The 57671-nt window shown below is 65.3% G+C and carries 42 protein-coding genes and 1 pseudogene; 23 read left to right on the top strand and 20 right to left on the bottom strand.

Translation table 11 applies throughout. The features are described 5' to 3' along the window. Nucleotides 1–53 precede the first annotated feature (53 nt). The 7 genes from ACFLIT_RS06540 (at nucleotide 54) to ACFLIT_RS06510 (ending at nucleotide 9946) form a co-directional block, all read left to right on the top strand. Nucleotides 54–2933: a TonB-dependent receptor plug domain-containing protein gene (locus ACFLIT_RS06540; protein ID WP_479910405.1), complete on the top strand. Its 2880-nt coding sequence runs from the start codon at nucleotides 54–56 to the stop codon at nucleotides 2931–2933. A gap of 126 nt (nucleotides 2934–3059) precedes the next feature. After that, on the top strand, nucleotides 3060–4187 hold the full coding sequence (locus tag ACFLIT_RS06535) for a hypothetical protein (RefSeq protein WP_479910404.1): 1128 nt from the start codon (nucleotides 3060–3062) through the stop codon (nucleotides 4185–4187). 40 nt (nucleotides 4188–4227) lie between these two features. Further along, entirely contained in the window at nucleotides 4228–5256 is a 1029-nt protein-coding gene (locus ACFLIT_RS06530; RefSeq protein WP_479910403.1) for a cupin domain-containing protein, read from the top strand. Between the two features lie 60 nt (nucleotides 5257–5316). Beyond that, nucleotides 5317–6363, top strand: a complete 1047-nt coding sequence (locus tag ACFLIT_RS06525; protein ID WP_479910402.1) for an SMP-30/gluconolactonase/LRE family protein — start codon at nucleotides 5317–5319, stop codon at nucleotides 6361–6363. A gap of 17 nt (nucleotides 6364–6380) precedes the next feature. Beyond that, nucleotides 6381–6704, top strand: a complete 324-nt coding sequence (locus ACFLIT_RS06520; protein ID WP_479910401.1) for a hypothetical protein — start codon at nucleotides 6381–6383, stop codon at nucleotides 6702–6704. Between the two features lie 63 nt (nucleotides 6705–6767). Continuing rightward, nucleotides 6768–8057 carry an MFS transporter gene (locus ACFLIT_RS06515; RefSeq protein WP_479910400.1) on the top strand — a complete coding sequence of 430 codons (1290 nt, stop codon included), beginning with the start codon at nucleotides 6768–6770 and terminating at the stop codon, nucleotides 8055–8057. Between the two features lie 14 nt (nucleotides 8058–8071). Then, on the top strand, nucleotides 8072–9946 hold the full coding sequence (locus ACFLIT_RS06510; RefSeq protein ID WP_479910399.1) for a pyrroloquinoline quinone-dependent dehydrogenase: 1875 nt from the start codon (nucleotides 8072–8074) through the stop codon (nucleotides 9944–9946). A 31-nt stretch (nucleotides 9947–9977) separates the two neighbouring features. On the opposite strand, the gene ACFLIT_RS06505 is transcribed toward ACFLIT_RS06510, so the two are convergent. Together ACFLIT_RS06505 and ACFLIT_RS06500 are read right to left on the bottom strand one after the other, a co-directional pair. Beyond that, the gene (locus tag ACFLIT_RS06505; RefSeq protein WP_479910398.1) at nucleotides 9978–10124 is read right to left on the bottom strand and encodes a hypothetical protein; all 147 of its coding nucleotides are present in this window, start codon (nucleotides 10122–10124) and stop codon (nucleotides 9978–9980) included. Between the two features lie 148 nt (nucleotides 10125–10272). Then, the gene (locus tag ACFLIT_RS06500; protein ID WP_479910397.1) at nucleotides 10273–11499 is read right to left on the bottom strand and encodes a calcium-binding protein; all 1227 of its coding nucleotides are present in this window, start codon (nucleotides 11497–11499) and stop codon (nucleotides 10273–10275) included. A gap of 225 nt (nucleotides 11500–11724) precedes the next feature. On the opposite strand from ACFLIT_RS06500, the gene ACFLIT_RS06495 reads away from it, so the two are divergent. Next, a complete protein-coding gene (locus tag ACFLIT_RS06495) occupies nucleotides 11725–12813 on the top strand; it encodes a glycosyltransferase (RefSeq protein WP_479910396.1) in 1089 nt (362 codons plus the stop codon). An 18-nt stretch (nucleotides 12814–12831) separates the two neighbouring features. On the opposite strand, the gene ACFLIT_RS06490 is transcribed toward ACFLIT_RS06495, so the two are convergent. Then, nucleotides 12832–14727 (bottom strand): acyltransferase family protein, encoded by a 1896-nt coding sequence (locus ACFLIT_RS06490; RefSeq protein WP_479910395.1) that lies wholly within the window; start codon nucleotides 14725–14727, stop codon nucleotides 12832–12834. Between the two features lie 490 nt (nucleotides 14728–15217). Here ACFLIT_RS06490 and ACFLIT_RS06485 point away from each other — a divergent pair, with 490 nt between their 5' ends. The 4 genes from ACFLIT_RS06485 to ACFLIT_RS06470 all read left to right on the top strand — a co-directional run bounded on the left by ACFLIT_RS06485 (nucleotide 15218) and on the right by ACFLIT_RS06470 (nucleotide 18733). Continuing rightward, complete coding sequence (locus ACFLIT_RS06485) at nucleotides 15218–16276, top strand: acyltransferase family protein (protein ID WP_479910394.1); 1059 nt, start codon at nucleotides 15218–15220, stop codon at nucleotides 16274–16276. 124 nt (nucleotides 16277–16400) lie between these two features. Beyond that, nucleotides 16401–16895, top strand: a complete 495-nt coding sequence (locus ACFLIT_RS06480; RefSeq protein WP_479910393.1) for a VanZ family protein — start codon at nucleotides 16401–16403, stop codon at nucleotides 16893–16895. A 255-nt stretch (nucleotides 16896–17150) separates the two neighbouring features. Beyond that, entirely contained in the window at nucleotides 17151–17909 is a 759-nt protein-coding gene (locus ACFLIT_RS06475; RefSeq protein WP_479910392.1) for a hypothetical protein, read from the top strand. Then, nucleotides 17909–18733 carry a metallophosphoesterase family protein gene (locus ACFLIT_RS06470; protein ID WP_479910391.1) on the top strand — a complete coding sequence of 275 codons (825 nt, stop codon included), beginning with the start codon at nucleotides 17909–17911 and terminating at the stop codon, nucleotides 18731–18733. The genes ACFLIT_RS06475 and ACFLIT_RS06470 overlap by 1 nt, the downstream gene beginning before the upstream one ends. On the opposite strand, the gene ACFLIT_RS06465 is transcribed toward ACFLIT_RS06470, so the two are convergent. Together ACFLIT_RS06465 and ACFLIT_RS06460 are read right to left on the bottom strand one after the other, a co-directional pair. Continuing rightward, nucleotides 18718–18927: a hypothetical protein gene (locus ACFLIT_RS06465; protein WP_479910390.1), complete on the bottom strand. Its 210-nt coding sequence runs from the start codon at nucleotides 18925–18927 to the stop codon at nucleotides 18718–18720. The genes ACFLIT_RS06470 and ACFLIT_RS06465 overlap by 16 nt on opposite strands. Nucleotides 18928–19394: 467 nt before the next feature. After that, the gene (locus tag ACFLIT_RS06460; RefSeq protein ID WP_479910389.1) at nucleotides 19395–20147 is read right to left on the bottom strand and encodes a class I SAM-dependent methyltransferase; all 753 of its coding nucleotides are present in this window, start codon (nucleotides 20145–20147) and stop codon (nucleotides 19395–19397) included. 663 nt (nucleotides 20148–20810) lie between these two features. On the opposite strand from ACFLIT_RS06460, the gene ACFLIT_RS06455 reads away from it, so the two are divergent. Beyond that, complete coding sequence (locus ACFLIT_RS06455) at nucleotides 20811–21434, top strand: sugar transferase (protein ID WP_479910388.1); 624 nt, start codon at nucleotides 20811–20813, stop codon at nucleotides 21432–21434. Between the two features lie 55 nt (nucleotides 21435–21489). Here the strand turns inward: ACFLIT_RS06455 and ACFLIT_RS06450 are convergent, their stop codons facing one another. The 3 genes from ACFLIT_RS06450 to ACFLIT_RS06440 form a co-directional block, all read right to left on the bottom strand. Further along, nucleotides 21490–23379 (bottom strand): calcium-binding protein, encoded by a 1890-nt coding sequence (locus ACFLIT_RS06450; RefSeq protein WP_479910387.1) that lies wholly within the window; start codon nucleotides 23377–23379, stop codon nucleotides 21490–21492. Nucleotides 23380–23643: 264 nt separating this feature from the next. Next, entirely contained in the window at nucleotides 23644–24984 is a 1341-nt protein-coding gene (locus ACFLIT_RS06445; protein ID WP_479910386.1) for an HlyD family type I secretion periplasmic adaptor subunit, read from the bottom strand. A gap of 1 nt (nucleotide 24985) precedes the next feature. Beyond that, the gene (locus ACFLIT_RS06440) at nucleotides 24986–26749 is read right to left on the bottom strand and encodes a type I secretion system permease/ATPase (protein WP_479910385.1); all 1764 of its coding nucleotides are present in this window, start codon (nucleotides 26747–26749) and stop codon (nucleotides 24986–24988) included. A 427-nt stretch (nucleotides 26750–27176) separates the two neighbouring features. Here ACFLIT_RS06440 and ACFLIT_RS06435 point away from each other — a divergent pair, with 427 nt between their 5' ends. The 7 genes from ACFLIT_RS06435 (at nucleotide 27177) to ACFLIT_RS06405 (ending at nucleotide 40126) form a co-directional block, all read left to right on the top strand. Continuing rightward, nucleotides 27177–31166 carry a hypothetical protein gene (locus ACFLIT_RS06435; RefSeq protein ID WP_479910384.1) on the top strand — a complete coding sequence of 1330 codons (3990 nt, stop codon included), beginning with the start codon at nucleotides 27177–27179 and terminating at the stop codon, nucleotides 31164–31166. Between the two features lie 130 nt (nucleotides 31167–31296). Next, the gene (locus tag ACFLIT_RS06430) at nucleotides 31297–32355 is read left to right on the top strand and encodes a polysaccharide pyruvyl transferase family protein (protein WP_479910383.1); all 1059 of its coding nucleotides are present in this window, start codon (nucleotides 31297–31299) and stop codon (nucleotides 32353–32355) included. A 56-nt stretch (nucleotides 32356–32411) separates the two neighbouring features. After that, complete coding sequence (locus tag ACFLIT_RS06425) at nucleotides 32412–33356, top strand: glycosyltransferase family 2 protein (RefSeq protein ID WP_479910382.1); 945 nt, start codon at nucleotides 32412–32414, stop codon at nucleotides 33354–33356. 125 nt (nucleotides 33357–33481) lie between these two features. After that, nucleotides 33482–35302, top strand: coding sequence for an ABC transporter ATP-binding protein (locus ACFLIT_RS06420; protein ID WP_479910381.1), 1821 nt, complete (start codon nucleotides 33482–33484; stop codon nucleotides 35300–35302). Between the two features lie 80 nt (nucleotides 35303–35382). Next, nucleotides 35383–36507, top strand: a complete 1125-nt coding sequence (locus ACFLIT_RS06415; RefSeq protein WP_479910380.1) for a glycosyltransferase — start codon at nucleotides 35383–35385, stop codon at nucleotides 36505–36507. Nucleotides 36508–36760: 253 nt separating this feature from the next. Further along, nucleotides 36761–38083 (top strand): UDP-glucose dehydrogenase family protein, encoded by a 1323-nt coding sequence (locus ACFLIT_RS06410; protein WP_479910379.1) that lies wholly within the window; start codon nucleotides 36761–36763, stop codon nucleotides 38081–38083. A gap of 117 nt (nucleotides 38084–38200) precedes the next feature. Further along, on the top strand, nucleotides 38201–40126 hold the full coding sequence (locus ACFLIT_RS06405) for a TolC family outer membrane protein (protein ID WP_479910378.1): 1926 nt from the start codon (nucleotides 38201–38203) through the stop codon (nucleotides 40124–40126). Here the strand turns inward: ACFLIT_RS06405 and ACFLIT_RS06400 are convergent. The 12 genes from ACFLIT_RS06400 to ACFLIT_RS06345 form a co-directional block, all read right to left on the bottom strand. Next, nucleotides 40123–41352: a glycosyltransferase family 4 protein gene (locus tag ACFLIT_RS06400; RefSeq protein ID WP_479910377.1), complete on the bottom strand. Its 1230-nt coding sequence runs from the start codon at nucleotides 41350–41352 to the stop codon at nucleotides 40123–40125. The two genes, ACFLIT_RS06405 and ACFLIT_RS06400, sit on opposite strands and share 4 nt — an antisense overlap. Beyond that, nucleotides 41349–42668 carry an O-antigen ligase family protein gene (locus ACFLIT_RS06395; RefSeq protein WP_479910376.1) on the bottom strand — a complete coding sequence of 440 codons (1320 nt, stop codon included), beginning with the start codon at nucleotides 42666–42668 and terminating at the stop codon, nucleotides 41349–41351. Before ACFLIT_RS06395 ends, ACFLIT_RS06400 begins: the two co-directional genes overlap by 4 nt. Before the next feature lie 37 nt (nucleotides 42669–42705). Further along, entirely contained in the window at nucleotides 42706–44940 is a 2235-nt protein-coding gene (locus tag ACFLIT_RS06390; protein ID WP_479910375.1) for a GumC family protein, read from the bottom strand. Nucleotides 44941–44975: 35 nt separating this feature from the next. Then, complete coding sequence (locus ACFLIT_RS06385) at nucleotides 44976–46277, bottom strand: outer membrane beta-barrel protein (protein WP_479910374.1); 1302 nt, start codon at nucleotides 46275–46277, stop codon at nucleotides 44976–44978. An 82-nt stretch (nucleotides 46278–46359) separates the two neighbouring features. Continuing rightward, nucleotides 46360–46902, bottom strand: coding sequence for a hypothetical protein (locus tag ACFLIT_RS06380; RefSeq protein WP_479910373.1), 543 nt, complete (start codon nucleotides 46900–46902; stop codon nucleotides 46360–46362). Between the two features lie 28 nt (nucleotides 46903–46930). Then, a complete protein-coding gene (locus tag ACFLIT_RS06375) occupies nucleotides 46931–47488 on the bottom strand; it encodes a polysaccharide biosynthesis/export family protein (RefSeq protein ID WP_479910372.1) in 558 nt (185 codons plus the stop codon). Nucleotides 47489–47831: 343 nt separating this feature from the next. Then, the gene (locus ACFLIT_RS06370) at nucleotides 47832–48440 is read right to left on the bottom strand and encodes a hypothetical protein (protein ID WP_479910371.1); all 609 of its coding nucleotides are present in this window, start codon (nucleotides 48438–48440) and stop codon (nucleotides 47832–47834) included. Nucleotides 48441–48491: 51 nt separating this feature from the next. Then, a complete protein-coding gene (locus ACFLIT_RS06365; protein WP_479910370.1) occupies nucleotides 48492–49196 on the bottom strand; it encodes a transglutaminase-like cysteine peptidase in 705 nt (234 codons plus the stop codon). Between the two features lie 161 nt (nucleotides 49197–49357). Beyond that, complete coding sequence (locus ACFLIT_RS06360; RefSeq protein ID WP_479910369.1) at nucleotides 49358–50464, bottom strand: glycosyltransferase family 4 protein; 1107 nt, start codon at nucleotides 50462–50464, stop codon at nucleotides 49358–49360. Between the two features lie 81 nt (nucleotides 50465–50545). Beyond that, a complete protein-coding gene (locus tag ACFLIT_RS06355; RefSeq protein ID WP_479910751.1) occupies nucleotides 50546–51619 on the bottom strand; it encodes a glycosyltransferase family 4 protein in 1074 nt (357 codons plus the stop codon). A 205-nt stretch (nucleotides 51620–51824) separates the two neighbouring features. Continuing rightward, nucleotides 51825–53174, bottom strand: a complete 1350-nt coding sequence (locus ACFLIT_RS06350; protein WP_479910368.1) for an O-antigen ligase family protein — start codon at nucleotides 53172–53174, stop codon at nucleotides 51825–51827. Between the two features lie 111 nt (nucleotides 53175–53285). After that, nucleotides 53286–54821 (bottom strand): lipopolysaccharide biosynthesis protein, encoded by a 1536-nt coding sequence (locus tag ACFLIT_RS06345; RefSeq protein ID WP_479910367.1) that lies wholly within the window; start codon nucleotides 54819–54821, stop codon nucleotides 53286–53288. Nucleotides 54822–54959: 138 nt separating this feature from the next. On the opposite strand from ACFLIT_RS06345, the gene ACFLIT_RS06340 reads away from it, so the two are divergent. The 3 genes and pseudogenes from ACFLIT_RS06340 to ACFLIT_RS06330 form a co-directional block, all read left to right on the top strand. Then, nucleotides 54960–56051, top strand: coding sequence for an endonuclease/exonuclease/phosphatase family protein (locus ACFLIT_RS06340; RefSeq protein ID WP_479910366.1), 1092 nt, complete (start codon nucleotides 54960–54962; stop codon nucleotides 56049–56051). Between the two features lie 151 nt (nucleotides 56052–56202). Continuing rightward, nucleotides 56203–57294: an acyltransferase family protein gene (locus ACFLIT_RS06335; protein ID WP_479910365.1), complete on the top strand. Its 1092-nt coding sequence runs from the start codon at nucleotides 56203–56205 to the stop codon at nucleotides 57292–57294. Between the two features lie 114 nt (nucleotides 57295–57408). Further along, nucleotides 57409–57671, top strand: a pseudogene (locus ACFLIT_RS06330) (hypothetical protein); the annotation flags it as partial.

The raw sequence follows: 57671 nt of genomic DNA, 5'->3' as shown, positions 1-57671 counted from the left end.
CTAATCCCGCCACGGCCGATGTTGACCGGCTCATAAAAAATATAGGGGGAGAAATGAAAACGATTACGTTCGTCGCGAGCCTGCTCGGCGGCGTCAGCCTGATCGCCGTCGCCGCCCCGGCCTTCGCCCAGTCCACGACGTCCGCCGCCGCCGATGCCGACACCGCCAACGTCGAGGAGGTCGTGGTCACCGGCTCGCGCATCGTGCGCGACGGCTTCCAGGCCCCGACGCCGGTCACCACGGTCACGGCCGACGCCTTGCTCGCCCGGGCGCCGTCCAACATCCCGGACGCCCTCAATCAGCTGCCGATCTTCCGCGGCTCGCAGTCGAACTCGCGATCCGTGACCTGGAACGCCAACAGCCCGAACCAGGGCAACTACCTGAACCTGCGTAACCTGGGCACCACCCGCAGCCTGATCCTGCTGGACGGCGTGCGAGTGCCGCCGACCAGCTTCGCCGGCGGCGTCGACATCAACACCCTGCCGCAGGCGCTGGTGCAGCGCGTCGACGTGGTGACCGGCGGCGCCTCGGCCGCCTATGGCTCCGACGCCATGGTCGGGGTCGTGAACTTCATCCTCGACAAGACCTTCAAAGGCGTGAAGGGCGGCATCCAGACCGGTCTCTCCACCCATGGCGACGCCGCCTCCTACAAGGCGACCTTGGCGGCGGGCACGAGCTTCGCCGGCGGCCGGGGCCATATCGAAGGTTCGGTCGAGCATTTCGAGTCCGACCCGATCCTGGCCAGCGACCGAGAGAACGGCCGCAAGTTCATCCAGTACACCAGCGCCCCGGCCCCGGCCGGCGATCCCGACCGCCGCGCCCGCATCACCACCTTCGAGGGGGTTCGCTTCGCGGGCGTGACCTTCGGCGGCTACATCAACACCGGGCCATTGGCCGGTTACGAGTTCCTGCCGGGCGGCGCCATCCAGCGCATGGCCGTCGGCGCCCCGACCACCAACGCCACCTATTCGATCGGCGGCGGCGGGGCCTATTGGACCAACACCACCATGGTGTCGGGCCTGCAGACCGATCAGGCCTTCGGCCGCATCAGCTATCAGGTGACCGACCGCATCAACGCCCACGCCCAGTTCGCCGCGGCCCAATCCCGCAACAAGCTCGATATCCGCTGGGACGAGCACTACGCCGGCTCGCAGAACGGCATCACCATCTTCAAGGACAACGCCTATCTGCGCCCGGAAGTGGTCACCGCCATGGGCGCGACCGACAGCTTCACCCTGTCGCGGATCGGCATGATGGACACCCCGCAGTACAAGGGTGACAGCCTCAACGACACCGGCAGCATCAATGTCGGCCTCGACGGCGATTTCGACGCCCTCGGGCGCAACTGGAAGTGGGACGCCAACTACGTCTGGGGCCGCAACTACCTGCGCACCAACGTCAACGAGTTCAACACCCGCCGCTTCTACGCCGCCGTCGACGCGGTGAACGACGGCGCGGGCAATATCGTCTGCGGCGTGACCGTGCGGAACCCGGGGCTGCTGCCGGGCTGCAAGCCGATGAACATTTTCGGCGTCGGCTCGCCGTCGGCCGAATCCATCGCCTGGGTGATGGGCCGTTCGCAGTACCAGGCCGTCAACGAGATGCAGATCGTCTCGGCGAACCTCAGCGGCGACCTGTTCGAACTGCCGGCCGGCCCGGTCTCCATCGCTGTCGGCGCCGAGGCGCGCAAGCAGACGCTTCGCCAGACCAGCAACACCGATCCGGCCACGGCGCCGTTCGTCGATTACACCGGCATCCGCGGCGTGCCCCTCACGCCCTCCGGCGGCATCAACGCCCTGATCTCCAACTTCACCAACATCGGCGTCGCGTCGGGCGAGGTCAGCGTGAAGGAAGCCTACGTTGAAGTGGCGGTGCCGATCCTGAAGGACTTGCCCTTCGCCCAGGCCCTGGACCTGAACACCGCCATTCGCGCCACCGACTATTCGACCTCCGGCAGGGTGAAGACCTGGAAAGTCGGGGTGATCTATCAGCCGTTCACCGACCTGCGCCTGCGCACCACGGTCTCGCGCGACATCACCGCGCCGTCGCTCTACCAGCTGTTCCAGGGCACCCAGGTCACCGCCAACCTCGACCTCGACCTGCACACCGGCCGGTCGGCCTCGTACATCAACCAGAACGGCGGCAACCCCGATCTGAAGCCGGAAGTCGGCTCGATGGTCGTCGGCGGCGTGGTCTATTCCCCGAGCTTCCTGCCGGGCTTCACCGCCTCGGTGGACGGCTACAGCCTGTTGATCGAGGACGCCATCGGCACCGCCGGCCAGGGCCTGCTCAACCAGGAATGCGAGGCCAGCAACGGCACGGCGCCGTCCTGCGCCTTCATCATTCGTCCGCTGCCGTTCTCCGACCGCAGCGCGGCGAACAACATGACGCGGGTGATCAACGTCCAGCGCAACCAGGCGAAGATCTTCCAGTCGGGCCTAGACGTCGAAGCCGCATATCGCTTCCCGCTGGACAACATTGTCAGCAGCTGGAGCGGCCAGCTGGAAATCCGAGGCCTGGCCTCGGTGCTGACGGCGATGCGTTCGAAGCCGAGCCCGACCCAGCCGACGGTCAACAACCTGGCCACAGGCAACAACCCGCGCCTGAGCGGCACCGTCGAGGCCAACTATACGAACGGCCCGCTCAGCATCCGTCTGGCCGAGCGTTGGACGGGCGAGACCCGGCGTTCGATCACCCAGATCTTCACCAATTACGCCTACAATCCGAACGTTCACTACACCGACGTGAACGTGAACTATAAGTTCGGCGACGCCCAACAGTACGAAGGGTTCCTGACCGTTCAGAACCTCTTCAATGTCGATCCGCCGCTTGTCGCCGACTCGGCCAATCCGGGCCTGCAGTTCCCCACCAATCGCGCCCTTTACGACGTGATCGGCCGCTATGTGACCGTCGGCCTGCGGTTCCGCCTCTAGCATTCGGAGCGGGGAGGGATGGTGTCGATCTAGCCTTCCTCCCCGCATCGCTTGACAGGGGGGCGGTACAGCATGCGAACGATTACAGCTAAGCGGCGAAACCGTCGCCTGACCGGGGAGGGCCAAGTGCGAGACGTCCTGCGTCCTGGGCGCGACGGGCTCGCGCGTCTGCTCTCCATCGCGCCGTTCGCGGCGATCACTCTGATCGGGGCGCCGATGACAGCCGAGGCACAACCCGCGCCGCCGCCTCCGCCGGAAAATCCCGTCTCGGCCGCCGCCGCCCTCGCGGCCGCGCCGAAGGTCGAGATCGGCAACGGCGTCCTCAAGGCGACCGTGCTGACGCCGGACGCCAAGTCCGGGTTCTATCGCGCCACCCGCTTCGACTGGTCCGGCATCGTCTCCAGCCTGACGCTCGGCGGTCAGGAGTACTACGGCCTGTGGTTCGACCAGACCGCGGCCAATGTGCGCGATTTCGTCTTTCACGAAGGCAAGGTGGTGGCCGGCCCCAACACCTCCATCCTCGGTCCCGCGGAAGCCTTCGATCCCGACAATCCGCCGGGGTTCAAGGAGGCCGCGCCGGGCGGCGCCTTCCTGAAGATCGGCGTCGGGCTGTTGAAGAAGCCCGAGGACGGGCAGGCCTACAACTCGTTCCGCCTCTACGACATCCTCGACGGCGGCGGCTGGAAAACCACGACCGCCCGTGACCGGGTCACCGCGATCCATACGTTGTCGAACCCGGCCAGCGGCTGGGGCTACGTCTATTCGAAGACGGTGCGGCTGGTTCCCGGCAAGCCCGAGATGGTGATCGAGCACAGCCTGAAGAACACCGGCGCCAAGGCGATCACGACCACGACCTTCAACCACAATTTCCTGACCCTCGGCGGCTCGCCCACCGGTCCTGGCCTGACGGTCGAAACGCCCTTCGCCCTGACCGCGAGCCGACCTCCTCGCGGCGACGCGGCGGCGCTGGACGGCAATCGCCTGGTCTTCGGCCGCGGCCTGGCGGACGGCCAGACCGTGATGGCCGTCCTCGGCGGCTTCGGGACCGGCGCGGCCGACAATCGATTCAGCATCACCAACGCCGCCGGCGCCGGCTATGTGGCGGTGGCCGACCGGCCGCTGTCGGCCTTCAATGTCTGGTCGATCCGCCCGACGGTCTCGGCCGAGCCCTTCGTCACCCTCACCGCCGCGCCCGGCCAGACGGTGACCTGGAGCACCACCTACACCTATGCCGCGCCCAAGGCCGGTCGATAAGCAGTCAGACGGCCGGTCAACGGCCGAACGGAGAAAACGCGTGAAAGCTCTGCTCATGGCCGGCCTGATGGCCGGTGTCGCCTCGCTATCGCTGACGGGGACGGCCCTGGCCCAGGCGCCGGCCGCGAACCCGCCGCCGCGCCCCACCGAGCCGCCGTCGAACATGGCGACGGGCGTCGACGTCAACCGCTTCATCGGCGACGCCGATCAGGGCATGCCGAAGATCTTTCTCGACGTCGGCCTCAAGCGAACGATCCTGGAGGAGGGCGACGCCCTGAAGCCGGGCGCCAACGGCAAGGTGCTGCGCTACTACAAGGAGGTCGCCCTGGCGACCGTGCAGCCCGGCGAGACGACCGCCCTCGGCAAGAGCAGCAGCCAGATGGTGTTCTACGTCGAGGAGGGCGAAGCCCGGCTCGATGACGGCAAGTCGTTCTGGAACGTGAAGCCCGGCTTCCTGATGCTGGCCCCGCCGAATGTCGGCCATCGCTTCCAGGTCATCGGCGACAAGCCTCTCAAGATGCTGACGGTCGAGATTCCGGTGCAGCCGGGCGTGACGCCGAAGACCGAGATGATCGTGCGCGACGTCGAGAAGATGGCGATGACCGAGCGCAACGTGCACTGGAACAACTTCGCCAAGTACGTGCTGGTCGGCGAGCGCGACGGCCTGTTCGCCGGCGACCGCGTCTACATCGTCTACATGGCGCCGATGACCATCGCCGGCCCGCACGCCCACACGCCTGAGCAGGACGAGGTGTGGATCAAGGCCTCGCCCGGCCGCTCGCTGATGCAGATCGGCAGCGAGATTCGCTGGTGGAAGGAAAACCAGGGGCTGCTGGCGCCGCCGAACGGCCAGACGGTGCACGCCGCCTACAACCTCTCTGACCAGCGTCAGAAGTGGCTCTATGTGGCCCGGCTGAACCCGACGCCGCCCGACCCGAACCGGGCCCCTCCGGCCCCGAACCCCAATCGGCCGCAGCCGCCCCCGGCCATCGCCGAAGGGCTGGAGGCGTCCAATGTCGCGCCGACGCCACTGCCCGCGCCGCCCGCCTCGAAACCGGCGCGGCGTTGACAAGCCATGCCGAATGACAACGTTTGCAGAAAGGCCTCGAGAGAAGGATATGCAGTGAAGATGATCTCGAAAAACACCCTGTTGGCGGCGGTGGCGGGCCTGGCCCTGGTCGGCGGCCTGGCCGCCTGCTCGCCGGAGAAGAAGGCCGAGGCGCCGACCGCGGTGGCTGCGGAAGGCAGCTCTATAGAGCGCATGGACCCGGCGTTGGACGCCGTGATCCCGCAAGGCGCGGTGCTGGAAAAGATCGGCGGCGGCTACGGCTTCACCGAAGGCCCGCTTTGGGTCAACGGCGAGCTCTGGTTCTCCGATCTGACCGGGAACACGCTCCACGCCATCGGCGCCGACGGCAAGGACCGGGTGCTGATCGAGCACGCCGGCGGCAAGGACGTGACCCCGCCCGGTTCGTTCCAGGGTTCCAACGGCATGGTCCTCGACAAGGACGGCACGGTCCTGATGAACCGCCATGGCGCGCGCGACATCGTCCGCGTCGACACCAAGACCCTGGCGGTGACGCCCTTCCTGTCGAAGAACGACCAGGGCAAGCAGTTCAACAGCCCGAACGACCTGCTCTTCGCGCCGGACGGCTCGCTGTGGATCACCGATCCGCCCTACGGCATGCTCGGCCAGGACAAGGATCCGGCCAAGGAAGCCAAGTTCAACGCCGTCTACCGGGTGAAGGACGGCAAGATCACCGCCGTGATCACCGACATGCCGCGCCCGAACGGCATCGGCTTCTCGCCGGACGGCAAGAAGCTCTACGTCTCCAACTGCGAGCCGGACATGTACGTCCGGGTCTATGACGTGGATCTGGCGAAGGGGACCGTGTCGAACGGCAAGACCTTCATCGAATACCCGAAGCCCAACCCCATCGATGTGCCGGACGGGCTGAAGGTCGACAGCGCCGGCAACGTCTGGACCTCGGGCCCCGGCGGCATCCGCATCATCAGCCCCGAGGGCAAGGTGCTCGGCCAGCTGAAGACGCCGGACCGCGCGCAGGCCAACCTCGCCTGGGGCGGCCCGGACCTGAAGACCGCCTACATCATGGGCGCCGGTAATGTGTATCGGCTCAAGCTGGCCGTCGCCGGCGAGAAGCCGCTGTACCCGTAGGCTTTGGGGAGGAAACGGTGGTCCGCCCGATCGTGCTTTACTGCGACCTGAAGGTGGACCCCGCCCGCGAGCAGGCCATGCTCGAGCATTTCCGCGATCGGTTCAGGCCGACAGCGGCGGGGTTCGAGGGCTTCATCGAGGTGAAGATGCTGCGGCTGCGCGGCATCCTTCAGGGCGCCGGGCTGCCGGAGCACGTGGGCTACCGTTTCCAACTGACCTACCAGAGCGAAGACCTGCGCCAGGCCTGGGTCGCGTCGTCGGAGCACGAGGCGGCTTGGGCGGGCATCGAGAGCTGTCTGGCGGACAAGGATTTCCACGTCAGCCTGTGGGACGACGTCTGAGCCGCCAGGGCTCAGGCGAATGACAAAAAGAATGGTCCGTTAGGCGGGCCAAGGGAGGCGGCTATGGCGGTCGGCAAGACGCGCTGGGTCCTGGTGTTCTGGATGTTCGTGGTGGCGGCGGTGTCGTACCTCGACCGCAACAACATCTCGATCGCCGCCACCGCCATTCAGGACGCCTTCAAGCTGTCCAACCCCCAGCTGGGGGGCGTGTTCAGCGCCTTCGCCCTGGGCTACGCCTTCACCCAGCCGATGGCCGGCCGCATCGTCGACCGCTTCGGCCCCTACCGCGTGGTCGCCGTCGGCCTGATCTGGTGGAGCATCTTCACGGCGGCGACGGCGGCGGTTCCCACCGGATTCGTCTGGTCGCTGACCGCCCTGATGGGCGTGCGCTTCGTACTCGGGGTCGGCGAAGCGGTGATCTTCCCGGCCAGTAACCGTCTGGTCTCATCCTGGGTGCCGCGCCAGGAGCGGGGTCTCGCCAATGGGATCATCTTCGCCGGCGTTGGCATCGGCGCGGGGGTCGCGCCGCCTCTGATCGTCTATTTGATCACCAACCACGGCTGGCATTCGGCCTTCTATGTTTCGGCCGCCATCGGCGTCGTCATTCTGGGCCTGTGGATGATGATCGTGCGCGATCGGCCCGAGCAGCACCCCTGGGTGAAGCCGGAGGAGGCGGCCTATATCGCCGCCGGCGCGCCGGCGGCCAAGGCGGGCGCCAAGCCGGCCTCATGGCTGGCCATCCTGCGAAACCGGCCGGTGGCGCTGCTGACGCTCAGCTACTTCACCTATGGCTACGTCGCCTGGATCTTCTTCACCTGGTTCTTCAAGTACCTGTCGAGCGTGCGCGGCCTGGATCTGAAGTCGAGCGCCGTCTACGGCATGCTGCCCTTCATCATGATGGCCATCTGCTCGCCGCTCGGCGGCTGGCTGTCGGACGTGCTGACCCCGCGCTACGGCAAGCGGGTGGGGCGGTGCTGGACCGCGGCGGCCTCCCTGGCCCTCTGCGCCGTCTTCGTGGCCCTGGCGACCCAGGCGGCCGATGCCCGCGTGGCCAGTCTGTTCCTGGCCGGGGGCGCCGGCGCGCTCTACCTCTCGCAGAGCGCGTTCTGGACCCTCTCGGCCGATATCGGCGGCCACTCCTCGGGCTCGGTCTCCGGCCTGATGAACATGGGCAACCAGATCGGCGGCGTGATCACCGCCTCGCTGACGCCGGTGATCGCCGATCGGTTCGGCTGGACCGCCTCTTTCGTGTTCGCCGCCGCCTTGCTGGTGGTCGGCGCCATAGCCTGGCTGTTCGTCGATCCGGACGAGCAGCTGGCCGCCGAGGACGCGCCCGGCGCGGCCGCGGCCTGACAGGAGCCTTGCCCATGAAACCTCTGCTGCTCGCCGCCGCCTCGGCCTTGATCGGCTCGTCCCTGATGGGGTTCGGCGCCCTCGCCGCGCCCCCGTCGGCCAACGACTGGCCGACGCACAACCACGACGCCGGCGGCCAGCGGTTCTCGCCGCTGAAGGACATCACCCCCGCCAATGTCGACAAGCTGCAGGTGGCCTGGACCTATCACATGAAGCCGGCCGAGGCGCCGCGCATGATGGGCACCCAGGCGACGCCGTTGGTGGTCGACGGCGTGATGTACGTGGTCACGCCCTATCGCCGCGTCGTGGCGCTCGACGCCCAGACCGGGACCGAGAAATGGGTCTACACGACGCCAGGAACCGAGAGCCCCGGCGCCCGCGGCGTCGAATACTGGCCGGGCGACGGCAAGCTGGCGCCGCGGATCGTGTTCGGCACCACCGCCGGCAAGCTGATCGCGCTCAACGCGGCCGACGGCAAGCCGGCCGAGGGCTTCGGCGAAGCCGGCGTCGTCAATATGAAGACGCCCGAGGTCATGAATGGTCTGCCGAACGCCGCCCTGGGCATGAGCGCGCCGCCGATCGTCTATGGCAACCTGATCATCACCGGCTCGCGGGTGCAGGAGCGGCCCACAAAGGGTGCGGCGGGCGACGTGCGGGCCTGGGATGCGCGCACCGGCAAGCAGGTCTGGACCTTCCACACCGTGCCGCGTGAAGGCGAGTTCGGTTTCGACACCTGGGAGGCGGGCAGCACCCTGCAGCGGTCCGGCGTCAATGTGTGGAATCTGCTGACCGTCGACGACAAGCGCGGCGTGGTGTTCCTGGGCATCGCCGCCCCGGCGGTCGACCGGTTCGGCGGGGACCGCAAGGGCGCCAACCTGTTCGCCAATTCGCTGGTCGCCCTCGACGCCAAGACCGGCAAGCGCCTGTGGCACTACCAGACCATCCACCACGATATCTGGGACCACGACCTGCCGGCCCAGCCGGTGCTTTTCAATGTCAAGCGGGGCGGGCGGACGATCCCGGCGGTAGGGGCGATCAGCAAGAGCGGCCTGCTGTTCATCCTCGATCGCGTCACCGGCAAGCCGATCTATGAGGTGAAGGAGACGCCGGTTCCTCAGAGCACGGTTCCCGGAGAGCAGAGCTGGAAGACCCAGCCGGTGCCGTCCAAGCCGCCGCCCCTGGCGCGCCAGGGTTTCGACCTGACCAAGGACGTGGTCACCTTGACGCCCGAACTAGAGACCTTCTGCCGCAAGCGTATCGAGGATGAGAAACTCTCGGGTTCGGTCATGTTCGAGCCGTTGAAATGGGAAGCTTCCACGATCCGCTTCCCCGGCAGCGGCGGCGGCGCCAATTGGGGCGGGGCGGCGTTCGACGCCGTCAACGGTCTCTACGTGATCAACATGAGCGAGGTCGGCAGCGTCGAAAACCTGGTCAGGAAGTCCGACGGCTCGATCGACAGCGGGGCCAGCCCGAACAGCTGGTTTTCCGACAACAAGAACAAGCTGATGTGCCAGCAGCCGCCGTGGGGCACGCTGGTGGCGGTGAACGTCAACACCGGCGACATCGCCTGGAAGGTCCCGCTCGGCCTGACCGACTCCATGCCCGAGGGCAAGAAGGAGACCGGGCGTCCGAACGTGGGCGGTCCCATGGTCACCGCCGGTGGTTTGGTCTTCATCGGCGCGGCCGACGACTCCCGCCTGCGCGCCTTCGATTCCAAGACCGGCAAGGAAGTCTGGACGGTGAAGCTGGGGGCCAGCGCCCACAACACGCCGATCACCTGGCGCGGCAAGGACGGGCGGCAATATCTGAGCGCCACCTCGGCCGGCGGCTCCTATCTCGCCTCGCCCGCCACGGACGACAGCATCATCGCCTGGACGCTTCGAGATTGACGCGGCGTCGCGCCGCCTCTGGGCGGGCGCCCTAGGGCGTCTGTCTAGGGCGGCGGCCCATGACGATGGCGAAGAGAGCGACGACGCACATCACCGGCAGAAGCAACAGCCACTTGAGGACGAACCAGGCGACGTAGGCTGCGTCCTGCCAGGCCGGCGTGGGCTTTTCCACGGTCATATGAGGCCTCGATCGAAATCCCCGGCGGCGCGCGGCGACAGCCATGGCGAGGCTGCGACGTCCGCCGGGAGATGTTCTACCGCAAAATCTCGAACGCGATCTTACCGCGTCGGCGCTGGGAGGCCAAAAAGGACGAGGCGTGCAGTCTTTAGGCGAGGATGACGTGATCCCACAGCGCCGAGCCGAGATTGCCCTTGAACTGCACGGCGTCGACATAGCCGTCGCCGCCCCCGTTCTCGTCGATCTGGAGCGTGGTGTAGCCTCCAGCTTGCCGGAGGCGCAGGTAACCCTCGTCGCGCGCTTCGAGAACGCTTTCCACGCCGTCCAGTGAGGATTCGAGTCTGAAGGTGTCGGAACCGGACCCGCTCAGGGCGAAGTCCCAGATCACGATGCGTCCCTCACCCGCAACCCAGTCGACGGCGAAGGTGTCATGTCCGGCGCCGCCGGTGAACTCGGCGCCGGAGAGCGGCGCACCCGGATCCCGAATGTAGCGAAGCAGATCGTCGCCCGCCCCACCCACGGCGCGCCCACCGCCGTACCCGAAGGTGATTTCATCGTCGCCGGCGCCCAGATCGACAAAGGGGGCCGGGAAACCTTCCAGGCCCGCCACCACGACGTCGTCGCCGCTGCCGGTGACCAGGTCCTCGCCGCTGCGCCAGTAGACGTCGTCGTCGCCGCTTCCGGTCACCAGTCGCGTGGAGGCGGTGATGCTGTCGTCGCCCACTTCAGCGCTGGAAACCGTCATCGCGCCGTAACCGTCGACGCCGAACTCGGTCACGGTGATCGCTTGCGTCGCCCGGCTGTAGTCGAGCTTGCCGCCGTTGAAAAAGTCGCCCTCGCCGTCGAGCGTCGCCTTGATCCAGGCCTCTCGCGAGGCGGTGACGAAATCCACCCCGGCGCCGTCTTCGATGAGATCGGCTCCGGCTCTGGACCAGATGCGGTCGCTGCCCGCGCCGCCGAGCAAGGTATCCGCGCCGCTCGAGCCCCACAGATGGTCGGCGCCGGCCCCGCCCTCCGCCGTTCCCGGCGCGGTGAGGTAGAGGATGTCAGCCCCGCTCGTGCCCACCAGCCGCCCGGAGACCTTGGTCACGTAGCTGTAGACGCTGCCGAACGCGCCAGCGACGTCGTCGCCATAGCCCACGAAGGTCAGGTCGGCGCCGGAGCCGCCGAACTCGTCGTTGACCCATCCGATCGCCGCGAGGTTGGGATAGTCCTCGAACGGTCCCGGAATGAGATAGCTGGGCGCAAGGACGTCGATGAAGCCGGTCGAAACCACCTCGTCGAAGGTGGCCAGGACGCCCGACCCGGCGGGGAGGGCGACGGCCTCGTCCCAGCTGATCGGAGTCGCGTTAATCCGGAACACCAAGCCCGTCATGGTCCACCTCGGGTTTTTGGTTCACCTGAGATCAGCGTGCGCGCGAACGGTTAACGCGACAAGACGCTGCGTTAACTCTTTTTCGACATTGCGCGACCTGGCGTCGCCGCGACCCGCTGAGTAGTCCGGCGAGCCCGATACCCTCGGAGATTCGACATTCAGGAAAATGAAAAGTAGAAGTTCGAAGAACGGCGTTCGATAGCCGTGAGGCCTTGATACAGCCAAATGCCGAACATCTCCGTCGTCATGGCGACCTTCAACGGCGGCCGCTTCCTTGAAGATCAGCTCCTGAGTCTCGCAAGACAGACGCAACCTCCATTTGAGTTGATTGTCTGCGATGACGGCTCTTCCGACGAAACGATCGAGCTTCTCCATCGGTTCGCCAGACAGGCCGCCTTTCCCGTCGTTATCCAGCGCAACCGCGCGCGCCTCGGTTATCGGGCGAATTTCATGCAGGCGGCGACCCTGGCCAGGGGGGAGCTGATCAGCTTCTGCGATCAGGACGACGTGTGGCGCCCTGAGAAGCTGAGCCGTGTCGCGAGCGCCTTCGATGATCCCTCCATCCTGCTGGTGGTTCACCAGCTTGAGCTTATCGATGAGGCGGGCGAGGTGATCGGCACGCTGGACCAGGGGGAGGCCAGGAGTGGCGACTTCGATGTTCTGACCGCCAAGGGCCCTTGGTGCCTGTTGTACGGCCTGTCGCAGACCTTCCGGGCGAGCCTGCTCCGGCACAAGGACTTGTGGATTACCTCAAAGAGCCATTTCCAGTCCGGGGAAGCGATGGGCCACGATCGTTGGATCGCGTTCATGGCGGCTGTGCTGGGAAAGGTGACGCTGCTGCCGGATCGGTTGGTCCAATATCGCCAGCATGGCGCCAACGCGTTCGGAGCGCCCGTGGGAGGCGGGCGAAACGCCCGCGCGCCCTCGCCGCCTGCGATCGGCGCGCTCGCGCCGGCAAAACTCGAAATCCAGATCGGGGCGGCGCAGGACCGCGTTCGAATGTTGATGGCGGTGGCGGGGGATTTCGGCCCCTTCGACACGGCCGGCGTTCAGAGCGTTCTCATTCGCTTTCGGGGCCTGGAGCGGAGGCTTCTCCTCCGCGCCGCGGTCCTGCAGTTCGGTTCCCTGGCGCGCCGTCTGGCGGCCCTTCGGGCCCTGGTCCTCGCGGGAGGGTATCGCGACCGAGACCTCTGGCGATTCAGGCGACGGGCGTTCCTAACCGACCTGATGGCGGTGCTGCGCTCTGGCCTGACCGCCGCGGGAGGCGCCGGCGCCGCGTCGAGGTGGCGGGAAGCTCCGCAGGCCGATCGCTAGCGCCTCGTCGATCAGGGCTCACGCCACCGGCACGGCGCGCGCCAGAATCCTTGCGCCCGCCAGGCTGATATGCCGATCGTTGAAATAGAGCACCTCGCCCGTGGGGCCCAGCGCGGGACAGAGCTGAGGTTTGCAGAGCGCCGCGGCCGTCTTGACGCTGCTGACGCCACTCTCGGTGTCGAGCCGCGCGATCATGTCAATGAAGGGCCGGTTTCTCCGCTGGTACTCGGCCATCGAGAGCCCCCAAGCGGCGGGGTTCTCTTTCCAGGCGCGCAATAGGCCAACGGCGCTCGGCGGATCGTAGTGGAATATGGCCATGGGCTCGATCAGAACGACCCTCTTGTTGGCCCGCCGCAACTCGCGCACCGCCTGCTGATAACCGCCGATCAGGGTGGGCCAGTCCGCCCTGGGATAGATGGCGAAGTTGGCGGTCAACACGACTTCCCGAATTCGTGGGTCGGCCACCAACCGATCCAGGGTCTGGCGGTTGTGGGCTTGGCAACCCTTGGTCTCGCGCGATGCAAAGCCGATCGACGGGGGGCAGGCGGACGTTGTGATCTCCATCACGCCTCGGCCCTGGCTCGCCAGGCGCGACCCCAGGGCGACGGACAGCTCCGCGCCGTGGCTGTCGCCCCAAACCGCGATCGCCGGCGGCGAGCCCGCCGCGCCGAACACGCAGTTGGCCTCATAGGGAATCTGTCGCCCAGAGCTGTGGCAACGCTTGCGGCGGGGATTGGAATCCTCGGAGGCGGCGAAATAGGCCAGGCTCCGCGCGTCGAAACGTTGGGGCAGGCCCCGCAGCAGATAGGGCGTGATCGCCGCCGCGATGAGCGCCGCCATCACCCCGAGGCCGATCGGAACGGCGTTCAGGGAGGGCATCGCCCGAACAAACGGTCGTTCGATCCAACGCCAGGATGCGTAGGCCGCGACGAAAGACAGAAACACGGCGCCGCCCTCTACCCAGGGCGACGGAGCGCCGAGGCTGAGGTGTCGCGCGAAAACCAGAAGCGGCCAGTGCCAGAGATAGAGGGAGTAGGACAGATTGCCGACGCCCACGAAGGCCGGCGAACTGATGATCCGCCCGCCCAGCGACTCCCCGTTGACACCGGCGCCGATGACGAGCGCCGCGCCGAGACAGGGCAGCAGGGCCGCATAGCCCGGGAAAACCGTGTGCGTGGTGATGACGAAGAACGACAAGCCGATCATCGCCAGGCCAACCAGCGAGGCGATGTCTCGCCACGATGGCTTCCACTCCGCCATCATCCGCGGGCGAACAGCCAGGAAGGCGCCGATCAGCAACTCGAAGGCGCGTGTGGGGGCCAGATAAAAGGCGGCTGTCGGATATCGGCTGCTGAATACGACGCTGATCGCCAGCGACGCCGCAAGGCCGATCAGCAGCACGACCTCGAGAACGCGGCGCGGCGCGTTTCGCAGGGCGAAGATGACGAGCGGGAACAGGACATAGAACTGCTCCTCCACCGCCAAGGACCAGGTGTGGAGAAGCGGCGCCAGCTCGGCGTCCGGTCCGAAATAGTCGGCGGTCAGGACGAAGTTGATGTTCGACGCGAACAGCACCGCCGCCACGGCGCTACGCGAAAGATCCTGCAGAGCGTCGGGCGACAGCAGCACGAGCCCGGCCAGCAGGGTGAAGGCGAGCATGGCCGTAAGGGCGGGAATGATCCGGCGGATGCGCCGGTCGTAGAACCCCAACAACGAGAAGGAGCCCCGGGCGGTCTCCTTCATCAGGATGCTGGTGATCAGGAAGCCTGAGATCACGAAAAAGACGTCGACGCCGGTGAAGCCTCCGGGAATGTATCGGCTGAGCGAGGTGTGGAACGCCACCACGCTGAGGACCGCTATGGCGCGAAGGCCCTGAATATCCTTGCGAAAAGCCGTCGAGTGCGTGCCGCTCATGCTGACCTCGTCCACCATGAAGGCCGTCGCGCCGGCCTTTCGGCAGGATCGCTTGCCACGTCTATGGGGGCGTTTTTGCGACAACGTCGCGTCGAGAAGCGCAAATCGACGCGGCTCGGGCGGCCGTGCCTAAAGCGTTGTCTCAAAATGGAGCGGTCCGCCAACGGTGTGAGCGAGGCGATCAACCTCTGCCGCGTTCTCGGCCCCGAAGACGCATCGGACGGCCTGGCCATGCGTGCCTCGGACGGCGCGATCGCTATGGCCTTCGTGGAGATCGTCTGGTACCCGATCAACGCCTGCTGCGCGGTCAGCCTTCGGCCAAGAAAAAGTCACGCGATCAATAAAGTGTGGCGCTGGGACGGTCTATGTGGCCGTCACCTCTGGTTAGGGTTCAGTGTTCGCCGCCCCCGTCAGGGTTCAGGGTAGGGTTTTCATGGCGCCAGCGTCAGCCGACGGTGAGGCTCGCAACGAAGCGAGCGCCCCCCACACCATGCCGCTTCTCGATGGCGTGCGGGGTTTCGCGATTCTAGCCGTCATGGTGGAGCATTGGGCCGGTCGAACGATCGCATCGCTGGTTCCGATCGGCCCCGGCCGTATCGGCGTCAGCCTGTTCTTCGTGCTCAGCGGCTTCCTGATCACCGGAATTCTCTTGAAGGCGCGAGATTCGCGCCAGCCTCTCGCCGAGGTTCTCGGCGGCTTCTACGCCAAACGCGCCTTGCGCCTCTTTCCGGCGTTCTACCTGACGATTCTGGTGCTCGTGCTTCTCGGTCTGGAACCCGTGGTCTCCACCTGGCCGTGGCACGTCGCCTATATGAGCAACGTGCTCGTATCCTTCGGGGGGCCATCGAGCATCTTCTGGACGCTCGCGGTCGAGGAGCAGTTCTATATTCTCTGGCCGTTCGTCCTGCTTCTGACGCCGAGGCGATACATCGTTTCCACGGTCGTCTTCATGATCCTGCTGTCACCGGCGTTGAAGGTGGCGTCCCTGGCGCTCGGCGCCTACCCGAATTACCGGCTGCTGCATAACGCCATGGAGCCGCTGGGATTCGGCTGCTTGCTCGCCATTCTGAGCCGGGGCCGGGATTTCGGCTGGTATGCGGGATACAGGAAGTTGTTGTTCGACGGGCTGGCGCTGATCGGCCTGATCGTGGGCGTCGCGATTTGGGCCACCGGCCGATTGGACCTCAGAGCAGCGTTCATCGGGGTTTCGACGGCGGCGCCGTTCGCCTGGCTCGTGATGCAGGCCGCCCGCGACAAGAGTTCCATCCTGCGCCTTGGGTTCGGGAATCCGGCCATTCGCTATATCGGACAGATCAGCTACGGCCTCTACCTGGTCCACAGCTTTGTCCCCACGGTGCTTAGGCAGTTTTATCCCGAAATGCCGATGAAGATCGCGGCGCCCCTGACCGTCATCATAACCTTCGGAGTTTGCACGGTTTCGTGGTTCCTTCTCGAGCGGCCTATCGTCGTCCACGGCCGTATCTTGATCGATAGGCTGTCCCGGCGGAAGCCCGCGGCTTCGACCGAGCGGCGTGTTCAGCCGGGTTAAGCGCAACCCCGCCGGGGCCGCGCGACGCTTGCTGGGCGGCCGAAATAGAAAATTGACCGTATTCTTTCACGGCTCTCTAGGGAGCCGTCGCTAAGAGCCTTCTCGTAAAGCTTCGAGAAGGTCTATGTTTACTTATAACCACCTTGTGCTCCTGGCCCGCGTCGTTCTTTTCATTGGCGGCGCTGCAGCTCTGACGCTCATGCTGGGGCCCTGGGCCGGTTTGGAGCATGTCTTCGGCCTGACCGACAAGGCGGCGCACGCCATCGCGTTCGGCGCGCTCGTGGCGGTGTCCTTCCTCGCGTTTCCGCGCATGCGCCGCAATGATCTGGCAATTGCGGCGGTGATGATCGGCGGCTGCATCGAGGTCGCGCAGATGGCCAGCATCTACCGTAGCGCATCCACATCGGACCTGCTCGCCGACAGCCTCGGTGTCGCCGTCGTCTGGCTCTGCAGCCAGATCGAGGGTCTGCGATCGATGGCCCGAACCAACGGCTACGCCAGCATTACGGACCAGCCGAAGCGAAATCGCCGCCGTAGCCGGCGCTCGCGCTCAGCCGTCGTCCCAAATGCGGATGCGCGGCGCCGCCACGCGGCCGCTCGCGCCTCCTCCACGTCCTGACCCGCGGAGCCTGGCGTTTCAGCGGCCGCGTCTTCGTGGTCACGCAGTGCTTCGCCTTCACTGTGAAGTTTGAATGGGCAGCTGGCGATCTTTCTATCGAAACGGCGCTCATCTAAGCCTTTCCAAAAGAAGATGTCGGCGCGGCCTTATTGCGCGCCCGTTAACCCTGTCCCAGGCTTCGTCGGTCGTGTATGGCTAACGAGTGGGGCCCGCTCGGCGACGGCTTTGAGCGGAACGTGGGATCGGAGCCGGATGATGCCGGAGATCGGCATGGCGGAAATGGACTCGATCGCGGCCCAGCGATCGGGGGAGCGGAGCCGTCGAGTGGCGGCCGACCTGGAAGGCATCTTTTCTAGGACCCCAGAGGAGGGCTCGCCCACCGTTCGTGGTCCGCCGCCGACCAAAATCAAAGTAAAGCGGGACGGGCCGTCGATCGTCGCTGGGATCGGCACTGTCGCGGCCGTGATGCTCGTCGCTTCCGCCGTGGGTCTCGTTGTCACCTCCTTCGGGATGGCTTCCAGTCGTCAGATCGCCGAGAAGGCCTCATCGGCGGTAGCCCTGCCGTTCAGGTCGATGAGCGCGGCGGTTTTGGCTGGCGGCAAAACCCGTGAGCTGGCCGCGGCTCAGCCGGGCTCATCCGGCGCCTCTTCGAAGTCGGCGTTGAGTGAACCGCCCGTGCGAAGGCAACTGGCTCTCGCGGTTCGCACGGCCGGTCCCTCGACATCAGCGCCCGACTATCTCACCTCGAAATCTCGTGCGGGCTCCGAATGCATGACAGTGGCCGCGGCGGCCCGCGCGGATTGTCTATCCCCCACGATCTCCGCCGCCGACCGCCGGCTGGGTGAGGCCTATGCCTTTGCCACCGGAGCCGGCGTGGCTCCGCCGGTGCTGGATCGCTACCGTCGCGAATGGGACGGTTTGCGACTGAGGGCGAAAAGCGAACCGTATCAGGTGATCGATACCTATAGGATCATGGCGGACGAACTCAGGCGGCATGCCACCGCGGTGAAATGATGAACCGCCCGGCCCTCGACAAGGGCGTCTCACCGAGACCCCTGGAGCATGCGCCGCGCGCCACGCCTCACACAGTTGAGGGGGCGCTGGTTTACGTCGTCGGCGACATTCATGGTCGCTACGATCTTCTAAAGCTCCTCCTCGCGGAGATCGTCCGTGATGCAACGGCCACTGCGGCGGGACGCAGGTCGATACTTGTATTTCTCGGCGACTATATCGATCGGGGGCCGCAGTCGGCCGAGGTCTTGGACGCCCTGCTCTGGATCGCCCGGCGCTCCGAATTCGAACTTCATATGCTGAGGGGCAACCACGAACAGGCGATGCTGGAGTTCCTGTCGGACCCCATCCGCGCCGAAGCCTGGCTTTGGTTCGGGGGCGCGGAAACCTTGGCCTCCTACGGCGTGCAAGCGCCGCCCGCGGGCAATAAGGAGCCTGAGACGCTCCGCCAGGCTCGCGACGACCTCCTGGATCAGCTGCCAGCTTCGCACTTTCTGCTGCTTCAGAAATTGCCGGTCATGCTGACCTTGGGCGACTATGTCTTTGTCCATGCAGGCGTCAGGCCTGGAGTGCCGCTGGCTAAACAGAATGAGCTGGATCTTCTCTGGATACGGGAGAAGTTCCTCGAATGGTCCGAGCCTCACGAGAAGATGGTCGTCCACGGCCATACCTGGAAAAGCCCTCATCCAGATATTCTGCCGCATAGGCTGGGCCTTGATACGGGCGCCTACAGCACCGGTGTTTTGACGGCGGCGCGCCTGGAAGATTTCAGCCTTGGAATTCTACAGGTTCACGCGCGTGTCGGGGGCCGTCAGCGCTCGAAATAATTGCTCCAATCCGCATCGCCTCGCAGCCGGCTACGGATTCGCCGCGCTCTTGGGCGGGTCAGGATGAAGGTCGAATAGGCTCCACAGACCGCTAGGCTGGCGAGAATGTTCTCGGTCAGCAGGAAGATAAGCGCCGTCAGCCCGAGGGCGGTGATGACGAAAGTCCAAATGGCTTGCGCGTCTCGACGCCTCATGTGGGCTCCGCGAGTGGAATTCAGAACATGGAGCGTCCCCGCCTCATCGACGTGGAGACGTCCCCGGGACGTGGAAGTCAGTTTGAGCGCATCAGTTAGGCGTCCTCGTGACCAAGAGCTAGAGTGATCGACGGTTCATAGCAGCTAGGAAGAGGCCGTTGTCATCAGCTGCGTCGTCCGGAGGCAAGCTGATCGAGAGAATGGCGCGCCGTCTTCCCGCTTGTGGGCGTGGTTGGTGTAGCGAGCATTCGCGAGCACCGGCCGGCTATGAAACTGCGGCCTCAGTTAATCTCAGAATGTGACAGTCGTGAGCCGCGCCTTGGGCTAGGTCCTGACACCGCGGGTCTCGGAAGCCGCCCGCGCCGACGCTCGAGCCGCGGACCAAGCGGTCGAAATCGATGGGCCGGCTCGGCCGGTTGCGCCGCAAGGTCGAGCGCACCTCGGTCTCGAGGCCCTGGTCCCGCTGGTCAGCCCTGGGAACGCCTGCGCAGAACTCGTGCCTGCGGTTGCGCCTTAGCCGCCACCAGCATGAAGTCGGATTCCCGCTGACCGTAGCGGCCCTTGCTCAGCCGGCGGATAAGGCTCGCGGCGCCCTCATAGGCGCTATAGGCCAAGGGAAGGCGCCTCTTGAACGCGGCGACGTGGCTGGAGATGTAGGTGTCGTAGAGGCGGATTTCGAAGCCGTGCGCGATAAGCGCTCCTTGCAAGACGTCGGGATCGCTGGCCTCGGTCATCGTGGTGGGGAATGGCGCAAATCCTGGCTTGCCGGCATTCTTGCTGCCGCGCACGTACCGATGGAACAGGACGTGCACCCAGTGGGGCGTCCATTTGGTCACCAACCCTTTCACGGAGTGGGGCAGGGGGCCCTTGACGATCAGCAGGCCGCCCGGTTCCAGGGTTGAAATGACGTTGTCCAGCGCGCGCCTCGGATGAGGAAGGTGCTCCAGTACGTCCCAGAACACCGCCACATCATATCGACGCATGCCGAAATCGAAGGTGTGGATGTCGCCGACCAGCTTTTCGCGTGCGTAGAGGTTGCGCTCGATCTGTCCGGGCGAAAGGTCGATGACCGTGTACGTCGCGCCTTCCAGCGGGATCATCGTGCGGGCGCCGCCACCCGCCTCCAGGATGGCGCGAGGCTCATGTTCGACCAGCACGGCGTCGAGCTTCGCCCGGCAGCGGTGCAGCGAGGCCGAGAATTCGTCGTCGTTGGGCGTCATGGGTAAGGGCTCTAGTGGGCGGTGCTTATGTGTTTGATGGCGCGCTAGAATCAGCGAGGTCAGCCAACCCAGATACTGTGTGAAAATGGGTATGGGGCGGAAAACGACGAGGTAAAATCCCGTAAAGGGCGAGTTTGATGACATAAATCCGACCAAATTGGGCAGTGTTTCGCGCCTCTGATCGTCAAATAGTCAGTTGGAGGGTAGCTTTGATTTATGGTGAAGCTTGGCTGTATAGCGATTTGACGACGGTTTTATCATTATGGCGCGTTAAGCTTGGGCGCCATGTACCAGGGCCTTGCCGGAGGGAGCCTCGCGGCGCTCTGATATCCTAAACGACTTTTCACCATTTGTGCGGTGCAACATTCGTGTTAGCTGGTCGCATCAGGAGGATGCCGGCCGCCTGAGCACTGAGCGTCTTTTGTTCAAGCGTGCGCAGTAAGTGACGATGATGGCAGCTTAACCAGTCGTCTGGTTGCCGTTGGACCTGCTCAACAAGCAACCGTTGCCGTTGAGCGGCGCGGCCTGTGTGAGCATTAGCAAGTTTGTTGCTTTGAGATTTCACCCCGCCCTGGCCGCAATGTTGCGAAGGGAGGGGCTAGGTATCAAGGTTGTTTCAAAATGGCTCGCGATGATAGGGCGAACAGCAGCGAGGTTCACAGCATGGCCGATATAACCATGGTAGCGCTGTCGAGCCCGGCCGATAGCGGTCTCAAGCGGGTTACGGACATCGTGCTCGCCCTGGCGCTACTGCTCTTCCTGGCCCCGCTGATGGTGGTGGCCGCGATCGCCGTGAAGCTGAGCAGCCCCGGCCCGGTCCTATTTCGCCAGCAGCGGGCCGGACTCAACGGTGTCCCGTTCCGTATTCTGAAGTTCAGGTCGATGACCGTGACCGAAGACGGCGACACGATTCAGCAGGCGACGCGCGGCGACCAGCGTATCACCCCCGTCGGCAGCCTGCTGCGCCGCGCAAGTGTCGACGAGCTTCCACAACTGATCAACGTGCTTCGCGGCGAGATGTCCCTGGTGGGGCCGCGGCCGCATGCTTTGGCGCATGATCGCTATTATGGCGCCTTGATCTCGGAATACTGCGGCCGCTATCGGACCAAGCCTGGCCTTACGGGCCTGGCCCAGGTAATGGGCGCGCGGGGGGAGACCCTGGCGCTTGAGGACATGAGCCGGCGTATCGAGTACGACAATCGCTACATCGACGAATGGCGTTTCTCGAGCGACCTGAAGCTTCTCGCGATGACCGCGATCGTGGTGCCGTTCCAGCGCGCTTACTGAAGCGCCGCGGCGAGAGACGACCCCGCCGCGAGAGCGGGGTCGATCATTGAGCTGGCTAGAAGATGAAGTCCGACGCCGTCAGATGCGAGGCCAAGGTGTGCTCGATGACGATGCTGTCGCCCGTCGAGATCGACACCACGGCGTTACCTCCCACCTGGGTGATGTGAAGGTCCTTAAAAGCTAGGTCCAGTTCGTGCAGGTCGATCTTGTCGAGGTTGTCTTCGAAGTCGACGATCGTGTCCTTGCCCCAGCCTTTCGAGAACACGAACTTGTCCCAGCCGCCAGTCCCACCCGACAGGGTGTCGGCGCCGGCGCCGCCGTTCAGGATATCGTTGCCGCCGTGGCCTTGAAGGCTGTCGTTGCCGGCGCCGCCCAAGAGGGTGTCGGCCCCGCCGTTGCCAAGCAGGCTGTCGTTCCCGTCGCCGCCGTTGATGATGTTGGCGCCGTGATCGCCGGCCAGGCGATCGCCATAGGAGGAACCCAGAAGGTCCTCGATGCCGCTGTAGGTGTCGCCCGCCGCCTCGCCGGCATTGCCGGCGGGCTTCAGCATGTCGACCTTCACCGCGGCCGTGGCCGTGGCGTAGCTGGCGGTGTCGCGGCCCGCGCCGCCGATAAGGGCGTCGGCGCCGGCGCCGCCGATCAGCACGTCGTTACCCGCGCCGCCATCGAGGCGGTCGTTTCCGGCCAGGCCGACAAGCTTGTTGGCGCCCGCGTCACCGATGATCGTGTCCGCCTTCGCGGTGCCCGTATGGCTGCCGACCGCAGGAGACTCCGTTGCGTGGTCGGGCGCTTCCTTCACCGGGGCGGTGGACGCGGGGGCGTCCTTCACCGGGCTCGGCGTGCTGGCCACCGGCGGCTTCGTAACGACCGGCGGCGAGCTTTCGACCGGCGCCTTCGGCCACAGCGTGACCACGTCGGTTCCGACGTCCTTATTCCAAGCAAGGCCCGAATTGTCCGAGGTGGTCAGATCCGTGCGATTGCCGGTGTCGACCTGGGTCACGGCCTTCGTGCCCACCAGGACATTGCCGGTGATCGAGACATCGGAGGTGTAGACCACCTGGGGCAGGCTCTTGTTGCCGGTCGTCAGATATACCGCCCAGGGGTTCTTGCTATTGGCGGCCAGGTAGTTGCCGTAGATGTCCACGTCGGTGGCGCCGCGGACGCTGACGGGCTGCTTGCCGACATTGACCACCTTGTTGTCGTGCACGTCGACGTGCTGCGCTTCGTACTTCGCGCCGGGCCGCATGGACGAGGCGCTGGTCGAACCGCCGGCGGCGATGCCATCGCCGCTCACGTCGTGAATGTAGTTTCCATAGATGTCGACATTGATCGAGCCGCCTTTGGCGAAGATGGCCGCCGACGTTCCGCCGACGCGCGCGATCTCGTTGCGGGCGATGACCACATCTTTCGAGCCGAGGACGTCAATGCCCTCTTCCGACTTGATGTCGGTGATCCGGTTGTCGAGGATCTGGACGTTGGTCGCCTGGCCGACCTTGATGCCGTCGTGCGACGCGCCGGTGATCGTGTTGCCCTGGATGACGACGTTCCGGACCAGATTGCTGTAGTCGGTGCCGCTCTGGCTGAACTGGATGCCGTCGTAGCCGCCGGAGAGGGCGAAGTTCTTGATCAGGTAGTTGTCGACGCCCAGGGCCTGAATGATGGGCTTCTCGGCGGAAGCCGCCACGATCTTGGCGGCTTGCGGGCCGTCGGCCGACACCAGCCAGATCGGCGCGGTGTCGCCGCCGCTCTTCTGGTGGGGGATTTTGACGTTCTCGACGTAGGTTCCCTTGTGGACGTAGATCGCCGTTCCGGGCGTGGCGGCTGAGACCGCGGCCTGAATGGTCGAATAGGGACGGCCGGCGCTCCCGTCGCCGCCCGCGGCGGCTCCGGCCACGACGTGGACGATGCGCGCAGGCGTGGCGCCTTCAAACAGAGTAGAACTCATGGATATCCCCGACTCGACGTGGCCGTTTTGAACAACGCTTGGCGGACTGGCCGCGACCCGCTCGTTTAAGCGGTAACTTGATCACCGCCCGGTGAAGGAATGTAGAAAAGGATTCCTTAATGCCGCGATCTAGCTGCATTGTTCTAATGCTGTAGCCCCATACGCAGGGCTATGATGGTATAATTAAGACGATTTGATGTCTTAACAAGCATTCAAGGTGCGCGCAGATGTCGCGACCTTTGCCGATATTTCTTGTTAATACCTCTAGTTCTCGCGCCCGAACCGCCAGAACGTTTGGGTGATGGGCTCGATGAGGTAGCCCAGGGCGGAGCGCTTCCGAAGTGGCACAAGAATCTCGACGGGAAGACCCGCCTGTATTCTGTGCGCGCTTTGCTTGTTCTTGATCTTGGCGAGTTCCGCCTCAGGCACCGACACCTCGGCGGTGAAATACTGCACCCCGGTCTTTTCGTCGGCCAGGCTGTCGGCGGAGACGGATTCCAGCTTGCCGTCGACGAGCGGCAGCTTGCGGTCGTGCAAGGTGCTGAAGCGAATCTGGGTCCGTTGACCGACATGCAGGTCATCGACGTCGGCGGGGGAGATCTTGGCCTGTATGACCAGGCGCCGGTCCTGCGGCACGATCTCCATCAGCGTCTGGTTGGGCGCGACGACTCCGCCGACCGTGAACACCTTCAGGCCAACCACCTGACCGGCGGCCGGGGCGCGGACGATGGCGCGCGACAGCTGTTCCCGGGCAGCGGCCAGCTTGGGCTGCAACTCGTCGAGCTTGGTCTGGGTGTCGCGCATCTGGTCGGCGATCTCTTCCATGCGATCGCGATCGAGCGAAAGGATCTGCAGGCGGGCTTCTCCTGTCGCCTCGCGTGACCGGGCGATCTGCGCTCGGTAGGCTCCGTCTTCCCCCGTCAGGGAGGCGGCGTTGCGTTGCAGGGCAAGGACGCGGGTGCGGGGCGCGAAGCCCTCGTCGGCGAGCGCCTTAACCCCATTGAGTTCCTGGGTCACCAGCTCCTGTTGCCGCTGGTTCGCCTCCATCTGACGCTCCGCGCCCTTGGTTTGTTCCGTCAGTTGCAGCACCCGTTGCGACAGCACGCCGCGCTGGGTGTTAAGCGCCAGCCGCCGCGCCGCGAACTGGCGCTGTTGCAGGTCCAGCGCCGCATTGGCGAGCACAAGGTCGTCGCCGGTCAGGCCCGCGAACTCGGCGGGCGGCGTGATCGACGGCCGGCCGTCTCGCTCGGCCAGCAGCCGCGCGCGTTGCGCTTTGAGGGCGAAAACCTCGGCGGTGTAGCCCCGCTCGATGCTGCGCAGCTCGGAAGCCGAAAGTTCAACGAGGACTTGCCCCCTGCGTACCGTTTGGCCTTCTTGCACCGCCAAGGCCGTGACGACGCCGCCGTCGCGCACCTGAACGGCCTGGCGATTGCCGGCCACCGCGATCACACCGCGACCCTGTGAGCCCGCGTCGAGCGGTGTAAGCGCCGCCCAGCCCAGGAACCCGACGAAAAACAAGCCTGCGACGCCGGCGCCCAGGCGCAAGACCTGCGAGGGCTCGTCCGAGAGGCGAACGTAGCTGAGGGGTGGGGCCGTGGCGGTCATCTCAGGTCCCCGTCATCCCGACCACGGTCGGGCCGATGTTCCGGGCAGCGATTGCGGACCGTTCCGCGCGGGCTGGCGATTTCATCGACTTGACGATCTCGTCGCGGGGGCCTTCTCGCTCGATCCGTCCGTCGACCATCAGCACCAGACGGTCGACCGCGCCGAGAATGCTCGCGCGATGCGCCACGAGGATGACCGCCGCACCGCGCTTTCGCGCCTTGATCAACGCGGCCGACAGCGCCGCCTCACCCTCCGCGTCGAGCGCGGAATTCGGCTCGTCGAGGATCAGAAGCGCGGGCTCGAGGTATAGGGCGCGGGCCAGCGCGACGCGTTGCGACTGTCCCGCCGACAAGCCGCGGCCGCCGAGGCCGAGAACGGTGTCATAGCCCTGCGGCAGTTTCAGGATCATGTCGTGGGCGCCGGCGGCCTGCGCCGCGGCGATCGCCGCCTTGTCGATTTCCGCCGCGTCCCCATCGTTCGAGAAGCGGGCGATGTTGTCGCGGATCGTGCCGGCGATCAGGCCGGAGTCCTGCGGCAGGTAGCCGACATGGCGGCCCAGTCGGTCGGTCGGCCAATCCAGAATGTTCGCGCCGTCGAGGCGCACGATGCCGACGTCCGGCCGGATGGCGCCGGCCGCCACCTTGGCGAGGGTCGTCTTGCCGGCGCCGCTGGGGCCGATGATGCCGACCACATGTCCGGGCTCGATCTTGAGGGTGACGCCGCGCAGCAGAAGCGTGGAGGGCTGCCCGGGCGCGCGCACGGCGACCTGTTCGAGGGTGAGGACGCCCTTTGGCGCCGGCAACTGGGTCTTGGCCTGCTCTTCCTCCGTGTTCGAGAACAGCCTCAGAAGGTTGTTCATCGCATTGCGAGCCTGGCCCACCACGGTCCAGGAACCGACCACCTGCTCGACCGGCTGCAGCGCTCGGCTGAGCAGGACCGAGGCGGCGATGATCGACCCGCTGGAGATCTGGCGCTCGATCGCCAGCCACGCTCCGAGGCCGAGGGCGGCGGACTGAAGAAACAGGCGTACGAACTTGGTGCCCGCGGCGTATCGGCCGCCGACGAACTGGGCCTTGGCCGCGAGGTCCAGGCCGCGCGCGCGTTCGTTGAGTTGGCGGCTGCGCAGCGCCTCGCCCATGCCCAGGGCCCGCACGGTTTCGGCGGCGCCCGCCGCGGCCTCCTGCGTCGCGTACGCCAGGGCCTGGGCCTGCGACGCCTCTTGCTGCCTTCCGCGGGTGGCCTTCTCGTTGGCCAGCGCCAGCCAGACCAGGAGTCCGCCGCCGCACACGGTCAGCAGGCCGAGGGCCGGGTGAATGAGAAAGGCGATCAGGGCGTAAAACGGGGTCCAAGGCGCGTCGATCAGCGCCAGGGCGGCCGGTCCGGTGAGGGCCGCGCGCACGGTGTCGAAGTCGCGCATCCCCTGTTGCGCGCCGCCGCCCTGCAGGCGGCTCATCAGGCGGGCGAGAATCTGGCCGCCGAGAACCCGGTCCAGGCGCAGGCTGGCCAAGATCAACAGGCGTCCCCGCACGGCTTCCAGCGCGGCGAGCGTGGCGGTGGCGAAGGCCAGCACGATGGTCAGATAAAGGAGGGTAAGGTGTCCTTCCGTGGGCACCACCCGATCATAGACCTGCATCATGTACAGGGTCGGCGCGATGTAGAGCAGGTTCATCAGGGCGCTGAACACGGCCACGCCCATGAAGTGCTTTCGGCAGGCGGCCACCGCTTCCGACATGGCGCTCGGAATGGGCCCATCGAGCAACTTCAAAGCCAACCTCCTGAGCGGGACCGCGTTCGAGGCTCGCCCAATCCGCCTCGATCTTCTTTAACACCTTGCGCATCTACAGTCTTCAGCGTGACGCGCTGGTTAACAACGATGACGCTCCGCGGCCATTTCTCAAGGCTAGGGCGGCGCTCTTGCGCGTTCGAAGAAGCGCCCGCGGCCAGCCCGCCTCCTCAGTCGAAATTTGACAAGCTGGTATATCGCCGCCCGGTATGCGGCAATTCGTCCATGGTTCACGGCGCGTTAAGCAAGCACATGAGGGGTGTTGGTTAACTGGTGAGTAATAATCCTTATGGAGTATTATTCATAATGGACCCTTTACCTTCAGAAAATATTATCGATGCTCCGTAACCGTACATAAAATATTCAAGTGGTACGTTCCTGGTGCAGTCTACGGGGCGATACACTTCAGATGGCCATCTACTCGGATGAGGTTTCTTCGGAGACCAGCGTGTTTTCCGGCGACTCCGCCCTGGCGAGCGCTGCGAAAGTCACCCAGGACGCCGCCGCGCCGGCGAGCCAGTCTCAGCTGCTGACGACAATGCCGCCGGCCAGCGCGGCCGTCACGATCGACCATCCGGTCGGGCTGGATTATCGCCCCCCTGAAGCCAAGGCCTACCAGGCCGACAGCGACATTCCAGCCAACGCGCTGGACGCGAAGGACTTCGCCAGCATCGACGCCTGGATGGACGCCTGTATCGCGAAGGGCGTGCCCGGCAAGATCGGTTCGGGCGAGTATGTCGTCGACGGCCTGCCGCGCTACGCCCCCATGGGCATCTACGGCTACGGCGACACGCCGCCCAAGTTCGTCGCCGAACATGTCAACGCCTGGCTCTATCTGAAGGACACCGACGTCACGATCAAAGGCGTGGCCTTCGAAGGCTTCGGTCAGGTGCTGGCGGGCGCGGTCGATCTGACCGACGGCGCGCCTTTCCACTCCACGACCACCTACGCCTTCAATCGCTTCGACCCGGACAAGGGCGCTCTCGAATTGCAGCTGCCGGCTTCGACCTCGACTGTCGGGCCGGCCGTGACGATCACCGACTCGCAGTTCATCAACTGCGAAAACGCCTTCATGTTCGTGTCGGACACGACGCAGATGGGCGCGGTGAACTTCCACGGGAACACGCTCACCGGCACCTACGGCATCATCGATATCTTCGCGCCGCTCTGGACCGAGGTGAACGCCACCTACAACGAGTGGAGCGACGCCACGGGCGACCGCGCCCAGCCGAACCTTAAGAGCAACGGCATCCAGACCGGTTTCATGATCGGCACGGACAAGACCATCTACATGGAAGGTCACAGCACCAAGCTCAACATCACCAACAACTACGCCCACGATATCGACTCGGTCGGGCGTTACATCGACACCAACGCCGCCGTCTTCGTGGACGTGCGCGGCGTGATCAGCGCCGAGCGGGGAGACAACGTTGTCTCGTTCAACCGCATCGAGAACCTGCGCGGTCTGTATGGCCAGGAGGACTCGAACGCCATCTACGCCAAGGCGCATGGCCTGATCATCGAAGGCAACTACATCGAGAACAGCGGCGCGGCCTACTACAACGACCAGTTCAACGGCTCCGAGGCGACCGGCATTCTCGTCAAGCCGCCGTCGGGCGGCCTGCCCGAGGACTGGGCGCGCGACATCGAGGTGATCGGCAACACCTTCGTCAACATGCCGACCGCGCCGGCCGGCAGCATCAACGACCTGGCCGTCGTCAAGATTTCCGAGGCGATCGGCGACTCGGTGGTGTCGTTCAACACCTTTATCGGCGGCGGCAACCTCTCGACCCATCCCAACATGGGCGTGATCCGGATTTACGGCGACGTGGAGAACATGGACGTGGTGGGCAACCACTTCGTCGACGTCGATATCGCGCCGGGCGGCAACGCGATCGACTTCCATGCCCTAGAGGGCACATCGAAAGGCGTTATCGAAGTTTCGAACAACACCGCCGAGAAGACCGACGGCGACTACAGCGGCGACGTTCGGCTGATCAACTTCACCAACAAGCCGCCGGGGCAGCTGCTCACCGGCCTCAACACGCTCGACGGCGGTGGCAAGATGCTGTCGTCGCGTGCGGGGACGGTGACCGACGAGGTGCAAACCTACGATCCGCCGACCGTCACCGTGCAGCAGGACAACCAGACGCCGCAACCGCTGCGCCTGGCCGACCTGCAGATATTCTCGGGCGACGGCCAGCCGTCGGATGTGCCGGTGCTGAGCAGCGATCCGCGCTTCTCGGTGCACGATGGCGGGCTCTATCTGAACGCTGGCGAAACCATCGATTTCAGCGAGGAGCCGACGGTCGAAGTCGTGCTGGTGGCCCGAGACGGCGCCGGCTGGGCCGGCGTGGTGCTCAACCTGACCCATAGCGGCATGGTCGGCGTCGCCCTTGGCATCGAGGTCACCCAGGTGGCCCAGGTCGCCGAGAACGCCATGATCGAAATCCGCGTCGCCAGTCTGCATCTGAGCGGGGGCGTCGAAGGCGCGGTCTACACCGTCAACGACGAGCGCTTCTCGGTGCACGACGGCGGACTTTATCTGAAGGCCGGGGCCGGGCTCGACTATGAGCAAGCCAGCCAGATGTCGGTCGATGTCACCGCTCACCTCGGCGTGGCCAGCTTCTCCAAGGCTGTGCAGCTGACGGTCGCCGACATCAACGACGCCGTGACCGGCATCTCGGCTTCCGATGTGAAGAGCGTGGCGGAAAACACCACCGTCGAGACGAAGGTCGCGAGCCTCGTCGTCACTGATCCGGACAAGAACGAAGCCTTCCGGCAGTTCACCTACACGGTCGATGATCCGCGCTTCTATGTGAAGGGGTCGGACCTCTACCTGAAGGCTGGCCAAACGCTCGACTACGAAACCGCCTCAACCCTGCGCGTCGGCGTCACGGTGTCGGACGGCGCGGGTTCCGCCAAGACCACGGTCGAGATCAAGGTCACGGACGTCGATGAAGCCGCGCCTCCGCCGACGGGCGGCGTTGTCGGCACGGCCAAGGCCGACAGTCTGAAAGGAACCGACGGATCGGACAAGCTGGTCGGCCTGGCGGGCAATGACCGCCTCGAGGGCGGCGCGGGTGACGACGTGCTGGACGGCGGCCTCGGAAGCGACGCCCTGATCGGGGGCGCCGGCCGCGACAGCGCGAGCTACGAGAACGCCGCCGCAGCGGTGAAGGTCGATCTTCTGAAGCCGGCGGGGAACGCCGGAGAGGCGGCGGGCGACACCTACAGCGGTATCGAAAACGTAGTCGGCAGCCGGTTCGGCGACCGGCTGTCGGGCGACAACAGCGCCAACGTCCTCAACGGCGGTGATGGCGATGACAGCCTGCTCGGCTACGGCGGGGCCGACACCCTGCTCGGCGGAGCCGGGAACGATGCGATCCAAGGTCATGGCGGCAATGACGTCATAAACGGCGGAGCGGGCAATGACACCTTGTCCGGCGGCCTCGGCGGCTGGGACCGCTTCAGCTTCTCGTCCGGCTGGGGAAAGGACGTGATCAAGGACTACGAGGACAACCTTGACAAGATCGACCTGTCGGAGACAGGCCTGGCGTTTAAGGATCTGACCATCCAGCAGGTCGGCGCCGACACGGTGATTTCCGCGGCGACCGGCGACAGCATCACCCTGGCCGACACCAAGGCGTCGCTGATCACCGCCACCGACTTCAGCTTCGGGACCGGCGCGGTCGCGCCGCCCACGACGCCGGTCACACCGCCGACCACAGATCCGGCGCCGATCGACGACCATGGCGCCGACACGACGCCTTCGCAGGTTTCGACGACCGGCGGCGCCGGCGACGACATCCTCGTCGGCACGAGCGGAGCGGACCGTTTCACGGGCGGCGTCGGGCGAGACGCCGTCGACTACACAAACGCGACGGGGGCGATCGTAGCCGACCTGTTGAAGCCTGCCGGCAACGCCGGAGAGGCCAGGGGCGACACCTACAGCAGTATCGAGAGCTTGGTCGGCAGCCGGTTCGGCGACCGGCTGTCGGGCGACAACAGCGCCAACGTCCTCAACGGCGGCGATGGCGATGACAGCCTGCTCGGCTACGGCGGCGCCGACACCCTGCTCGGTGGAGCAGGCAATGACGTGATCCAAGGCCATGGCGGCAACGACGTCATCAACGGCGGGGCCGGCAACGACCGCCTCTCCGGCGGCCTGGGCGGCTGGGATCGGTTCGTCTTCTCCAGCCATTGGGGCAAGGACACGATCGTCGACTACGAGCACGGCGTCGATCGTCTCGATCTGAAGGAGACGGGCCTCGGGTTCGCCGACCTTCACATCGCCCAGGTCGGAGCCGACACGGTGGTCAGCACCGCCGCGGGCGACTCGATCACCTTCGAACACCTGCAGGCTTCGGTCCTGACGGCGTCTGACTTCATCTTCTAGCCTGCGGGGCATCCCGAGCGTTCGTTCGCTCAGGATGCCCTTAGCGATGGCGCGAGGCTCGCGCTTCGGGTATGTTGCGACGCAGCAATTGGCGGCTGCGCGCAGCTGATCCGAGCGGGAGCGATGTGTGGTGTCTGAGCAGAGAGCACTGAGCTTCTTCAGAATTACCGCTCAGTACGAGAACGTCGGGGACGCTCTCATCATCCGGGAACTGCTCAGCCTCGTCTCCCATCATTCCGACATCGTGGTCGATGTGTCCCAAGTCCCGACCTTCTTCGCCAAGGACATTCTGGCGACGATAGACCCCGCTCGCCTCTCCATCGTCGAGAAGGAACCTCTCCGGGACATTTTCCGCCGGGTTCTCAAGGCGCGTTCGCAGAAGACGAGGCTTGCGTTCTTCTTTCTGCCGAGCGGGATTACGGGAGAGAAGGGCAAGAAATTCGTTTTGCGTATGACAGCGCAGTATAAATTCTATGGCCTGCTGCGGGCGCTGGGCGTGCACTTCTTCCAGTTCGGGCCGTCTTATTCGAGAATCGGGCCGCGACACCAAAAGCTCATCGGCCGCCGCATCAGGCTTATGGACCGACATCTAGTGCGCGACGCCAAGACGGCCGAATATCTGCAGAAGATCGGCCTGCGCTGCGATGGCCTCATTCCTGACCTGTCGTTCGGGCTCTATCGCGATCCGCCCCGGATGGAGGATCGCAACGTGGCCGCCTTCTCCTTTAGGGTCGACCGTGACGCCGGGGACGCGGCGCGACTGACCGCTTGGGTCGATGAAGTCGTCGCGAAGCTGCCCAGGGAGCGGCCTCTGAAATTCGTCTCGCAAGTGCGGCGCGACGACGCCTTCATGCGGAGCCTCCATGATCGCCACCGGGCGGACAGAGCCGCGAGCCTGACGTTGTCAGACAGCATCGACGGATCGCTGGCTGCTTATGGTGATGTCGCCGAAATCTACTCCAATCGGCTGCATTGTTTACTTATGGCCGCCTATATGGGCGCGAAGCCTGTTGCGTTGGTGGAGGCGAATAAGGACGAGAAGATCATCGGAATCTTCACCGATTTCGGGATTGCCGACAATCTGATCTTGGACCCCGCCGACCTCAAGGCGGACTATGGGGAGCTCGACCGCGACCGATGCCAGGCGCTCTGCCTGGAACTGGAGCAGAAGGTCGCCTCCGCGTTCTGAATTTCATTGCGCAGTCTGCGGCCCCGGCCGTGATGATGTGAAGGAAATTGCGTCCCATGCAGCAGGCCGAACCGGTCTCGAGCGAACTCACGGTCGTCATCCCCTCCTACAAGGCGGTGGGGACGATCGAGCGCGCCGTCATGTCGGTGTTGGGACAGCCGGGGGTCCGGGCCCGGGTCATCGTGGTGATCGATGATAACTCCGCTGAGACAGAAAGCCTGCTCAAGGCGATCAGCGATCCTCGCATCTCCGTCTTCATGAACGACCGGAATCGCGGCGCGCCTTACAGCCGGAATTTCGGTCTGGGTCGAACCACCTCGCCCTACGTCATGTTTCTCGACAGCGACGACTATCTGAGCGGCGAGGTGCTCGCCAGCCTGGTGGAGGCCCTCCGCAGCTCGGACGCCGATGTGGCCTTCGCGCCCTGGATCAAGCTGAACGAAGACACCAACGCCTGCGACCGACGCCTGCCGGAGTTCCGGTCGCCCAGGCACGCTTTCGAGAGTTGGTTGATCGAGCAGAAATCCATCCCGCCTTGCTCGGTCCTCTGGCGATCTGACTTCATCCGCGGCATCGATGGATGGGACGAGGGTCTCAAGCGCGTTCAAGATGGCGAGCTTGTCCTGCGGGCGCTTCTGCGGGGCGCCAAGATCGCGACCTGCCGGCGGGGAGCCGGCGTCTATTTTCAGCACGCGGCTGAGTATCGTATCACGGCGGGCAGCGATTATACGCCGCTGCTCGTGGTCGCTGATAAGCTGCTCCAGGTCGAAAGTTCCCTGTTTGACGAGCAAGAGAAGCGAAATCTGCTAGCGCGCTATCTATACCGCAACGCCAAGAAAGCATTCAGGCTCGGCGACCTTCCCTTCGGGCGCGCGGCGCTCAAGCGGAGCCGGGATCTGGGCCTGAAGGGTAACGACGGGTCCTTGCTCGCAAGGGCGGGCGCGACCGCATTCGGGGTTGAGCGGTATCACCGCCTCATGGCTTCCTTCTCGAAACAGTGAGCGGAAGCAGCTGTGGCGGATCGGATTTGGTGACGAGGTCGCGGCATGCGCCACGCCTTGGGACTGCGCGTTTAATGCGCCGTATGATGCGGCGACCAATGTATATGGGGCAATGGTTCTCCTAAATGGCTAGTGACAACAACACGCTCCATGGACTCGTCCGGCTCTCCGGTCACTTGTCGGCCAAGCGCCGGCTGCAGCTGCTGGGGGTGATGGTCCTGATCCTCATGGGGGCCCTCGCCGAACTGGTCACGATCGGCGCGATCGTTCCCTTCCTGGCGCTGATGACCAACCCCAAGCTGGTGGCGGAAAACCCCAAGATTTCCTGGGTCATGGATGTCTTCGGCTGGACCGATCCGCATCAACTGCTCATGCCGATCGCCGGTCTTTTCGGCTTCGTGGCGATCGCGTCGGGGGTGATCCGCATCGCGCTGGCCTATGTGAACAACAAGTTCGCGCACAGGATCGGCCACGACTTGAGCATCAAGATCTACACCAAGACACTCTATATGCCCTACAGCGAGCACGCGCTTCAGAACAGCAGTGTATCGCTGTCGGGGATTCAGAAGGTCAATACGGTGGTGACCAATGTCATCAAGCCGCTGATGATCGGCGTATCCTCGCTGGTCATCGCGGTTTCGATTGTCGGCGCCATGATGGCGGTAAACCTCACGATCGCCTTCTCGGCGGCCTTCGGCTTTGGCGGCATCTACCTTCTCGTCACACTGCTTACTCGCAAGCGCCTGAAGTCGAACAGCACCAAGATCGCCAAGAGCCAGACGCAGCGTTTCCAGACCATTCAAGAAGGTCTTGGCGGCATCAGGGATGTGATCCTCGACCAGGCGCAACCGGTCTACCTCGCTAAGTTCAACCGCATCGACACGATCCTGAAGGACGCCCAGGCGACGAACGCCTTCATCGGCGCAGCGCCGCGCTACATCATTGAATCCGTCGGGATGAGCCTGATAGTTCTGATGGCGATCATTCTCAACAATACCCAAGGCGGCCTGCTGCAGGCGATCCCGGTGCTCGGTGCGCTCGCGCTCGGTGCTCAGCGCCTGATGCCCCTCCTGCAGCAGGTTTTCCTGTCCTGGTCGCAAGCGCTGGGCGGCCATCGCGATGTAGCGGACGTGCTCACCCTGCTGGACCGCCCCGTGAAGGTCGACAAGGGACCGCCGCCGAAGCGAATGGCGTTCAAGCAAGACATCACGCTCGACAACCTGTCGTTCCGTTACACGCCTGAAGCCGATCTTGTGCTGAAGGGCGTCGACCTGCAGATTCTCAAAGGCAAGCGCGTCGGCTTTATCGGCAAGACCGGAAGCGGCAAGAGTACGGCCATCGACCTGATCATGGGTCTGCTCGACCCCTCGGCCGGCGCCATCAAGATCGACGGCGTGGCGATCAACGCGGCCAACCGCTCCTCCTGGCAGATGAACATCTCTCACGTGCCGCAGAGCATCTTTCTGGTCGATGACAGCATCGCCGCCAACATCGCCTTCGGTAAGGAGGCCAAGAATATCGACATGGACGCGGTTCGCGACGCTGCCCGCAAGGCGGAACTGGCCGACTACGTCGAAGCCCTGCCGGAGGGCTATGAGACCCGGGTCGGCGAACGCGGCGTCCGGCTTTCGGGCGGGCAACGCCAGCGCATCGGGATCGCGCGCGCGTTGTATAAGGGAGCCGACGTCCTCGTGCTCGACGAAGCGACCAGCGCGCTCGACAGCGCCACTGAAACGGCGGTGATGGCCTCGATCAACTCGCTCAGCCGCGACCTGACCATGCTCGTCGTCGCCCACCGGCTGAGCACCCTGGCCTCGTGCGACATGATTGTCGAACTCCAGGCGGGGCGGATCGTGCGCGTCGGCTCCTTTGAAGAGATCGTCGAAGGAGACCTGCCCCCGGAGGTAGGGCAAGACGCCGAGCCCGCTATCGTCACCGCAGGGTGAATGGCGTTCGTAGCCGATGTAGTTCCCCCGGCAAGCCGGATTTTGGCGACCCTCAGACCTGACCTACGGTGGCATCCCGGATGAGCGAAACTCAGCCCAAGGGCAAACGGATCGCCGTGATCTGCCTCAGCATGGCGGGCGGCGGGGCGGAGCTGGCGACAGCGCGGCTCGTCAACGGGCTGGAGGCTCGCGGTTACACCGTTGACCTCCTGCTGTGGCGCAAGAAGGGGCCCGTGCTCGACAAGCTCAATCGCTCCATCAACATCGTGGAGCTGGGCGGCGCGCGCGCTTTCATCTTCCTCAAGATCGCGCGGTATCTGCGGCGGGCCAAACCTGAGGCGGTGATCGGTCACCAGACCTTCATCAACGTGATGACGGCGATAGCCCTGATCCTCGCTTTCAACCCGGCGCCGCTGATCGCTACCGAGCACAACACCTACACGCGGGCCCTGCAGACCAAGCGCGACTGGATAAGAACCGTCTACGAGATGGCGCCGGTGTTCTACCGCCGGGCCAGATTTGTCGCCGCCGTCTCGTCAGGGGTCGCGGACGACGCCCATGCCGCCATCGGCGTGCCGACCGAGAAGTTGCGCGTCGTCTACAATCCCGCGGTTTCCGACCGGGTTCTCGAGATCGCCGGCGCCCCCATCGACCATGCCTGGTTCAGGCCGGGGGAGCCGCCGGTTTTCATCAGCGTGAACCGGTTGGAGCCTCAGAAGAATCCCCAGCTGCTGATCCGGGCGTTCGCCAAGGCTCGCGGTCACGTCCCGATGAGGCTGGTCTTGCTGGGGGCGGGGGCCTTGGAGCAGGAGCTACGGGACCTTGCGGCGAGCTTGGAGGTTCAGGACGACGTCTTCTTCGCCGGGTTCCAGACCAACCCCTACGCTTGGATCTCCAAATCTCACGCTCTGGTGCTCGCTTCGGATTTCGAAGGCTTCGCGATCGTCGTGGCTGAGGCCCTGGCGCTCGGGACCCGGGTCATCAGCACCGACTGTCCCTTCGGCCCGGCGGAAATTCTGCGCGATGGACGCTTCGGAACCCTGACGCCGGTGGGCGATGTCGATGCGATGGCCGCGTCGATTCTGGAGTCGACCCGGACCGTCGATCCCCAAGGCGCCGCAGCCGAGCGGCGCGCGCGGGGGCTTGATTTCAGCGAGACCGCCTATCTCGATCGCTATGAGGAAATGTTGGCGGTGGCTCGGTGAGAGCGCGGCCCATTCCGCGCCGCCGCATGAGCCAAGCTCTGGCTCCGGAGGCTGGAAAGGCGCGCTGTTCGTCAGTCAAAAAGTCATCTTTTGAACGCATTGTGCAGGGCTCGGCCGTGCCCGAGCGTATGGCGTTTCGCTTTTTATGTGGCGCCGCAGCAAAATTTTTGCGGCGACGCACCTTGCCTATGTCCATCCCCATGCCGCTCGTCTAGAAGACAGCGGCTAAATCTAATAATCGTGGGTCACACCTATGCGCGTTGCAATGATTGGTACGGGCTACGTCGGTCTAGTGTCGGGGGCCTGCTTTGCAGACTTCGGCCACGTTGTTACGTGTATCGACAAGGACCCTTCGAAAATCGAACGTCTCGAACGCGGTGAAATCCCGATCTTCGAGCCGGGTCTGGATGATCTGGTCGCGCGGAACGTGCGCGAAGGGCGTCTGTTCTTCACCCTCGAAGGGGCTCAGGCGATCAAGGAAGCCGACGCGGTGTTCATCGCGGTCGGCACACCGACGCGTCGCGGCGACGGCCATGCCGACCTGTCCTATGTCTACGCGGCCGCCGAGGAAATCGCCGGCCTGATCGAGGGCTTCACGGTGGTCGTCACCAAGTCGACCGTGCCGGTCGGTACGGGCGACGAGGTCGAGGCCATCATCAAGCGGGTCAATCCGAACGCCCGGTTCGCGGTGGTCTCGAACCCCGAGTTCCTGCGCGAAGGCGCCGCCATCGAGGACTTCAAGCGTCCCGACCGCGTCGTCGTCGGCACCGACGACGAAGAGGCCCAGCAGGTGATGCGCGATCTCTACCGGCCGCTTTCGCTCAACGAAACGCCGATCGTGTTCACTGGCCGCCGCACCAGCGAGCTGATCAAGTACGCCGCCAACGCCTTCCTGGCGATGAAGATCACCTTCATCAACGAGATGTCGGACCTTTGCGAGAAGGTCGGGGCGGACGTGCAGCAGGTCGCCCGCGGCATCGGCCTGGACAAGCGTATCGGTTCGAAGTTCCTGAACGCCGGTCCGGGCTATGGCGGCAGCTGCTTCCCGAAGGACACCCTGGCGCTCGTCAAGACGGCGGCGGCCTACGGCGCGCCGACCAAGCTCATCGAGACGACCGTCGCGGTGAACGAAGCGCGCAAGAAGGCGATGGCCGACAAGGTCGCTGCGGTTCTGGGTTCCGAAGATCTGAACGGCAAGACGGTCGGCGTGCTGGGCGTGACCTTCAAGCCGAACACCGACGACATGCGCGACGCGCCGAGCCTCGATATCCTGCCTGCGCTGCAGGCCCGCGGCGCGGTGGTCAACGCCTTCGATCCCGAGGGGCGTCATGAAGCCGAGAAGATGCTCCCGGGCGTCAACTTCACCGCTGGCCCCTACGAAGCGGCTGAAGGCGCCGACGTGCTGCTGATCCTCACTGAATGGGATCAGTTCCGGGCGCTCGATCTCGATCGCCTGAAGGGCCTGCTGAAGGCCCCAGTCGTCGTCGATCTGCGCAACATCTATCGTCCCCACGAAATGGTGCGCGCCGGCTTCACCTACGCCTCGATCGGTCGCGCTTCGCCTGTCGCGGCCTGATCCCAGACTTTACTGCATCGCTTCGGGGCTGTTTGCCGGTGTGTGCGCCGCACCTGTAGACAGCCCCTCGATGGGGCTTGGTCGCTGGAGATTCGCAGGTTACCAAAGGTAAATGCGATGACTCCACACGCTAACCTGATCCCTTTACTGGCGGCGGTCGCCTTGGTGACCGGGCAGGCGCGCGCTGAGACGCTCGCCGACACCCTGCAACTTGCCTATCGCGGCAATCCCGATCTGGCCTATCAGCGCGCCCAGGTGGCGGCCGCGACGGCCGGCGTGGACGCGGCCCGGGCGCCCGGCCTGCCGCAGGCGACGTTCACCAGTTCGGCCGGCGAGACCCAGATCAATCTGAAGTACGGCGGCGGCTCGGCCGCGGACACCAGCCAGTCGCAAACGGACTCGGCGCTGCAGCTTGGGGTCAGCCAGGCGCTCTACGCCGGCGGCCGCATCAGCCAGGAAACTCGACGCGCCAAGGCCAACGCCCAGGCGAGCGAGTTCGACCTGCGCCAGACCGAACAGTTGGTTCTCGGTCAGGCCATCACGGCCTACGCCGATATCCTGCGTGATGAGGCCATTCTCGCCAATCGCCTGGAGAACATCGAGGCGCTGCGCAAACAGTCGACCGGCGTTCAGGCGAGGTTTCGTGAAGGCGAAGTCACTCGTACCGATATCGCCCAGACGGAAGCGCGCCTCGCGCAAGCGCGATCGGGCGCCGAAGCGGCGCGAGCGAACCTGGCGGTCAGCCGAGCCGCCTATGCCCGCATTGTCGGCCAGGCGCCTGGCACGCTAGCGCCGACGCCGCCGTTGCCGGGCCTGCCGGCCTCGGCCGAGGAGGCCGAGGCCATTGCCTTGCGTAACGCGCCGACCATCAAGGCCGCCGAGTCGCGCACGACCGCGGCCGAGGCGGCGATCCGGCGGGCAAAGGCCGAGCGCATGCCCTATCTCAGCCTCGACGCCAGCGCCGATCGGGCGAACAATCGCTATTCGATTGGGGCGAACGGCCTCGCGGGCGCCATCCAGCAGCAGGACAGCTATGGCGTTCGGCTGAATCTGCGCGTGCCGCTGTTTCAGGGCGGGGCGGTAAACGCCGGCGTCCGTCAGGCCGAAGCCGCCGAGCGCAGCGCCCTGGCCTCGCAGGACAGCAGCGAACGCCTCACGCGAGAGGGGGCGGCCAACGCCTGGAACCGGATGCAGGCCGCCGACGCGATCATCGAGAGCTCAAAGCAACAGGTGGAAGCCGCTGACACCGCCTATCGCGGCGGCGAGTACGAACTCAACGCCGGCCTGCGATCGACCTTCGATGTGCTCGATCTACAGCAGGATGTGCTGTCGGCGCGCATTTCCCTCGCTACGGCTCAGCGCGACGCCTATGTGGCGCGGATGACCCTTCTGCAGGCCGTCGGCCGTCTGACCTTGGCCGATCTGGCCTTGGACAGCGCGCCGGCTGCCGCATCTGTCCCGGCGCCCGCGTCACCAAGCCGTCCGCCCGGCGCATCGTTGGGCAAGCCTTCTGCTCCCGTCGCGATGAACGACCGCACGCCCACCGTCGGGGTTCTGGCCGCCACGCCGCGGCCGCCGGCCGCCGCCCCAGTGCTCCGACCGGCCGTCTCCGAGAGTCAGGTGGAGGCCTCGTCACCGGCGGCGAAGGCGTCCCCGGGCGCGACGCCTGCTCCTGCTGCTCCTGCTGCTGCGACGCCGCGCCCCTCACCGGTCGCTTCTGTCGGCCAGGCGGCGGCGACCTCTGCGCCGATCGCTGTCTGCGCGGTCCAGGCCGGCGCCTTTCCCGATGGCGTCAATGCGGCCCGCGCCAAGACGGAGCTCGAAGCCCTGTTTCCGGCCGCGCCGGCGCAATGGGCGGTGCAGACGGCCAAGGTTGAGGGGCGGACCGCCTACCGCGTTCTCGCCGCCGGCTTCGCGGACCGCTCCGTCGCCGACGCCTTTTGCAGACGCCTTGGAGCCGCCGGCCGGGCCTGCTTCCTCAGGGTCGCGGGGTGCGCGCCCGGCAAGGCGCAAGTGACGGCCATCGCTACGACAAAGCGTTAAGGCGTCGAATCCATGAAACGGCGGCGTGCGCCGACCACTTCGTGAAGCATGGCGATCTGCGCGGGCAGCGCCTTTGTCAGATTATAATCCCTGACAATCGTCTGCCGCGCTTCCAGAGATACATTGAGACGTCTGGGGTGGTCCAAGGCCTCGACGATGTCGTTGGCGAGTCGTTCCGGACTATGAAAATCGGTCAGAAAGCCGTTGTCGCCGTGAACCAACACTTCGCGCACCGGCGCCGTATCCGACGCGACGAGCACGGCGCCGGAGGCCATGGCTTCGAGGAACGACCACGACAGGACGAAGGGGACCGTCAGATAGACGTGCACCGCCGAAACCTGCAGCAAGGCGCGATAGGTCGGTTGATCGATCCAGCCGACGAAGTGCACGCGCGATGAATCCAGGCCGGTCTCGGCCTCAAGCAGGCTGCGCCAGGTCTGGCCATCGGGGGCCGCCGCGCCATAACCGCCGGTCTCCGCTCCGCAGATCACCACCCGAGCATTGGGCCGCGCGGCCAGTAGGCGAGGCAGGGCGCGCATGAAGGTGTGAAAGCCGCGGTAGGGCTCCAGGTGGCGGGCCACGAAGGTGACGACCTCATCGCCGTGGCGAAGCGTTTCGCCGGTCGGGAGGCTGAGGGTGGCGGTAGGATCGGGACGGCAGAGATCGACGTCGACGCCGTCGGGCATCACCCGGATCTTGTGTCGAAGATCCGCCGGGTGACGGCTCTTCTGCCAGTGGGTCGGGCTCCAGCCGGCATCGCAGGCCTCCAGGGCGAGCAGCAGGTGAGCGTTGCGGATCCGCAGCCGGCAGACATCGTCGAGTTCGGCGGGCGCGAGGAAGCCGACGTCGCCGCCGCGCGCTTGGTAGTAGTACTCGCAGTAGTTGACGATGGCGGTTTCAGGAAACAGCTCGCGCAGGAATAGGCCTTCGCCCCAGCCCGGATGGACCACCGCCACATCGGGGTAGAAGTTGATGTCCTTCAGCGATTGGCAGAAGCGCGCAACCTGCTGCGCGTTCAGCACGCCGTTCTCCAGCAGCCGGACATAATGGTGGGTCTGGGGGGCGGCCGCCCGGTGCGGTTCGTAGACGAGCTTGTGCACGCCTGGAATTTCGACGTCGCGGCGCTTGGTGATGAAGGCGACCTGGTGTTCCGCCATCTCGCCCAAGGCGCGCGCCAGATGCTTGAACTGGCCGGGCATGTTGTTGTGGCAGAACAGGATTTTCACTGGGCGGCCTCCGCGGGGGCGGTCGACCGCCGCCTACGCGAGCGCCGTGTCGCGTTCAGGCCGAAGCCTGCTCCCAGCAGCAAGGTCCAGAATGCGCTCATCGAGGGGATTTCCAGCGCATAGTCGGTAAAGCCGTGCATCAGGAAAAGCGCGCTGATCGCCAGGATCAACCCTGTCCATCGCCGCGTCCAGCGGCGACGCGACGCCATCGCGATCGCCTTCAGAACGAGGGCGAGGCAGATCGCCATGGCGCCGGCCCCAATCACGCCGGACTGTTCGAGCCATTGCAGATAGACGTTATGGACCGCGCCGACCGTAGGCAGCAGTTCCAGATTGTCCGGCGTGACGGCGGCGCGGTTGAGCGGTTCGAACGCGCCTGCTCCGTGCCCGAGGAGTGGGGACTGGGTGAAGGCGTTCCAGTGAACCCTCAGCAACTCGCCCCGCAGCGGCGCGTCCGTCGCCACACGGGCGAAGCGCGCACCCAGGCCGCCGACATTGGCGATGAGGATGAGCACGCCCGCCAGCAGAATCCAGTAGATCAGGCTGCGAAGCTTCCGCCAGCCGCTGTCGGCGTCTTTCGCCGCCAAGGCCAGCAATCCGATCAGCAGGACGAGACCGATGGCCGAGGCTGAACGCGAACCCGTCAGCAGCAGGGCGGTCATGGCCGCCAGAAGGGCCAGGGCGTCGGGCCAACCGCGGACCAGGAAGTCGCGCCAGAGGTTGTGCGACGGCGTATCCGCCGCTGTCTTCTGCATGCGCCGGATCACGAGGGTCACGCCGATCAGCATGAACGCCGCCGAGAGCGTTCCGGCGGTGTTGGCGCTGATGAAACTCGCGGTGAAGCGGGACTCGGCGGTGAACTTCTCGACGCCGTACAGGTGGGTGGGCGCCGCCGCGTAGAGCGCCAGCACCAGGGCCAGATAGACAAGGCTTCCGCGCAGCAGCAGTGCGAAGAGCTGGCGGGCCCGTCGTCGGGAGCTGAGCGCCAGGGCGGCGGATACGAACAGGCAGGCCAACCCGCAAAGCTTGACCGTGTCGGTCAGCGCCAGATGCGGCTCCATCGCCCAACCGATACCTGGGGCCGCGCTTGCAAGGCCCAGGAAGACGACCAGCCCGAAGGCGCCCAGCATCAATGGGTCGAAACGCAGGTGACTCAGGGTGCGCCGCCCCTTCGCGCTCGAGAGGTAAAACAGCAATCCGCCGGCTTGGCAGCCCGCGAACAGCAGCGCGACGCTGGGGTTGGCCGCACCGAGGAGAAGGTGTTCCGCAAAGACAAGAACGACGAGCGCCAGGAGCGCTCGCCGTTCCAGAACCATCCAGACGTGATCGCGCCTGTTGGAGGCGCGCCGCCGCCTAAGTGTAGTAGGTCTTGTACTTGTCGTAGTAATAGCCGGCGTCTCCAAAGGCGGTGCGGCGCTGTTCCCGCATGTCGACCTGGGTCAGGGCGGCGCCGATGATGTTGGCGCCCACGGCCTGCAGGCTCTTCAGGGCGATGGCCGCCGCCTGGTGGGGAGTCTTCCGCCACCGCACCAGGAAAAGAACGCCGTCGATCTTGGTCGCCAGAACCCGGGTTTCAGCGATGGCCAGCACCGGGGCGGTGTCCAGAATGATCACCGAGAAGTGCCTGCGCAAATCCTCGATGACCTTGTCCATCTCAGGCCCGCCGAGCAGATCCGTGGCGACCTCGCGGTCGGCGCCCGAGCGTGCGAGGCGATAGGCGCTGGATTGGCTATCCTTGACGATGGCCTGCTGCAGGGTGGCGTCGCCCTCCAGAACTTCGCGCAGGCCGCTGACCGGTTGATCGGCGCTGGGCGCGTTCTTCGCGCGACGACGCAGGTCGCAGTCGACCAGCACAACCCGCTCGCCCGATTGAGCTATGCTGCGGGCCAGGCAAAGCGCGGTCGTGGTCTTGCCTTCGCCCGGAAGGGCCGAGGTGACGGCGATGACCTGGGCGGGGCGGCCTTCCTGGGTGAACTTCAGGTTCGCCGCCAAGCCGCGGAAGGCTTCGGCGAAGCTCGACAGCGGCTTTTCGATAATGAACGTCGCCGGCGAAAGATGCGATTTCCCCGACCGTTCATTGCTGGGCAGGGAGGCGAGGTCGGCCACGGCTCCGAGCGACGGGATCTTCAGGCGAGTCTCGAGATTGACCTCGCTGGTGATGCCGTTGTCGAAGAGCTCGGCGGCGATCACCACCAAGGCGGCGGCCAGAACGGCGGCGATCAGCCCACCGCCAAGATAAAGCGCAGGCTTCGGCGCGCTGGGCGCCTTGGGCGGAACAGCCAGGGCGCCGATCCGCGCTTCCGATTGCTCAATGCCCTGCTGGGCGGTCGTCTGTTTGAAACGATCGAGGAACGATTGATAGAGCGTGCGCGCCGATTCCGCGTTGCGCTCAAGTTCGTTGAGCTTCACCTGGGCCAAGGCGCCGGTGCTCAGGGCGCCGCGTTGAGCGCCGAGGCTGCCTTCAATCGACGCCGTGCGTTGGCGGGCGATCTGCACCTGGGCTTCTAGGTTCGACATGATGCGGCCGACTTCACCCTGAATCTGGGTGTCGATGTCGGCGAGCTGGCGCTGAGCGCGTTGAAGGTCCGGGTGGCGTTCGCCGTAGCGGCCTTGCAGGTCGACCACTTCACGGCTCGCCTGCGCACGTTGATCGCGCAGGCGGGTGATGACGGGCGAGCTCAAGGCGGCCCCGAGATCCTCGCCCAACTGACCACCGCGCATCTGCTGACGGGCGGCCGCCAGCCGCGCTTCCTGCTCGGCCTGGTCCGCACGCACGGTCGCCAGCTGCGAGCTGAGGCTGGAAATCTGCTGCTGGGTCAGGGTGTCGCCGCCCGAGCTGGCGAGCAGGCCGTTGGCCGCGCGGTATTGCTGAACCTGAGCCTCGGCGTTTTCGACCTGCGAGCGCAGGCCCGCCAGGCGCGAGTTCAGCCAGGCGCTGGCGCGCTGGGTCGCTTCGTACTTGGTGTCCAGCTGGCTGGCTAGATACTGCTCGGCGAAGGCGTTGGCGATGCGCGCGGCGTCGTTCGCCGACTCCGAGCTGTAGGTGATGTTGATTGCATAGGTCAGGCCCACGCGGCGGACGGTAAGATTCGTCAGCAGCTGACGGGCGATGCCCGCTTGAATCTGATCGCGCGTCGGGGGCGGCGCGGCGGGCGCCGAGCCGGCGACCAGCTTGCGGATCGCGTCCAGGGGCCCCGGCTTCTTCTCCGCGGGGCTGAACGCGGGGTCGTTGTCCAACGAGAGCGCCTTGACCACCCGGAGGGCGAGGACGGGCGAGCGGAGAACCTCGACCTCGGTATCGATGGTGGGGTTGTCACGGTTCGTTTCGGCCGTGACCTGCTCCATGTCGATGACCCGCTCGGAGCGGCCCTCGATCACGACTTGGCTGGTGGCCGAATAGGTTGGCTTGGCGGTGAACAGCGCGGCGACGGCAAGAGCGAAGATCGCAACGATGATAACCGCGATCAGCGGCGCACGACGGACGACCACCGACACGACTTGCCGAATATCAAGAGGCTCGTCGCGTAGCGGTGGGGCCAAGTTGGCCTCGGAGCGCGGGTAGTGAGCCGCGATGGTCTCGTCGGTCATGGTACGCCTGCAAGAAAAGTCAGTTTGAATATCATCTAGAAGCGGTATGCGAGGCCCGCCACAAGCGCGTTGACCGTATAGCTCCGGCCCGAATTCGCGCCTTCGGAATTCTGATCGTAGTGCCGATAAGCGAGGTTGAGGCCCACCGTCCGGCTAACCAGGTAGTTCGCGCCGACCGCCACACCCCAACGCTTATCGCGACGATCGATGCCGGCGTAGTCGTCGTCACCGTAGTTGGCGCTGGCGGTGAGGATGAGGTTGCGGAGCAGTTCGTAGTCGGCTTGCAGGATCGCCGAGGTATTAATGTAGCCCGCCGCGTCCGCCACCGGCGAGTCCTCGACCCCGCGCTCGAGCGTCGCGGTGACCGTGACCAGCTGGGTCGGGAAATATTCCACTCGGCCGCGAGCGGACATGCCGGTCACCGAAGCGAAGGGGGCGTCGTACTCCTGCTCGAGATAGCCGACACTCACCTCGCCGCGCGCCAAGCCGCCGAGATCGAAGTTCATGCCGACGGTGACGTCGTAGCCATCCGAACTACGGGCCGAGGCCACGACGCCCGAACCCTCGCGCTTGTTGGCGGCGGCGTTGACGAAGATGGAGGTGTCGGGGCTGACGGCGACTTCCGCCCGCGCCACGCCGTTGTAGATGTCGCGGTCACGGAAGGCTTGGGTCACGACGGCGCCCGTCGCGCGATCGCGATTGTCGTCGAAACGAACCGCGCGGTAATTGGCCTGGCCGCTGACGCGGATGCGTCCCGCGCTGCGCGTGGCGCCGATAAAGGTGGTCGTGGCTTCGAACCGGTTGGGGCTCGCCAGATCCAGACGCGCGCCCGACGAGACCCGGGATTCGGTCGTCTTTTCCGTCGAGACGCCGGCTTGGAACCCGCCCTCGCGGCTGACGTCGTAGCGGCCGGTGCCGCCGACGATCCAATCGGTCGCGCTTTCACGATCGTTGTCGAGGTAGTTCATCGAGTTCGCGCGCGCGAACCCGTTCAGGGCGTGCCGCCCCCAGTTCGAGCGCGCGACCAGCGACGGCTGAACGCGGACGATGACGTCATCCACTTCGTTCTGGTTCGTCGCGTAGATGTTGTCGTTGAGTTCCGTCTCGATGTTGACGGTCGGGCTGATCAGGTAGCCGCCCACCATCTTGGGAAGAGGCGAATACTCAGGCCGCGGACGCTGCCTGACGCCGACATTCCGTTGACGGGTGAAGACGCCTTCGCGGTAGGCGGTCTCGTCGAACGCCGCGACCTGCGCATGCGCAAAGACCGGAGCCATGACGGCGACCAGGGCGGCCGCCGCGAGCAAAGCGCCTTTACGAGTATCAGTCTTACGCATTCTGGATCCTATCTAGCGTTCGCATATTCGGACCCCACCTAATGGTTATTTCCTTATTTTTACTTTAGCCGGGGCTTAGGTTTCAGGAGCCGGTTCGGTAATCCGCCCCGCCGCTCACGCCCGCGAAGTTCGGGGCATCGAACAGCGGCGCCGGCGTCCCGCCCGTCGCGGCCACGGAAAGGCCGGCGGCGCAGGAGCCGAACTGGGTCTCGGGCTTGCCTTTACGGGCGGCCGCGATCTGAGCTTCGCTGTAGCAGGCCATGACGGTCGCCTCAACGCGAAGGCGCAGGGCGTCCAGCGCCGAGCGGCTCGGTCGCGTCGCGGCGGTCACGATGTTGAGAGCCTGCTGCACGGCCAGCGGGTTCAGGCCGCCGGCGATGATGGTGTTCTGCATCGCGTCGATGTGCTGGTCGCGAGCGGTGTCGAAATCCAGCTTCTGGGCCACCGCGCTCGCCGTCGATGTATCCAGGGTCTGCTGCAGCTGCTGTGCAAGGCCGGTCACGTCAGCGGCCGGTTGAACGCCCGTCGACGCAGCCTGGACCTGGGCGATGGCGGCCCCGGACCCGAGCGGAAGGATCGTCGCGACAACCGCGAGGGCGGTCAGGCCATTACGAAATTTGCTCATGATCATGCTTCCCACTTTTCCCACTGACCTAGAAATAGCGCTCGGCGATACGCACCGTGTCGCCTGGGCTAATGAAGGTGTTCGCGTCCAGCGGCATCTCGGTCTCGTTGGTGTCGTTTGGGCGTTTAATGAACACACGGCGCTGATCGGCGCGATAGGTAAAGCCGTTGGCGGTCGCCACGGCCTTGGCCACCGTCAGGCCGTAGGCATACGGATACTCTCCCGGCTTGTTGACCTCGCCCATGATGTAGAACGGGCGATAGGTCAGCACCTGGACGCTGACCCGCGGATCCTTGAGGTAGCCTTGCTTCAGAACGGCGGTCACCGCATCCTGAAGCTGCGTCGGCGTCAAGCCGACGGCCTTCACCTCGCCGATCAGCGGCAGGGGCACGGTGCCGGAGCTGGAAACGTCAAATTCACCCGTCAGCGAAGGTTCGTTGAAGGTAATTAACCGAATTTTGTCGCCCGCGCCCAGGTGATACTCGGGAGGCGTGATGGTCGGCTCGCCGATCGCCGCCGCGGACTGCATCGGCGCGCCGCCGCTGGCGCAGGCGGCCAGGGAGAGGCTGCCGACGGCGACAGCCATCGCGAGCCCCAAACGCCCCCAAGCGAACCCGTTCATGCAAACCCCCTTCGTCACACCTGGTCTCTTGCGCGCTGGTTAAGCTTGCCGGCGCCCGAACTATCCACGCGTTTTACCCGCACGGCAAACCGCGACTGAACGACTGACGGCCTCGCCGCGATAGTCGGCGAGACCTGACGGTCGTGGAAGATCGAGTTCATGGCACACCTGTGCCTATGGACAACAACCTTTTCCAGTCCTTTCGCTTGCTGCAAGAACTGCGCCTCTATCCGTATCGAATATGTCTCATTTTGGTCCCCCCCGCCGAGGCCTTGAAACAGGACCTCTCGATCACGGTGCGCGGTCCCTAGGGGACGGCGACCGGCCGGGGCGGCTGTCGTTCCAGCGAGGCGATCTTGAAGCTGAGCGCCATCTGTCCCGCAGGATTGACGAGCGAGATCAGCAGGGCTCGCATCGAGCGACGAAAGGCGGTTTCCCTCCACAGCCCGCCGATTTCATCCATGGCGGCGGCCCGCACCTCCGCGTCCGCCGACTCCCAGTGTTCGAGAATGAACTTCAACCGCCAGCTGGCGAACCGGACATCGATCGGCGCGAGCCGGTAGGATTGTTTCAGCGCATTGTTGGACGAGGGCGTAAGCCGGCCGGACGCGCCGGCCGTCTCGATGAACGCCAGGCGCAGCCAAGCCTCGGCGTGGCTCGGCGCCAACGAGAGTTCACGCTCGGTCGCGGCGCGGGCGGCGGCGTAGTCGGCCGGCCGATCGGCGAGCGCCTGATCCGCCAAGGCGGCGTAGGTTTGCGGCAGCGGCAGGACCCGCGCGAGAAGCCGGGCCGGGGGGGCTAGCGGCGACGTGCGAGCCGCGAACAGCGCGATGGCGGCCAGAAGGGTCGCGCCGGCCAGGGCCCGCGCAAACGATGGACCGACCGCGATGGGTGTCTTGATCAGCTTCAGCCTCATGGGCCAGCCTTAAGCGCTCGCCGAGGCGAGCGGCAAGCCCACGATCGCCGGCTAGGCGACCTTCGCCCAGTGACTGGCCTCGCCGTCCACCTGGCGTTGCAGCCAAGTGTAGCCGGTCTCGTTCCACGGCGTGATCCAGGGCGAAAGGCTGTCGAGCACATAATCGCCGGCCTGGGTCTCAATCAGCAGTACGGCGTGCACTTCGCCCCAAGGCGTGCGCGCGACGGCGATGTTCAGAGCTTCGGCCGGCACGCCGGCCTTGATCAGGGCTTCGCGCTTTTCGACAACGTAGTGTTTGCAGTTGCCCTTCACCCCGAGACCTTCGGTCAGCGGCATGGCCCAGTAGTCGGCGGCGCCGAACGCCTCGATGTCGCTGGCCGGGATGATCTTCTGGTTGATGGTGCGATTGATCTTGTCCAGCTTGCGCCAAAGGCTGTTGCTCATCGCGACGGCATGCTGGCCGGGGGCGACGCTGGCGTTCATCGGCGGGGCCTTGGCGGCGAAGGCCGTCGTCCAGTCGAAGCGGCCGGCGAGATTCTGAGACAGAGGGCGCAGCGCCTCTTCGCTGGACGCCGGCTGTTCATTCACCGGGCCCTTGCAGTGCGCCGGCAAGCGCAGGCAGAAATCGAGATAGCCAGCCGGCGGCGGCGCGACGCCGTAGGACGGCATGAGGCTGGGCGTCGCGGCCGAGGGGCGCGCGGCGGCGGGGCCGGCGAGGAGCGCCGACGCAAGGCCGATCGCAACCAGAAGGCCCATAGCGCTCAATGGCCGCGAAATGTTCGTGCCCATCACCATGGTTCCGCACAGTTAATCTGCACGAGAACGGTAGCAAGGGCTCCTTAATGCCGGTTCTACCGACGTGGTTTATTTAGTATTGCCCCGAGAGCACACGGAGGTCTCCCGCCCAGGAGGGAATATTAGGCGCCAATGGATTCGGCGATCTCCCGTTCGAAATTCTCGACCATCTGCTGGAGGGTGAAGCGACGGTTGACCAGAGCCTTCCCCGCCGCCCCGAGGCGCTCGCGTTCCGCGCGGTTCGCGGCGAGGTCTTCGATCGCGGCGTCCCAGGCGGTCTCATCCTGCAGGTCCGCGAGTTTCGCGCAGGCGACGCCGCCTTCGTCGACCACGGTCTCCCGTTGCATTGAGATATTGCTGGCGAGGCAGGGGAGACCGGCATGCATCGCTTCCAGAAGCGCGTTGCTCTGGCCTTCATAGAATGAGGCCTGCACGAAGACATCGGCGGCGGTCAGCAGTTCTCGCAAGGCCGGCTTGTCCAGGTAGCCCAGAAGCACGACACGTCCGGCGCAACTCTCGGCCTGGATCAGGGCGCGCAGTTCCGGCTCATCGCGGCCGTCGCCGGCGATATAGAGCTTGCCCTTTCCCACCGCGCAGAAACGCCGGATCAAGAACGCATAGTTCTTCTGCGGTTCGAGCCGGCCGACAGCCACGAAGGCCACGTCTTCGTCGGTCAGACCAAAAGCGGCGCGCGCCTTGCGCCGGTCGCCGCCGACATCGACCCACTCGATCCCGTTGTTCACCACGCGCAGGCGGTTTCGGTAGGCCAGCGGATAGTTCCAGAAGGAGTCCGCCACCGCCTGAGAGACGCACACGATCTTGGTGTAGACGCCAAGCGTTCCCGCCACCCGATCGAAGAACTGCATGGTGGCGCTGAACGTCGGTCCGGGTGTTCTCTGCGAGGCGATGCGCACCCGAACGCCGCATAACGCAGCGGCCAACGCCGACAGCACCGCCGCAAGCGGCAGGAAGCCGACGACCGCCTCGGGGCGCAGGGCGCGTATTTCCTGGATCAACCTGAAGAAAGCGACGGCGTAGTCCACGGCGGTTGGGCGCGTGGTGTGCACCATGACCCGCGCTTTGATGTCGGGTTCGGCCTCCGCGGGGTCGCCGTAGAGAAAGACGACCTCCACCTCGTGACCGCGTTCACGCAGCCTGCGAGCAAGACGTTGGAGCGCCACTTGGGCGCCACCCGTGTGGGTGAAGGAGGCGATGCCGAGAATGCGCATCAGGGGCGGTCCACCCGCAGGGGCGTGGGGAGCGGCGTCTGCAGATGGACCATGGTCAGGGTGATCAACTGGAGCCGTCCCTTAAGCCAGGGCCGCGCTGTAGATTTCTTCGATCCGGCGCGCATGGTTCGGCACCGAAAGGTCCCGCGCCGAAGCTTGTCCAGCCGCCGCGATGCGGGTCGCCAGGGCGGTGTCCGAAAGGACCCGACGCACGGTCGCAACCCAGGCGTCGATATCGCGCGGCGGCAGGAGAAAGCCGTTCTCGTTGTCTTTGATGACCTCGACGAGGCCGCCGTCCGTCGATGAAATGACCGGCGTTCCGATCGCCATCGCCTCAAGGATGTTGCGCGCCAGAGGTTCGCGCTCGGCCGGCGCCAGGATCACGTCGCACGCCGCCATCCATTCGAAAACGGGACGAACAAAGCCTGGAGCGATCAGGCGATCCTGCAGCCCATAGGCTTCCCGCTTCTCCTCGAAATCGGTATCGACCGGCTCGACCGGACCACCGCACGCCAGCCCGTAAACCGGGCGGCTATTTATCGGCGCGTCGATCGCCTTCAAGATATCGGCCAGGACGTGCGCGCGCTTGCGCTTGGTCAGGTTGCCGAAAACGCCGATGAGCGCGGCGTTCTGCGGCAGGCCGAGTTTAGTCCGGATCGACTGGCGCGCCTGTGCGCGCTGGTCCTCGTCCCAGAACGTCTCCAGGGCGTTGAACTCGACGACGGTCTTCTTCTGCAGCCAATTCGGCAGCACGTCCTTCGAATAGCCGGATACGGAGATGATCCGCTTGGCCGGCAACAGGCTGCCCGAGACCGAAGCGCTCGCCTTTCCGGCCGTGCGCCAGTGGGCGATCAAATGGCGGCCGGCGGCCAGGGTCGGCAGGGCCCAGGTGCGAAGGATCGTCATGTCGTTGGTGTGGACGATCTTCAGATCGTGCTGACGGATCGCCTTCCAGCAATGCGGAAACGCGGCAAGCTGCTCGGGTCGTGCGCGATCGGGGCGCGCATAGCCGCTGACCGACGAAAGGGCGGGCAAGATTTCGGTTTTGAGGCCGCGCGCGGCGGCTTCGTCATAGGCTCGGCCGGGCCCATGCGTGAGCACGACGACGTCGTGCCCCCGTTCGGTCAGGGCGCTCGCCATGATCAACGACGACATGTTGCTGCCGCCGAAGCGATCGCCCACGTAGGGAAAGCCAATCTTGTATCGGGTCACGCACACCGCCGCAGGTTAGGCCGCGCACTTTCGAGGCGGCGGTCCGACTCTAGCGTTATTGAGCGAACATTCAGCAACGGCGAGCCATGTCCCGCCGGACACACGGCGAGCCTTGAGCCTGAGATGCAAGCCGTCCGAAGCGTGTGTGTCATTGGGGCGATCCGACTTGCCTGTTGGCGATCTGGGGCTGCAGCCGCGACTGGCGGAGCGCGTGCGAGGCAGCGAACTGACGCGTCTTGGCCGCATAGCTGTAACGCCTTTCAAAATCAGCCGAATAGAGTGAAGCAAGCACGAAAAGAACCCATGCGGCGTCAGTATGCCGCAGGGCTACGGTTGCCGACATATTGTTGACGATGAATACAAAGGCGCAAACCATGAACACGGGCCAAACATAGCCTTTGGGGTCCCGGAGCGACGTCACGCTGAGGGCCGCCAAGGTCCGAAGCATGAAGAAGATCAACAGGGTGAGGCCCACCCAGCCCTGCTCGAGGAAGGTGTCCAGATAGCCGTTGTGGGCGTGCGCCGGCATGCGCGCCCAGCCGGGCAGATAGACGCGCAGTTTGTCCACGTCGGGTCCGAGCCAGAACGCCCGGTAGCCCGCCCCGAACCAGGGGTGCTCGTCGCCGGCCACCTGAATCGCGGCGTTCCAGAGGCTTGTGCGGCCGGAAAGCGTGGCGTCCCGCCCGAACGCCAGCATGAGATCGTTGAAGGTCAGGAAGCCAACGGCGCCCAGCAAGGCGACCAGGGCGACGACGATCATGATCCGCAGCGACACCGACAGACGGTCCGTGCGCAGGAATCTCACGGCAAGGCTGGCGGCGCCGCCCCAGATCACCAGCAGCCAACTCGCGCGGGACTGGGTCATGATGCAGAAAGCCGCCGTGCAGACGATGGTCGTCAGTCTCACGAGGTGCATCATCTTGCCGGTGGGCTTGTAGAGAAGCGCGACGAAGATGGCGATCGCGCACACCCGTCCCGCCACGGCCTTGTGGCCGTAGACCCCGAACCAGGCCCCCGCGTTAACCCGCCCCGAGGTGACGCCGATTCCGGGCGCGACGATACAGATGATCAGGCTGGCGCAGATGCCGATGCAGAAAGCGACCAGGAGTCTGCTGAGGAACTCGTGAGCCGTGTATCGGGTGATGATGTAGAAGCAGAACACCATGGTCAGGGTGTGCGCCACGGCGCGCCGGAAGACCGGGCCGATGTCGGAGCTCCAGAGCACCGAAAGCAATGAAAGTATGATGATGGCTGCCAGTTCTGGTCGTCTTGCCAGAAGGCGTATAGCGGTCGGTATTCTAGGAAAGAACAATACTGCGGCGACCGCGTAGACGACAATGGCGCAATACAGGCGGGCGGGATTGCTGTCTCCCAGCTCTATCTCTCCGCGGCCCACCGGATAAAGGATTGGCGTGAGTGCGTCCGAGATCAACAGAAGCGCGAAGATCACGAATATATATTCGGCGATCTGGAAGAGCTTCCCGCGTGAAATCACCATCGGTTATGATCCGTCAGCTCCTGAGGGGCGCGCATCGCGCAATCCCATGATCACCGGTCGCAGGAAGGCGAGCTATCACGCAAGGCCTTCCCATTCGCTTACATATGCGGCCTAGCGAGACGCCGCGGATCCGAACAGCCGCAGCAGCACCTTCGTCACCGGCTTGGGCAACATGCCTTCGCTGGATTGCAGAATGCCGCGCATGAACGGCCTGCCGACCGTGAGCATGAGGCCGCAGTATAGGAAAACGCCTGAGGCGCCCATGAGGCAAAGGCGTGGCAGTCGGTCCCAACCGTCCAGCAGCCATGCTCTCATTCCCAGCAGGCTCAGCGCCATGAACACGGCCGCGCCCAGCGGGGGGGCGACGCCGGCCAGGAGCTCGCGGGCGGTCAAGCCGAGTTCTTTCTTGAGTTGATGGAACGACTCGGGGAGCGACACATAGCGCCGTGAAGTGTCCCCGACCGCGGCGGCCAACGGCCCCATGGTGGACAGGCCCCCCACCAGGACCGCGCCCGCCGCGAGCTTGATCGCCTCGGTCTTCAGGCCCGAGCGCGGACGGCCGACGCTCTGCATGGCGGGCTGAAAGAATTGCATCAGGGTATTGGCCACAACGGCCAGGGCCAGCACCGACATGACGGCGCTGGCGGCGGCCCATTTCTCGCCAAAGCCGACAGCGATGAAGTCCTGTGCGATCACGCCTCCACCGAGAAACGCAGGGAAGGTGAACAGCCCGCAGAGCTGCGTGAACCGTTTGTAGGCCCGGGCGACGGCTTCACGGCCGTCGATCCGCGAGAACGCGGAGAGCGTGACGGTCTGTATGGGGGCGATGAAGGTCTGGGTCAGGAAGTTCATGCTGCGCGATCCCACCCGATAGAGGCCCAGCACGCTCGCGCCCGCCACCAGTCCGATCAGCAGTTCGGGGAGGCGAGAGTTCATCTGCCCGACGATGCGGTTGGCCACGACGCTCGCCCCGAAGCCGAGCAAGGGGCGAACCTCGCCGCGCGTGAGGTGGAATCTCGGCTGAAAGGGTGTTGCGTTCCAGATTACGAGGGTCTGCACGGCGGAGGTCACCACGCGGCTGATGACGAGAGCCCAAACCCCAAGCCCGGCGAGGGCGCAACCGACGCCGACGACTCCGCCGATTAGGGAGGCGATGATCGTGCGGCCCGCCATGAGCTTGTACTGAAAGTCTCGCCGAAGCCGGGCTTCCTGCACGGAGCGAACGGCGTCGATGAGCAAGGTCGCCGACAGCGCCAGGAACACCAGGGGGAAGGTGAGGTGATGCGTGAAGGCGATGAGTCCGCCGGCGATCAGGCCGGCGACGGAGACGAACGCGATTGAAGCGATGATGTTCAGCCAGAAGGCGGTGTTTGCGGCGCCGTCGTTCCAGTCTTTTCGTTGGATCAACGCTTCAGGTATGCCGCCGAGCATGACCCCGCGGCTCAGGTCGATGAACAGCGCCGCGAACGCCACCATCCCGAAATCCGCGGGCTGCAGCAGGCGCGCGAGGATGACGAAGATGACGAACGCGGCGCCTTGCGTCCCGAGCGCGGCGATCAGGGCCCAGATCGAGGCCTTCGCGAGCATCGGCTTGATGGACGCGCGATCGTTCGGCTTGGCTGCCTTCGGGGGCGCCTCCTCGTCCATGACTGTCACTCGTTCTGATCGCGCCTGCGCGCCCCGCCGCGCACGCGGGCTGGAGCTATCACAGCGGCGATACCGCACCAAGAGCAGACGCTCTCTCAACAAAGTTAAGGCCTAGGCTGTGAAGAAGACGATAAGTTCGTGGCGCGACGCTATGCTGCTTTCGACAGTTCATTCGGCGAAGGCGCGGTGAAGCCCGTTTCTCCTTTCAACCACGGCCGGGCTTGGGGGCGGGCGGGGCGAGGCGCCGAAAGGCTGGCGCTGGCGTGCGCCGCGGTGGGCCTGTTGTCCCTGGGCGGGGCCGTCTCCGGCTATCTCGACGTTCTGACGCATCTTCTTCCGATCTGGGCCGGAGCGGGCGTGGCGGCGGGGGGGCTGGCGATTGTCTCGACGATGGCGGGAGGCGGCGGAGCGCGCCGTATCGGCTGGCCGGCGGCGGCGATGGTGACGATAGCCGCTTGCGCCGGGGCCCTGGCGGGTCCCGACGTTCTGGCCGCCCGTCCGGCGCCCGTTCGCGACGGGGCCATGGCTCGGCTCCGCCTCGTGCAACTGAATGTCTGGAAGCATAATCGCGATCTCGACGAGACGGCCGACTGGGTGCTCGCCCAGCATCCGGATGTGATCGTCGTCGAGGAAGCCTTCTCGCAAAATCTTCCCTTGGTGCGGCGGCTTCGAAAGGCCCTGCCGTACCGCGTGACCTGCACGTCTCCCGAACCGTGCTCGACCACGATCCTCACGCGGCGGCCGCCCCTTGAGCACGGCGGACTGAAATCGCGCGCCTCCAGGGCCCCCCTCGCCGGCGCCTGGGCGACCTATCCCGCCGCCGCCGGTTCGTTCTCCGTCGTCGCCGTCCAGTTGCCGTGGCCTGTGCCCCCCAGTGCGCAGACGGATCGGGCCAGGCAGCTGGTGGCGGTCGCTCGGGGGCTTGCCGCGCCGGATTTGATCGTCCTGGGGGACTTCAACTCCACGCCCTGGTCCTTTTTTCTCCGGCGGCTGGATCGCGAGCTTGGCTTGACGCGCGTCACTCGGGGCCTTCCCACCTGGCCTGCGCGCGGCTTTCTCCTGACGCCCCGGTCGTTCGCCTTCATGCCGATCGATCAGGTCTATGTCGGGTGCAACTGGCGCGCGGTAAAGGTTCGGCGCGGCGCTCGCGTCGGTTCGGATCACTATCCTGTCGTCGTCGACCTGGAGCGGCCCGCGGATGGCCGCCGGGGCGGCGGCGTCTGCCCCTAGGCCCTCTTCGTGATCCCCGCCCCGGTTCTACTGGCGAACCGGCGTTCACTTTGGCGCCAATCTGGCGTTAGGTCCCGGTGACTGCCCCGAAATGGGACGGTCGGTCGCTCGAAAGCAACCGCGCGACGCGGACGTGACCCCCGGGGGGCGTATGCGAATTTCTCAATTGGATACCGTCCGGGCTCTCGCCATCGGCGCGGTGATCTTCGAGCACTATGGCGGGCGGACGCTGAACAAGCTTTTCCCCATGGGCGCCGGTTCGCTCGGCGTGGGGCTTTTCTTCTGCCTCAGCGGTTTCCTGATCACGACCTCGCTGCTGACGGAGTTCGATGCGCCCAACACCAGCCGCAGGCAGGTCTGGCTCAATTTCTACGTCCGCCGGCTGCTGCGGCTGGCGCCGGCCTACTACGGCTGGATTCTGATCCTGGTGGTGCTCGGCATAGAGCCGATCGCTTCGTCGTGGCCATGGCATGCGGCCTACCTCAGCAATGTGTGGAACAGTCTGGGCCACCCGATGGTGGATTTCTGGAGCCTGGCGGTCGAGGAGCAGTTCTATGTGCTCTGGCCGTTCGTCATCGCCTTCACGCCGCGACGCTGGCTGCCGCTGGCGATCCTCATGTCGACCGTTATCGGAAGCGTGGTGTTCAAGGCTGGCGCGGCCGTCGCCGGGGTGGATTCGAATGCCATTCAGACGTTGCTGTTCAGCAACACCACGGAGCTGGGATCCGGCGCGCTTCTGGCGGTCGCCTGCTGCCGAAATGGGAAGCCATACGACTTCTCTTGGTACTCGGAGCGCAAGGCGCTGTTCAACGTGACGGCGGCGGTGGCATTCGCCACCGCCACGCTGGCGTGGTTTACGGTCTCGACTGATGGCCCCTACCGCTATTTCTTTAACGATATGACCTGCTCGGTCCTCTTCCTTTGGGTTATCATTAACGCTTCGGTAGGCTTCAAAGGTTTCCTCGGCAAAGTATTTGACAATAGTTTCCTCCAGTATGTGGGGCGTGTCAGCTATGGCCTGTACTTGACCCACAATTTCGTTCCCGACATACTCACGAAGTATTTTGGCGAATTGCCTAAAATCATCCTTGGGCCGTCTTCTCTGGTCCTCAGTTTCTTGATTTGTTCCCTGTCCTGGCGGTATTTCGAGCAGCCTATCTTGCGTCTCAAGGACCGTTTCCGCCCTCGGCTTCCCCGTGCGGTAACCACGCCGAGTCTCGCGCCCGAGCCCCGGAGTTCATAAGGGGCGTTGCACGAAATCTGCAGGCGGGGCGGCGTCTGCCCCCGGGGGCAGATCAGTTTGAGACATGTGGTTCGCGCCGCCCGGCTTAGGGGGCGGCGTTCTGGAGGCTTCTAGATGCCGGACGATTCCCCCGCGCCCTACGATCTTCTCCGCGGGGGCACGACGACTCCGTTGTTGGTGGATCTGGCGCTGGCCGACCAGACCCTGGCGGACGGGACGCATCTGGTCGGGGTGACGCGGATCAACTTCGAGGGCGGCGAGGGGGCGGATACCGTCCTCGGCGGCGCCTACGCCGACACTCTGATCGGCAACGGCGGGGCGGACTCGCTGTCGGGCGGGGGCGGCGCGGACGTGCTGGTCGGAGCGGCGGGCGACAC

This window comes from Caulobacter sp. HJHS_5 (assembly GCF_056683955.1).
Note: the sequence above shows the minus strand (reverse complement) of the source record. Positions and strands in the feature narration are given on the sequence as shown.

Bases quoted from the DNA above. Each gene is read 5' to 3' on its own strand.
- ACFLIT_RS06445 (WP_479910386.1), bottom strand. From the start codon at position 24,984: ATGACCGCCACGGCCCCACCCCTCAGCTACGTTCGCCTCTCGGACGAG.
- ACFLIT_RS06335 (WP_479910365.1), top strand. From the start codon at position 56,203: ATGCGAATTTCTCAATTGGATACCGTCCGGGCTCTCGCCATCGGCGCG.
- ACFLIT_RS06475 (WP_479910392.1), top strand. From the start codon at position 17,151: ATGCCGGAGATCGGCATGGCGGAAATGGACTCGATCGCGGCCCAGCGA.
- ACFLIT_RS06385 (WP_479910374.1), bottom strand. From the start codon at position 46,277: ATGCGTAAGACTGATACTCGTAAAGGCGCTTTGCTCGCGGCGGCCGCC.
- ACFLIT_RS06435 (WP_479910384.1), top strand. From the start codon at position 27,177: ATGGCCATCTACTCGGATGAGGTTTCTTCGGAGACCAGCGTGTTTTCC.
- ACFLIT_RS06375 (WP_479910372.1), bottom strand. From the start codon at position 47,488: ATGGCTGTCGCCGTCGGCAGCCTCTCCCTGGCCGCCTGCGCCAGCGGC.
- ACFLIT_RS06505 (WP_479910398.1), bottom strand. From the start codon at position 10,124: ATGACCGTGGAAAAGCCCACGCCGGCCTGGCAGGACGCAGCCTACGTC.
- ACFLIT_RS06510 (WP_479910399.1), top strand. From the start codon at position 8,072: ATGAAACCTCTGCTGCTCGCCGCCGCCTCGGCCTTGATCGGCTCGTCC.
- ACFLIT_RS06480 (WP_479910393.1), top strand. From the start codon at position 16,401: ATGTTTACTTATAACCACCTTGTGCTCCTGGCCCGCGTCGTTCTTTTC.
- ACFLIT_RS06365 (WP_479910370.1), bottom strand. From the start codon at position 49,196: ATGGGCCTTCTGGTTGCGATCGGCCTTGCGTCGGCGCTCCTCGCCGGC.
- ACFLIT_RS06350 (WP_479910368.1), bottom strand. From the start codon at position 53,174: ATGGTGATTTCACGCGGGAAGCTCTTCCAGATCGCCGAATATATATTC.
- ACFLIT_RS06455 (WP_479910388.1), top strand. From the start codon at position 20,811: ATGGCCGATATAACCATGGTAGCGCTGTCGAGCCCGGCCGATAGCGGT.
- ACFLIT_RS06515 (WP_479910400.1), top strand. From the start codon at position 6,768: ATGGCGGTCGGCAAGACGCGCTGGGTCCTGGTGTTCTGGATGTTCGTG.
- ACFLIT_RS06490 (WP_479910395.1), bottom strand. From the start codon at position 14,727: ATGAGCGGCACGCACTCGACGGCTTTTCGCAAGGATATTCAGGGCCTT.
- ACFLIT_RS06485 (WP_479910394.1), top strand. From the start codon at position 15,218: ATGCCGCTTCTCGATGGCGTGCGGGGTTTCGCGATTCTAGCCGTCATG.
- ACFLIT_RS06525 (WP_479910402.1), top strand. From the start codon at position 5,317: ATGATCTCGAAAAACACCCTGTTGGCGGCGGTGGCGGGCCTGGCCCTG.
- ACFLIT_RS06495 (WP_479910396.1), top strand. From the start codon at position 11,725: ATGCCGAACATCTCCGTCGTCATGGCGACCTTCAACGGCGGCCGCTTC.
- ACFLIT_RS06420 (WP_479910381.1), top strand. From the start codon at position 33,482: ATGGCTAGTGACAACAACACGCTCCATGGACTCGTCCGGCTCTCCGGT.
- ACFLIT_RS06380 (WP_479910373.1), bottom strand. From the start codon at position 46,902: ATGAGCAAATTTCGTAATGGCCTGACCGCCCTCGCGGTTGTCGCGACG.
- ACFLIT_RS06345 (WP_479910367.1), bottom strand. From the start codon at position 54,821: ATGGACGAGGAGGCGCCCCCGAAGGCAGCCAAGCCGAACGATCGCGCG.
- ACFLIT_RS06360 (WP_479910369.1), bottom strand. From the start codon at position 50,464: ATGCGCATTCTCGGCATCGCCTCCTTCACCCACACGGGTGGCGCCCAA.
- ACFLIT_RS06425 (WP_479910382.1), top strand. From the start codon at position 32,412: ATGCAGCAGGCCGAACCGGTCTCGAGCGAACTCACGGTCGTCATCCCC.
- ACFLIT_RS06355 (WP_479910751.1), bottom strand. From the start codon at position 51,619: ATGTCGTCGTTGATCATGGCGAGCGCCCTGACCGAACGGGGGCACGAC.
- ACFLIT_RS06390 (WP_479910375.1), bottom strand. From the start codon at position 44,940: ATGACCGACGAGACCATCGCGGCTCACTACCCGCGCTCCGAGGCCAAC.
- ACFLIT_RS06500 (WP_479910397.1), bottom strand. From the start codon at position 11,499: ATGACGGGCTTGGTGTTCCGGATTAACGCGACTCCGATCAGCTGGGAC.
- ACFLIT_RS06465 (WP_479910390.1), bottom strand. From the start codon at position 18,927: ATGAGGCGTCGAGACGCGCAAGCCATTTGGACTTTCGTCATCACCGCC.
- ACFLIT_RS06415 (WP_479910380.1), top strand. From the start codon at position 35,383: ATGAGCGAAACTCAGCCCAAGGGCAAACGGATCGCCGTGATCTGCCTC.
- ACFLIT_RS06470 (WP_479910391.1), top strand. From the start codon at position 17,909: ATGAACCGCCCGGCCCTCGACAAGGGCGTCTCACCGAGACCCCTGGAG.
- ACFLIT_RS06395 (WP_479910376.1), bottom strand. From the start codon at position 42,668: ATGGTTCTGGAACGGCGAGCGCTCCTGGCGCTCGTCGTTCTTGTCTTT.
- ACFLIT_RS06370 (WP_479910371.1), bottom strand. From the start codon at position 48,440: ATGAGGCTGAAGCTGATCAAGACACCCATCGCGGTCGGTCCATCGTTT.
- ACFLIT_RS06405 (WP_479910378.1), top strand. From the start codon at position 38,201: ATGACTCCACACGCTAACCTGATCCCTTTACTGGCGGCGGTCGCCTTG.
- ACFLIT_RS06540 (WP_479910405.1), top strand. From the start codon at position 54: ATGAAAACGATTACGTTCGTCGCGAGCCTGCTCGGCGGCGTCAGCCTG.
- ACFLIT_RS06410 (WP_479910379.1), top strand. From the start codon at position 36,761: ATGCGCGTTGCAATGATTGGTACGGGCTACGTCGGTCTAGTGTCGGGG.
- ACFLIT_RS06460 (WP_479910389.1), bottom strand. From the start codon at position 20,147: ATGACGCCCAACGACGACGAATTCTCGGCCTCGCTGCACCGCTGCCGG.
- ACFLIT_RS06450 (WP_479910387.1), bottom strand. From the start codon at position 23,379: ATGAGTTCTACTCTGTTTGAAGGCGCCACGCCTGCGCGCATCGTCCAC.